Annotated in this window: 55 protein-coding genes and 1 other RNA gene (2 of these 56 only partly in view); 23 read left to right on the forward strand and 33 right to left on the reverse strand. The window is 60.4% G+C overall.

What is annotated here, in order from left to right:
- Window positions 1–169, reverse strand: partial view of a hypothetical protein gene (locus P2081_RS09355; RefSeq protein ID WP_278922605.1) — the 5' end (the start) only. It extends 767 nt beyond the left edge of the window; 169 of the gene's 936 nt are visible here — the first part of the coding sequence; its start codon is at window positions 167–169; its stop codon lies beyond the left edge, outside the window.
- A gap of 180 nt (window positions 170–349) precedes the next feature.
- On the opposite strand from P2081_RS09355, the gene P2081_RS09360 reads away from it, so the two are divergent.
- Window positions 350–796 carry a DUF4174 domain-containing protein gene (locus tag P2081_RS09360; protein WP_278922606.1) on the forward strand — a complete coding sequence of 149 codons (447 nt, stop codon included), beginning with the start codon at window positions 350–352 and terminating at the stop codon, window positions 794–796.
- A gap of 4 nt (window positions 797–800) precedes the next feature.
- Here P2081_RS09360 and P2081_RS09365 read toward each other — a convergent pair whose 3' ends face one another.
- From P2081_RS09365 to P2081_RS09400, 8 genes are all read right to left on the reverse strand, one after another.
- Window positions 801–1,301, reverse strand: coding sequence for a hypothetical protein (locus P2081_RS09365; protein ID WP_278922607.1), 501 nt, complete (start codon window positions 1,299–1,301; stop codon window positions 801–803).
- Window positions 1,302–1,577: 276 nt separating this feature from the next.
- Window positions 1,578–3,629, reverse strand: a complete 2,052-nt coding sequence (locus P2081_RS09370) for an acetyl-CoA carboxylase biotin carboxylase subunit (RefSeq protein ID WP_278922608.1) — start codon at window positions 3,627–3,629, stop codon at window positions 1,578–1,580.
- Window positions 3,630–3,769: 140 nt separating this feature from the next.
- Window positions 3,770–3,973, reverse strand: a complete 204-nt coding sequence (locus tag P2081_RS09375; RefSeq protein ID WP_278922609.1) for a hypothetical protein — start codon at window positions 3,971–3,973, stop codon at window positions 3,770–3,772.
- Between the two features lie 277 nt (window positions 3,974–4,250).
- Entirely contained in the window at window positions 4,251–4,607 is a 357-nt protein-coding gene (locus P2081_RS09380) for a hypothetical protein (protein WP_278922610.1), read from the reverse strand.
- A 69-nt stretch (window positions 4,608–4,676) separates the two neighbouring features.
- On the reverse strand, window positions 4,677–4,817 hold the full coding sequence (locus P2081_RS09385) for a hypothetical protein (RefSeq protein ID WP_278922611.1): 141 nt from the start codon (window positions 4,815–4,817) through the stop codon (window positions 4,677–4,679).
- Between the two features lie 214 nt (window positions 4,818–5,031).
- The gene (locus P2081_RS09390) at window positions 5,032–5,514 is read right to left on the reverse strand and encodes a DUF6497 family protein (protein WP_313790332.1); all 483 of its coding nucleotides are present in this window, start codon (window positions 5,512–5,514) and stop codon (window positions 5,032–5,034) included.
- Window positions 5,515–5,609: 95 nt separating this feature from the next.
- Window positions 5,610–6,032 (reverse strand): hypothetical protein, encoded by a 423-nt coding sequence (locus P2081_RS09395; RefSeq protein ID WP_278922613.1) that lies wholly within the window; start codon window positions 6,030–6,032, stop codon window positions 5,610–5,612.
- Window positions 6,033–6,044: 12 nt separating this feature from the next.
- Window positions 6,045–7,577 carry an acyl-CoA carboxylase subunit beta gene (locus P2081_RS09400; protein ID WP_232404396.1) on the reverse strand — a complete coding sequence of 511 codons (1,533 nt, stop codon included), beginning with the start codon at window positions 7,575–7,577 and terminating at the stop codon, window positions 6,045–6,047.
- A 240-nt stretch (window positions 7,578–7,817) separates the two neighbouring features.
- Between P2081_RS09400 and P2081_RS09405 the strand changes: the two genes are divergently transcribed.
- The 3 genes from P2081_RS09405 to P2081_RS09415 all read left to right on the forward strand — a co-directional run bounded on the left by P2081_RS09405 (window position 7,818) and on the right by P2081_RS09415 (window position 11,942).
- On the forward strand, window positions 7,818–9,134 hold the full coding sequence (locus P2081_RS09405) for a M10 family metallopeptidase (protein ID WP_278922614.1): 1,317 nt from the start codon (window positions 7,818–7,820) through the stop codon (window positions 9,132–9,134).
- 48 nt (window positions 9,135–9,182) lie between these two features.
- The gene (locus P2081_RS09410; RefSeq protein WP_417700979.1) at window positions 9,183–10,391 is read left to right on the forward strand and encodes a multidrug effflux MFS transporter; all 1,209 of its coding nucleotides are present in this window, start codon (window positions 9,183–9,185) and stop codon (window positions 10,389–10,391) included.
- A 162-nt stretch (window positions 10,392–10,553) separates the two neighbouring features.
- A complete protein-coding gene (locus tag P2081_RS09415) occupies window positions 10,554–11,942 on the forward strand; it encodes a helix-turn-helix domain-containing protein (protein ID WP_278922616.1) in 1,389 nt (462 codons plus the stop codon).
- 134 nt (window positions 11,943–12,076) lie between these two features.
- Here P2081_RS09415 and P2081_RS09420 read toward each other — a convergent pair whose 3' ends face one another.
- The 4 genes from P2081_RS09420 to betC form a co-directional block, all read right to left on the reverse strand.
- Window positions 12,077–12,316 (reverse strand): HP1242/YdcH family protein, encoded by a 240-nt coding sequence (locus tag P2081_RS09420; protein ID WP_278922617.1) that lies wholly within the window; start codon window positions 12,314–12,316, stop codon window positions 12,077–12,079.
- 140 nt (window positions 12,317–12,456) lie between these two features.
- Window positions 12,457–14,112: a choline dehydrogenase gene (gene betA, locus P2081_RS09425; protein ID WP_278922618.1), complete on the reverse strand. Its 1,656-nt coding sequence runs from the start codon at window positions 14,110–14,112 to the stop codon at window positions 12,457–12,459.
- Window positions 14,113–14,321: 209 nt separating this feature from the next.
- A complete protein-coding gene (betB, locus tag P2081_RS09430) occupies window positions 14,322–15,779 on the reverse strand; it encodes a betaine-aldehyde dehydrogenase (RefSeq protein ID WP_278922619.1) in 1,458 nt (485 codons plus the stop codon).
- A 62-nt stretch (window positions 15,780–15,841) separates the two neighbouring features.
- Window positions 15,842–17,350, reverse strand: a complete 1,509-nt coding sequence (gene betC, locus P2081_RS09435; RefSeq protein ID WP_278922620.1) for a choline-sulfatase — start codon at window positions 17,348–17,350, stop codon at window positions 15,842–15,844.
- A gap of 286 nt (window positions 17,351–17,636) precedes the next feature.
- On the opposite strand from betC, the gene betI reads away from it, so the two are divergent.
- Entirely contained in the window at window positions 17,637–18,212 is a 576-nt protein-coding gene (gene betI / locus P2081_RS09440) for a choline-binding transcriptional repressor BetI (protein ID WP_278922621.1), read from the forward strand.
- Window positions 18,213–18,295: 83 nt separating this feature from the next.
- Here betI and P2081_RS09445 read toward each other — a convergent pair whose 3' ends face one another.
- Window positions 18,296–19,216, reverse strand: coding sequence for a DMT family transporter (locus P2081_RS09445; protein ID WP_278922622.1), 921 nt, complete (start codon window positions 19,214–19,216; stop codon window positions 18,296–18,298).
- 113 nt (window positions 19,217–19,329) lie between these two features.
- Window positions 19,330–19,935, reverse strand: a complete 606-nt coding sequence (locus P2081_RS09450) for a LysE/ArgO family amino acid transporter (RefSeq protein ID WP_278922677.1) — start codon at window positions 19,933–19,935, stop codon at window positions 19,330–19,332.
- Window positions 19,936–20,106: 171 nt separating this feature from the next.
- Here P2081_RS09450 and P2081_RS09455 point away from each other — a divergent pair, with 171 nt between their 5' ends.
- The 3 genes from P2081_RS09455 to P2081_RS09465 are packed head-to-tail and all read left to right on the forward strand — an operon-like array spanning window position 20,107 to window position 22,614.
- Window positions 20,107–21,000, forward strand: coding sequence for a LysR family transcriptional regulator ArgP (locus P2081_RS09455; RefSeq protein ID WP_278922623.1), 894 nt, complete (start codon window positions 20,107–20,109; stop codon window positions 20,998–21,000).
- Between the two features lie 40 nt (window positions 21,001–21,040).
- A complete protein-coding gene (locus P2081_RS09460) occupies window positions 21,041–21,733 on the forward strand; it encodes a nitroreductase family protein (RefSeq protein ID WP_278922624.1) in 693 nt (230 codons plus the stop codon).
- A gap of 32 nt (window positions 21,734–21,765) precedes the next feature.
- Window positions 21,766–22,614, forward strand: coding sequence for a COG3904 family protein (locus P2081_RS09465; protein WP_278922625.1), 849 nt, complete (start codon window positions 21,766–21,768; stop codon window positions 22,612–22,614).
- A 69-nt stretch (window positions 22,615–22,683) separates the two neighbouring features.
- Here P2081_RS09465 and P2081_RS09470 read toward each other — a convergent pair whose 3' ends face one another.
- Window positions 22,684–23,424: a YebC/PmpR family DNA-binding transcriptional regulator gene (locus P2081_RS09470; RefSeq protein WP_278922626.1), complete on the reverse strand. Its 741-nt coding sequence runs from the start codon at window positions 23,422–23,424 to the stop codon at window positions 22,684–22,686.
- A gap of 204 nt (window positions 23,425–23,628) precedes the next feature.
- On the opposite strand from P2081_RS09470, the gene P2081_RS09475 reads away from it, so the two are divergent.
- Entirely contained in the window at window positions 23,629–25,404 is a 1,776-nt protein-coding gene (locus P2081_RS09475) for an SLC13 family permease (RefSeq protein WP_278922627.1), read from the forward strand.
- A 115-nt stretch (window positions 25,405–25,519) separates the two neighbouring features.
- On the forward strand, window positions 25,520–27,190 hold the full coding sequence (locus tag P2081_RS09480; RefSeq protein WP_278922628.1) for an FAD-binding dehydrogenase: 1,671 nt from the start codon (window positions 25,520–25,522) through the stop codon (window positions 27,188–27,190).
- Window positions 27,191–27,463: 273 nt separating this feature from the next.
- Here P2081_RS09480 and P2081_RS09485 read toward each other — a convergent pair whose 3' ends face one another.
- The 4 genes from P2081_RS09485 to mgtE all read right to left on the reverse strand — a co-directional run bounded on the left by P2081_RS09485 (window position 27,464) and on the right by mgtE (window position 32,391).
- The gene (locus P2081_RS09485) at window positions 27,464–29,260 is read right to left on the reverse strand and encodes an SLC13 family permease (protein ID WP_278922629.1); all 1,797 of its coding nucleotides are present in this window, start codon (window positions 29,258–29,260) and stop codon (window positions 27,464–27,466) included.
- Between the two features lie 214 nt (window positions 29,261–29,474).
- Entirely contained in the window at window positions 29,475–30,293 is an 819-nt protein-coding gene (locus P2081_RS09490) for a TIGR00282 family metallophosphoesterase (protein ID WP_278922630.1), read from the reverse strand.
- Between the two features lie 120 nt (window positions 30,294–30,413).
- Window positions 30,414–30,989, reverse strand: a complete 576-nt coding sequence (locus P2081_RS09495; RefSeq protein WP_278922631.1) for a 5-formyltetrahydrofolate cyclo-ligase — start codon at window positions 30,987–30,989, stop codon at window positions 30,414–30,416.
- A 10-nt stretch (window positions 30,990–30,999) separates the two neighbouring features.
- Entirely contained in the window at window positions 31,000–32,391 is a 1,392-nt protein-coding gene (mgtE, locus tag P2081_RS09500) for a magnesium transporter (protein ID WP_278922632.1), read from the reverse strand.
- Window positions 32,392–32,529: 138 nt separating this feature from the next.
- Here mgtE and guaD point away from each other — a divergent pair, with 138 nt between their 5' ends.
- A complete protein-coding gene (guaD, locus tag P2081_RS09505; RefSeq protein WP_278922633.1) occupies window positions 32,530–33,816 on the forward strand; it encodes a guanine deaminase in 1,287 nt (428 codons plus the stop codon).
- A gap of 94 nt (window positions 33,817–33,910) precedes the next feature.
- On the opposite strand, the gene P2081_RS09510 is transcribed toward guaD, so the two are convergent.
- The 3 genes from P2081_RS09510 to P2081_RS09520 form a co-directional block, all read right to left on the reverse strand.
- On the reverse strand, window positions 33,911–35,278 hold the full coding sequence (locus P2081_RS09510; protein WP_278922634.1) for an 8-oxoguanine deaminase: 1,368 nt from the start codon (window positions 35,276–35,278) through the stop codon (window positions 33,911–33,913).
- A 138-nt stretch (window positions 35,279–35,416) separates the two neighbouring features.
- Window positions 35,417–36,220 (reverse strand): histidinol-phosphatase, encoded by an 804-nt coding sequence (gene hisN, locus P2081_RS09515; protein WP_278922635.1) that lies wholly within the window; start codon window positions 36,218–36,220, stop codon window positions 35,417–35,419.
- Window positions 36,221–36,467: 247 nt separating this feature from the next.
- Window positions 36,468–36,836 carry a helix-turn-helix domain-containing protein gene (locus tag P2081_RS09520; RefSeq protein WP_278922636.1) on the reverse strand — a complete coding sequence of 123 codons (369 nt, stop codon included), beginning with the start codon at window positions 36,834–36,836 and terminating at the stop codon, window positions 36,468–36,470.
- A 348-nt stretch (window positions 36,837–37,184) separates the two neighbouring features.
- On the opposite strand from P2081_RS09520, the gene P2081_RS09525 reads away from it, so the two are divergent.
- Entirely contained in the window at window positions 37,185–38,141 is a 957-nt protein-coding gene (locus P2081_RS09525; RefSeq protein ID WP_278922637.1) for an NADPH:quinone oxidoreductase family protein, read from the forward strand.
- An 86-nt stretch (window positions 38,142–38,227) separates the two neighbouring features.
- Here P2081_RS09525 and P2081_RS09530 read toward each other — a convergent pair whose 3' ends face one another.
- On the reverse strand, window positions 38,228–39,109 hold the full coding sequence (locus tag P2081_RS09530; protein WP_278922638.1) for a LysR family transcriptional regulator: 882 nt from the start codon (window positions 39,107–39,109) through the stop codon (window positions 38,228–38,230).
- 124 nt (window positions 39,110–39,233) lie between these two features.
- Between P2081_RS09530 and P2081_RS09535 the strand changes: the two genes are divergently transcribed.
- The 3 genes from P2081_RS09535 to P2081_RS09545 all read left to right on the forward strand — a co-directional run bounded on the left by P2081_RS09535 (window position 39,234) and on the right by P2081_RS09545 (window position 41,024).
- Window positions 39,234–39,458 carry a YjiS-like domain-containing protein gene (locus tag P2081_RS09535; protein ID WP_278922639.1) on the forward strand — a complete coding sequence of 75 codons (225 nt, stop codon included), beginning with the start codon at window positions 39,234–39,236 and terminating at the stop codon, window positions 39,456–39,458.
- A 209-nt stretch (window positions 39,459–39,667) separates the two neighbouring features.
- Window positions 39,668–40,444, forward strand: coding sequence for a Bax inhibitor-1/YccA family protein (locus P2081_RS09540; RefSeq protein WP_278922640.1), 777 nt, complete (start codon window positions 39,668–39,670; stop codon window positions 40,442–40,444).
- 106 nt (window positions 40,445–40,550) lie between these two features.
- Window positions 40,551–41,024 (forward strand): GNAT family N-acetyltransferase, encoded by a 474-nt coding sequence (locus P2081_RS09545; RefSeq protein ID WP_278922641.1) that lies wholly within the window; start codon window positions 40,551–40,553, stop codon window positions 41,022–41,024.
- A gap of 75 nt (window positions 41,025–41,099) precedes the next feature.
- Here P2081_RS09545 and P2081_RS09550 read toward each other — a convergent pair whose 3' ends face one another.
- The 7 genes from P2081_RS09550 to gatC all read right to left on the reverse strand — a co-directional run bounded on the left by P2081_RS09550 (window position 41,100) and on the right by gatC (window position 46,185).
- Window positions 41,100–41,540: a hypothetical protein gene (locus P2081_RS09550; RefSeq protein ID WP_278922642.1), complete on the reverse strand. Its 441-nt coding sequence runs from the start codon at window positions 41,538–41,540 to the stop codon at window positions 41,100–41,102.
- A gap of 289 nt (window positions 41,541–41,829) precedes the next feature.
- A complete protein-coding gene (gene rpmG, locus P2081_RS09555; RefSeq protein ID WP_007814563.1) occupies window positions 41,830–41,997 on the reverse strand; it encodes a 50S ribosomal protein L33 in 168 nt (55 codons plus the stop codon).
- Between the two features lie 225 nt (window positions 41,998–42,222).
- An RNA gene (gene rnpB, locus P2081_RS09560) (RNase P RNA component class A) lies at window positions 42,223–42,648 on the reverse strand.
- A 175-nt stretch (window positions 42,649–42,823) separates the two neighbouring features.
- Window positions 42,824–43,567 (reverse strand): N-acetylmuramoyl-L-alanine amidase, encoded by a 744-nt coding sequence (locus P2081_RS09565; RefSeq protein WP_278922643.1) that lies wholly within the window; start codon window positions 43,565–43,567, stop codon window positions 42,824–42,826.
- The gene (locus tag P2081_RS09570; protein WP_278922644.1) at window positions 43,567–44,367 is read right to left on the reverse strand and encodes a hypothetical protein; all 801 of its coding nucleotides are present in this window, start codon (window positions 44,365–44,367) and stop codon (window positions 43,567–43,569) included. Before P2081_RS09570 ends, P2081_RS09565 begins: the two co-directional genes overlap by 1 nt.
- 38 nt (window positions 44,368–44,405) lie before the next feature.
- Window positions 44,406–45,893 carry an Asp-tRNA(Asn)/Glu-tRNA(Gln) amidotransferase subunit GatA gene (gene gatA, locus P2081_RS09575; RefSeq protein ID WP_278922645.1) on the reverse strand — a complete coding sequence of 496 codons (1,488 nt, stop codon included), beginning with the start codon at window positions 45,891–45,893 and terminating at the stop codon, window positions 44,406–44,408.
- Between the two features lie 4 nt (window positions 45,894–45,897).
- The gene (gene gatC, locus P2081_RS09580) at window positions 45,898–46,185 is read right to left on the reverse strand and encodes an Asp-tRNA(Asn)/Glu-tRNA(Gln) amidotransferase subunit GatC (RefSeq protein ID WP_278922646.1); all 288 of its coding nucleotides are present in this window, start codon (window positions 46,183–46,185) and stop codon (window positions 45,898–45,900) included.
- A 295-nt stretch (window positions 46,186–46,480) separates the two neighbouring features.
- Here gatC and P2081_RS09585 point away from each other — a divergent pair, with 295 nt between their 5' ends.
- A complete protein-coding gene (locus tag P2081_RS09585; protein WP_278922647.1) occupies window positions 46,481–47,173 on the forward strand; it encodes a metal-dependent hydrolase in 693 nt (230 codons plus the stop codon).
- A 93-nt stretch (window positions 47,174–47,266) separates the two neighbouring features.
- Here the strand turns inward: P2081_RS09585 and P2081_RS09590 are convergent, their stop codons facing one another.
- Window positions 47,267–47,890 carry a DNA-3-methyladenine glycosylase I gene (locus P2081_RS09590; RefSeq protein WP_278922648.1) on the reverse strand — a complete coding sequence of 208 codons (624 nt, stop codon included), beginning with the start codon at window positions 47,888–47,890 and terminating at the stop codon, window positions 47,267–47,269.
- A gap of 142 nt (window positions 47,891–48,032) precedes the next feature.
- Window positions 48,033–48,497, reverse strand: a complete 465-nt coding sequence (locus P2081_RS09595; protein ID WP_278922649.1) for a nucleoside deaminase — start codon at window positions 48,495–48,497, stop codon at window positions 48,033–48,035.
- A gap of 63 nt (window positions 48,498–48,560) precedes the next feature.
- On the opposite strand from P2081_RS09595, the gene P2081_RS09600 reads away from it, so the two are divergent.
- The 7 genes from P2081_RS09600 to P2081_RS09630 form a co-directional block, all read left to right on the forward strand.
- Complete coding sequence (locus tag P2081_RS09600) at window positions 48,561–49,706, forward strand: pseudouridine synthase (RefSeq protein ID WP_278922650.1); 1,146 nt, start codon at window positions 48,561–48,563, stop codon at window positions 49,704–49,706.
- A 172-nt stretch (window positions 49,707–49,878) separates the two neighbouring features.
- On the forward strand, window positions 49,879–50,814 hold the full coding sequence (locus P2081_RS09605) for a 5-bromo-4-chloroindolyl phosphate hydrolysis family protein (RefSeq protein ID WP_278922651.1): 936 nt from the start codon (window positions 49,879–49,881) through the stop codon (window positions 50,812–50,814).
- Window positions 50,815–50,837: 23 nt separating this feature from the next.
- On the forward strand, window positions 50,838–52,028 hold the full coding sequence (locus P2081_RS09610; RefSeq protein WP_278922652.1) for a toxic anion resistance protein: 1,191 nt from the start codon (window positions 50,838–50,840) through the stop codon (window positions 52,026–52,028).
- Window positions 52,029–52,043: 15 nt separating this feature from the next.
- On the forward strand, window positions 52,044–52,991 hold the full coding sequence (locus P2081_RS09615) for a DUF2927 domain-containing protein (RefSeq protein WP_278922653.1): 948 nt from the start codon (window positions 52,044–52,046) through the stop codon (window positions 52,989–52,991).
- Between the two features lie 55 nt (window positions 52,992–53,046).
- Window positions 53,047–54,192, forward strand: a complete 1,146-nt coding sequence (locus tag P2081_RS09620; protein WP_278922654.1) for an SPFH domain-containing protein — start codon at window positions 53,047–53,049, stop codon at window positions 54,190–54,192.
- 189 nt (window positions 54,193–54,381) lie between these two features.
- A complete protein-coding gene (locus P2081_RS09625; RefSeq protein WP_278922655.1) occupies window positions 54,382–55,536 on the forward strand; it encodes a TFIIB-type zinc finger domain-containing protein in 1,155 nt (384 codons plus the stop codon).
- An 82-nt stretch (window positions 55,537–55,618) separates the two neighbouring features.
- Window positions 55,619–55,884 carry the 5' end (the start) of a nitroreductase gene (locus tag P2081_RS09630; protein ID WP_278922656.1) on the forward strand. The gene runs 418 nt beyond the window's last position, so 266 of the gene's 684 nt are visible here — the first part of the coding sequence; the start codon lies at window positions 55,619–55,621; its stop codon lies beyond the right edge, outside the window.

The following is a 55,884-nucleotide window of genomic DNA, read 5'->3' on the forward strand; positions in this document are numbered from 1 at the left end:
GGCCCACTGCTGGGGTAGGCAGCACCCCATGCAACAGCCCGTTGCGAGTCCGTCGCGGCCCCCAGAACCCAATTCCCTGCTTGGCCAGATCTGCCGCATTCTGGCGCAGATACTCCTGAAAGGAAGTGGTGGCACAACGGTGTGCCCCGAGGTGAAGACAGACTTGCATCGCATTTCCTGTGTGTTGGACAGGGGGGCTTTTGTGCCCCCCGGTTAGGGAAAGGTGCGTCATCATTAGCCCCTGCCCCTCTCAAAGCGATTAACACCTGTGCGGTTATTTCTGTCCTGCGACCAATTCCCCATCGCAATTGCGCGCCAGCCGCATATATTGAACCCAACAGGAGAGATTATGAAACCATTCCTAGCCCTTGTTTTATCAAGTTTTCTCACCCCCGTGCTGGGCTGTTCTGCCTTGGCCGACACGGCGGAACAACCGGTCCTGATCCAATCCGGCGAAGGCGTTGATCTGGCCAGATTCCAGTGGCACAAACGTCCGGTGGTGGTCTTTGCCGATAGCCCTGAGGATCCGCGCTTCAAGGAACAGATGGCATATCTGGAGAGCGAACCGCAGGTGCTGCTGGATCGCGATGTCGTGGTCTTGACCGATACCAACCCAAGCGCAGCCTCGCCTCTGCGCAAAGCGCTGCGCCCGCGCGGCTTCATGCTGGTGTTGGTGGGCAAGGATGGCGGCGTCAAGCTGCGCAAACCGCATCCCTGGACGGTGCGCGAGTTGTCCCGCAGCATTGACAAATTTCCAGATCGTCTGCGCGAGGTGGAAGACCGGCGCGAGAAGTGACGCGCTAGCCGTTGCTGCGCACGTAGATCACCGCCTTGGCCTGGGCATCTACAATCATGATGCCATGGCCGTCGGGAATGAAGGCCATGCGCGAAGTGGGGTTCATTATCGCCTGATGGTAGATTGATTTGACCAGCTCGCTCATGCAGTTGATCCCGGCCAGGCCCGAATTCAACACACTGATTCCCTGTGGTAAATCCCGCGACATTATGGCTTCGACCAGCGCGTTGGGGGATTTGTTGCCAACCTTGAAGACCAGTGGCTGCCCCTGCTCCAGCATTTGGAGCCCGGTATCCACGGATCGCGCCGCCGTCAAAAGCGATGAAATGCGGGGGGACTCGGTGTGGAAGACGGCAGCCGTGCATGTGCTGCTGGATTGAAAGAAATAGGTCTCGCCCAACGTGACCCATTGGGACAGCTGCAAACGCAGATCTTCTTCCTTGTCCAAGGCACAGCCCGAGATAACAAAAACCGTTGAAATCAGAGCAATTGCAGAACGAAGCATACGTCACCTTGCGAGTAATCGATACGCGTGATGTCGCATGAAAAGCTAAAGATTTGGTGCATGGATCTTGGGCGGCGGCATTTTGCCCCTTGGCGCCCAAGCCCATCGCCCGTCGGTTGATTGCCCGACGGGATGACTGGTTAGCCAGCCGATTTTGCCGGGAGGCAGAGATCTGCATTGGGGCAGGCGAAACGCGCAGGCGCTGCCTGGGCAGTTGCGAGAGTGGGAAACCGAAGCCCCCTGCCCCCGCTGTCGCGCCTATGCCTGCCCCAAAGGTCACCCCTCAAATTCCATGATCACATCGTCAACCGCCAGGCTATCGCCGGCGCTTGCGTTGATCTTGGCAACCACGCCTTTCTTTTCGGCCCGCAGGATGTTTTCCATCTTCATCGCTTCAACCGTGCACAACGCCTGGCCCTCATGCACCTCGTGGCCAACCTCGACCTCGACCTTGACGATCAATCCCGGCATTGGGCACAGCAGCAGCTTAGAGGTATCAGGCACGATTTTTTCCGGCATCAGCTCGGCCAGTTCGGCCTGCCGGGGCGTGCGCACATGTACGATAAGATCGGCACCGCGTGACCGGATGCGAAAGCCCCCAGAGACCTTGCCGACCTTCAACACCAAGGGCGTGCCATCAACATCGATTGTCGCCAGCTGATCACCCGGCGTCCAGCTGCTGGAAATGCGCATAGTACCGCCATCTTCAAAAGTGACCGAAGCCCCCTGCTGGTCGGCCTCGATGCTGACGGGAAAGTGCTGCTCCTGCAGCGAAACCATCCAGTCCGTGCCAACCCGACGTTCGTGGTTGTCCATACGGCCCGATACCCGCGCGCGGCGAATTTCGGCCACCCGGTGCATCGCCGCTGCCGAGGCTGCAATTCGGCGCAGGTCAGCCTCGGGCAATTCAACCCCGTCAAAGCCTTCTGGGTATTGCTCTTCGATAAAGGCGGTGGTCATCGTGCCTTCAATAAAGATCGGGTGATCCATCACCGCCGACAGGAACGGCAGGTTGTGACCGATGCCTTCCACCTCGAAACCGTCAAGCGCATTGCGCATCGCCTCGATCGCCTGATCGCGGGTTGGTGCCCAGGTGCAAAGCTTGGCAATCATCGGGTCATAATACATCGAGATCTCGCCGCCTTCATAGACGCCGGTATCATTGCGCACTGCAAAGCCATCACCCGCCGGGGCATCGCCCTGCCATTTGTCACTGTCCAACAGGGGGCCGGCGGCAATCTCGGCGGGCGGGCGGTAACGGGTCAGGCGGCCAATCGAAGGCAAGAAACCGCGATAGGGATCTTCGGCATAGAGCCGGTTTTCAATGGCCCAGCCGTTCAGCTGCACATCGTCCTGGGTAATGCTCAGCGGTTCACCATTGGCAACCCGGATCATCTGTTCAACCAGATCGACACCGGTGATCAGCTCGGTCACCGGATGTTCCACCTGCAGGCGGGTGTTCATTTCCAGGAAGTAGAAGTTCTTGTCACCATCAACGATGAATTCCACGGTACCGGCAGAGGCATAGTCAACCGCCTGCGCCAGCGCGACGGCCTGTTCGCCCATCGCCTTGCGGGTGGCTTCATCCAGAAAGGGGCTTGGCGCTTCTTCCACAACCTTCTGCTGGCGCCGCTGGATCGAGCATTCGCGCTCGCCCAGGTAAATGCCATTGCCATGGGCATCGCAGAGCACCTGAATTTCGATATGGCGCGGCTGGGTGACAAATTTCTCGATGAAGATACGGTCATCGCCAAAGGAATTTGCCGCCTCGTTCTTGGAAGACTGAAAGCCCTCGCGCGCTTCTGCATCGTTCCAGGCAATCCGCATGCCCTTGCCGCCGCCGCCGGCAGAGGCCTTGAGCATCACCGGATAGCCGATCTCTTGCGAGATCTTCACCGCCTCATCCGCGTCTTCAATCAGGCCCATGTGGCCTGGCACCGTGGAAACCCCGGCCTCCTTGGCGATCTTCTTCGAGGTGATCTTGTCGCCCATTTTTTCAATGGCGCCAACGGGGGGGCCGACAAAGGCAACGCCTTCGGCTGCCAGGGCCTCGGCAAATTTGGAATTCTCCGACAGGAAACCATAGCCGGGGTGTACCGCCTGGGCGCCCGTGGCGCGGATGGCCTCCATCACCTTGTCGATGACGATATAGGATTGGTTGGCCGGGGGTGGGCCGATATGTACCGCTTCATCGGCCATTTGCACATGCAGGGCCTGCTTGTCCGCGTCCGAATAAATCGCAACGGTTTTGATGCCCATCTTGCGGGCTGTCTTGATAACACGGCAGGCGATTTCGCCCCGGTTCGCGATCAGGATCTTTTCAAACATTGGCAGTCCCTTGTTCTTTTATATGCCGGAATGCAAAACGCCGCGGCTGCGCCCATGGCGCGCCCGCGGCGTTTGCGTGGATGTCATGTGCCGCCCGAGAATGGGCTAGGCAGGTCAAAAAGCGGCGCGCAGATGCGGCCTTAACACTTACGGGGGTTTTCCTTGCAATAGACGAGGTTGGCAGCCGCCCCAACGGCCGCGCCTGTGACCAGGTTGCCATGCAGCAAGGCCGACCCGACCGCGCCGGCGCCTGCGCCGTAAATGACCTGTTCGCCGGTCGTTTCGCCACAGGCAGACAGGCTCGCGGCGGCACCAAACCCAAGTGTAAAAATGATTGCTCGCATGATGTTACTCCTTCTCTGCGGGAGAGTTTCTCTCGCAGCCAAAAAGCAGCTACCGCACTGTCAAGCAATGGCAACGCGCGAAACGGCGCAAAATGAGCAGGAGCGCGCCCATGGGTCACGCCCTTTCGGCGGGCTCTTGCCTGCCCTGTGGTGCGGCACTGGACAAGCCGACGGACAGAGCCAGAAAACGGCGGGGCATTGCCATAAACCTGCAGGTTGGCTGCGCGGGGTTCCCCCCCTGCGCAGCACCAGTCGGCATCATGCTTCGCCCCGGCGTTCACAGGTTTTTACCTTCAAACGCATCCGGGAATGACAGCTGCGCTGCCTCCATGTCGATCACCAAGAGCGCCTCGTATGAGGCCGGATCAAAGGGATCTTCAGCTGGCAGAACTTCGCGCCCAAACAGCCAGCTCAGCCGACCGGCATCCAAGTTGCCACGTTCAAAGGGTTGGTCGCCAAACTGCTGCAACAGCGCCTGCATAAACGCGGCGTCGGCGCGGCGGTCCATTGGCTTGCGATCGCGAAAACGTTCGCGTCGCGTCAGTGCTGTTACCCCTTTGGGATTGGGACGACGCACGACAAATTGGAAATCTGTTCCTGGCAAACGGCCAGGGAACCCACGGTGCTTTAACATGATGGTGCCTCCAGTCCGGCACCCCGAAGGTCGGCTGGGGCCGGCCACAGGGCCGGACCCCTCTTGTCGTTACTTGTATTTGCCGGTGTATTCTGGCTCGACCGAGATGGGCTCGGGCTCAACCACAACAAACTCTTCCTGCTTGCTGCCGCAGGCAGCAACCATCCCCAGCAGACCCGCCAGCGTGATAAACTTGATGCTCTTGGACATTTCTGTCTCCTGATTTGTTTTGCGAAGCCGTCAGCACTATGGGTGCTGTCCGGCCCCAGCCTCAATAGGTGAAAGGTACTGCGACCAATCGCGCCAAGGATAGCCGGGATAACGACCAATTCACATCGAAAAGCTGCCCACCCAAGGGCCTGTGACCACAAAGTCGCAAAAACATGCCGAGCCCCGCAGCCCGCCGCAAGATGTTGTAGAAACATCAGAATGCCTCCCAGATGCAGCGATCTTTTTCCAGGCGATAGGCCTCAAAAAACTGGGTTGCTTCGGCATCCTGAAAACCAAATTCCACCGGACGGTCCGAAAAGGAGATCACCACCATGCTGGGCGACAGCGCGTGTTCGCGCAGGTAGTCCAGCACGACAGAGCCGCAAAGATGTTCCATGTCGGCGGCGCTGCGTTCATAATCCATGCGCCCGCCGCCAACCGCGGCCGCGTCATATGCCGCATCCGACTGGCGCGAAATCTCTGGCGCGACAAAGCGAAACCGAGCCCAGAGCGCCCCCGGACTATCATCCAACAGCACCTCTGACAGCAAAACCCGCTGACCAGACGGCACGGAAACCGGCACAAAGGCCCCCGATAGATTGGCCTCATCCGCGTGAACAGGGATGACCACCAGCGATAAGACCAGGGCACAGCCAAACAGAATTGCCGTCGAAACAGGGGAAACCGGATCACCCAAACCGCAACCCCACCCCCCAATAACTTGGGCTCCTCCGGGCGGGGCTGCTGGCGCTGCGCCACTGGCGCGCGCTATCCGGTATCGGTTGGGATGGATCATTGTCCAGTCTCGGCCTCTTTGTCAAACCCTGTTGTACATTTGTGCAGCTTTTCCTCTACCTGCACAGTTTTTAATCGGTTCTTGCCTGACCGGGCATACCGCAGCCACCGGCTGCGCTTCACCTCGTCTTCCAACACCGCCTTGATTTCAGAGGCCAAATTGCCTGGCACACGCCCCGCGACACGCCCGCCTGCCGTCACCAGCAGCCCCTCGGCATGTGGCTCCACCTGCACCACCGGGGAAAAGCCACGCACATTTTGCACCGCGCGCCACATGTCCTGGCGGATCTGCTGCGCCAACCGCAGCGGATCTGCCGATGGCAGCGCCACGGTGACCGCAACATCAAGCCGCGCAGGCGTCTGACGACAGAGCGTCAATACGCCCCCTTCCTCCAGGATATGCCAACCGCTCCGGCGCATCACCATCACCCTTTACAGAGGGATATTGTCGTGTTTTTTCCACGGGTTCTTCAACGACTTGCCCCGCAGAGAGGCAAAGGCACGAGAGACCCGACGGCGGGTGGATTTGGGCTGAATCACCTCGTCGATGAAACCGCGTTCAGCCGCCACAAAGGGATTGGCAAACCGGGTCTCATAATCGGCGGTATGGGCGGCGATCTTGTCCGCATCGCCCAAATCGCCCCGATGAATGATTTCAGTCGCGCCCTTGGCACCCATCACCGCGATTTCAGCGGTGGGCCAAGCATAGTTGAAATCACCACGCAGGTGCTTGGAGGCCATCACGTCATAGGCTCCGCCATAGGCCTTGCGGGTGATCACCGTGACCTTTGGCACCGTGGCTTCACCGTAGGCGAACAGCAGCTTGGCACCATGTTTGATCACGCCGCCATATTCCTGGGACGTACCAGGCAGAAAGCCGGGCACATCGACCAGCGTCAGGATTGGAATTTCAAAGCAATCGCAGAACCGCACGAAGCGCGCCGCCTTGCGCGAGCTGTCGATATCCAGGCAGCCCGCCAGCACCATCGGTTGGTTGGCAACAACGCCCACAGTCTGACCTTCAAGGCGAATGAACCCGGTGATGATGTTCTTGGCAAAATCTTCCTGAATTTCGTAGAAATCGCCTTCGTCCGCAACCTTGGTGATCAGCTCTTTCATGTCGTAGGGCGAATTGGGGTTGGCCGGGATCAGGGTATCCAGGCTGTCTTCAATGCGGCCTGGTTCATCAAAGAAAGGGCGCACCGGGGGTTTCTCCCGGTTGTTCAGCGGCAGGAAATCAACCAGACGGCGCACCTCGGCCAAGGCCTCTACATCATTTTCAAAGGCCGCATCCGCGACGCTGGATTTCTTGGTATGGGTTGATGCACCGCCCAGCTCTTCGGCAGTGACCACCTCGTTGGTGACGGTCTTGACCACATCGGGGCCGGTCACAAACATGTAAGAGGTGTCTTTCACCATAAAGATGAAATCCGTCATCGCAGGCGAATAAACCGCGCCGCCGGCGCAGGGCCCCATGATCACCGAGATCTGCGGCACCACGCCGCTGGCCATGATATTGCGCTGGAACACCTCGGCATAGCCGGCCAGCGAAGCCACGCCCTCCTGAATACGGGCCCCACCGGAATCATTGATGCCGATGATCGGCGCCCCATTCTGGATCGCCATATCCTGAATTTTGCAGATCTTCTGCGCATGGGTTTCCGACAGTGAACCACCAAAGACGGTGAAATCCTGACTGAACACATAGACCATACGGCCATTGATGGTGCCCCAGCCGGTGACCACGCCATCCCCTGCAGGCTTTTGCTTCTCCATGCCAAAATCCGTGCAGCGATGCGCGACGAACATGTCGAACTCTTCAAAGCTATCCTCATCCAACAGCAGCTCGATACGCTCGCGCGCGGTCAGCTTGCCGCGCGCATGCTGGGCATCGATACGGCGCTGCCCGCCCCCCAGACGTGCGTCATTGCGGCGGTCTTCCAGCTCGGACAGGATATCTTTCATTGCACGGGTCCCCATATAGATTTTGCCACAGCCTAACGCCCGCGCCGCACAAGCCAAAGGTAAATTTGGCAAATTTGCAAATATTTTGCATACAGTTAGTGAATAGTTGAATATTTGCTAACAATACAACTGTTTCCAAAATCGATCCAATGCAACATATTTTCGCCTTACAACGTTCACTCTTCGTTCAAGGGATACTGCGCAGTATCACCCCCGGTTCACATAAAATCGGGCATCAACATGTTACGTCACAGCGAAATCATCACAGCCATGCAATACACGCGCTTCAATCTGAGTGATCCGTTGAACACCAGCAATGACGCACCATACAAGATCAGCTATCAATATGCAGGTGGCAGCGCAGCGGGGGATCTTCCGACCTCAACAGAATATAGCGGATGGCGTCGTATGAACTGGGCGGAAAAGGCCAACTTCGAGGCCGCGCTTACCCATATCGAAAGCTTTCTAAATGTTGAATTTGTGCAGGTTAAACGCACCGATGACCCCGACCTGAATGTTGCAGCCGTTTCCCTGCCCGGGGCAACCATCGGCAGTGGTGGCTACTCTATCCGTTATCAGGGCAGCAAGATCACTGATTGGGACGGCTTTGTCGCCTATGACGCAACACTGGATCTGTCTTCGGGGCAGTATGTCGACCTGCTGCTGCACGAATTGGGCCATGCCATGGGGCTGCGCCATACCTTCGAAGCCGATGACGCCTTGCCGCAGGAATATGATAGCAATCTCTACTCTGTCATGTCCTACCGCGCCAATCCGCATAACGGGGAAGACAGCGACGCCATGATGCTGTTCGACATCTTGGCCCTTCAGGATATCTGGGGCGCGGCCAGCCATAACGAAGATGACACCCGTTACACGGGCTGCCGGACCACCACCGTCGACAGCATCTGGGACACTGGCGGCATTGATTTTCTGGATGCGGATGGACGCCATCATGGGGTCACGCTTGACCTGCGCCAGGGGGCGTTTTCATCCTTTGACAGCAGCCATGATGCGGTCATCGCCTTTGGCAGCATGATTGAACGGGCTATTGGCGCCAAGGGGGATGACCGGCTTATTGGCAATGCGCTCGACAATGTTTTGCACGGCTACGGAGGCCACGACTATCTGGTTGGAAAGGCCGGTGACGACCGGATAACCGGCGGCTGGGGGCGGGATACGCTACGCGGCGATGATGGCGATGACCAGCTGCTGGGCGGGCATGGGCGTGACCGCCTTTGGGGCGGTGCCGGCGACGATCGTTTGGCAGGCAACGGCGGCAAAGACAGGCTGGATGGCCAAGCCGGAGATGACCTGCTGATCGGCGGATACGGCGATGATATCTTTGTCTTCAAAGGGCGCGGTGGCCACGACACGGTCAGCGATTTTATCGTCCAGGAGGATCGGCTGAAGATAATGGGCCACGGCAGCCACAGTGATATTTTGGGTCAGGCCCACGACAGCGCCGAAGGAGTGGTTTTTGACTTTGATGCAGATAGCAGCCTGCTGCTCCGTGACGTCACATTGGCCAGCCTCGGCGAATACTTTCTCATTTGAGACGATCTAGGAATAGACAATCTCACCGGGCTGATCTAAGCCAGTTTCATGCAAAATCCCCAGCCCTCCGCGCATCCCACGATGAGCAAGCCACATATCGCGACACTGATCCTTCTGGCAGGGCTGTCGGCCCTGGCGATGAATGTCTTTCTGCCTGCCCTGCCCGGCATGGCGGAACATTTTCAAGCGGACTACCGGCTGATGCAGCTTTCCGTGGCGCTCTACCTTGCTGTCAATGCGGCGGTGCAGATTGTGGTTGGGCCGATTTCAGACAAGATGGGGCGCCGCCCGGTGATTCTGGCCAGCATATTGCTTTTCATCCTGGCAACACTGGGCTGTATCTTTGCCCCCACCGCCGAAATCTTCCTGGCATTTCGCATGGCCCAGGCGGCTATTGCCGCAACCATGGTACTGAGCCGGGCGGCGGTGCGTGATCTGTACGACACCGACCGGGCGGCCAGTATGCTGGGCTATGTCACCATGGGGGTGGCGATTGTGCCGATGATCAGCCCGGCCATTGGCGGGGTGCTGGATCAGCTGTTTGGCTGGCAGTCCAACTTCTGGCTTTTGGCGCTCTGTGCCGCGCTGGTCTACATGCTGACCTATTTTGATTTTGGCGAAACTGCCGTCAAAAGCGGCAAGACGCTGGCGGCACAGTTTGCCGAATACCCTGAGCTGATCTTCTCGCCGCGCTTTTGGGGCTATTCGCTGGCCTCTGGTCTCGCCTCTGGCTCTTTCTTTGCCTATCTTGGCGGGGCACCGTTTCTGGGGGCAAATCTCTATGGGCTGAGCCCGGCAATGCTGGGGCTGTTCTTTTCGACCCCGGCGGTCGGCTATTTCTTTGGCAACTTTATATCAGGGCGCTTTTCAATGCGCTTCGGCGTCAATCGGATGGTGCTCTGGGGCTGCATCGTGAATGGCTGCGGCGTTGCGCTGTCGCTAGCGCTGGCGCTGGCAGGGCTGGATTCGGTTTATTCCTTCTTTGGCCTTATGTGCATCGTCGGGCTTGGCAATGGCATGGCAATCCCCAATGCTACCGCCGGGGCGATCTCTGTTCGGCCACATCTTGCGGGGTCTGCCTCGGGGCTGAGCGGCGCAATCATGCTGGGCGGAGGTGCCTGTCTCAGCGGCATGGCCGGTTGGGTTCTGGTGCCCGGCACCACCGCTGTCCCCTTGCTGCTAATCATGTTCTGCACCGCCATACTGGGGCTGCTTTCCATTGCTATGGTGATCAAGCGCGAGCAGCACCTGCGCTAGCAGAACCAGCCCTGCCCCCCGCCTGATCCGTTTCCCCAAAGCCCGATACGCTGGCCAGCGCCCCCCCCGAGGCAGGCGGCTTACCTTTTGCGGTCGGCGGCTTGCATCGTGAAATTTGCATTTATACAGTAGCAGCACCCGGAATTTGCAAAGGTGCCCCCGATGGCCACTCAGAAACTCTATGCAGGTGCCAAACTGCGTGAAATGCGGACCCGGCTTGACCTGACGCAAAAGGGTTTCGCCGCCAAACTTGGTGTCTCTCTGCCCTATCTGAACCAGATGGAGAACAACAACCGACCCGTTTCCACCACGGTTGTTTTGGCCCTGGCGCAGGAATTTGGCATGGATGTCACCGAATTGTCGACCGGCGACAGTGAGCGCCTGGTCAGCGACATGCGCGAGGCCATGGCCGACCCGGTTTTTGCCGATGACACCCCGCCGATGGCGGATCTGCGACTTACAGCATCAAATGCGCCGGCCCTGGCGCGCGCCTTTCTCAGCCTGCACCGCGCCTATCGCCAGACGCATGAGCGCCTTGCCTCGCTGGACGAGGCACTGGGGCGCGAGGATTCCCGCATTCAGGCCAGCCCCTGGGAAGAGGTGCGCGATTTCTTCCATTATTGCGACAACTACATTGACGCGGTGGATCGGGCCGCCGAACGCTTTGCCGGATCTGCAGATGCACGGCTGGCTGCCACCACCGCGCTGGAAACCGCAGGCATCACCATTTTGATCTGCGACATGGAGGGGCTACGCCACTACGACCCCGAGAGCCGCACCCTGCGACTGTCAAACCGCGCCACGCCGTCAACCCAGGTATTTCAGCTGCTATTGCAGGTTGCCCTGTTCAGCCAGGACAGCCTGCTAGAAGCTACCTTGGATTTTGCCCGCTTCCAAAGCGACGAAGCCCGCGCCATCGCCAAGATTGGCCTGGCGAACTATTTCGCCGGGGCAGCGCTGATGCCCTATGGCCGTTTTCTGGCCGCCGCCCAAGAGGATCGCCATGATCTCGAACGGCTCGCCATCCGGTTTAGCGCCTCGATAGAGCAAGTAGCGCATCGCCTCTCGACCTTGCAGCGCCCCGGCGCCAAGGGGATCCCGTTCTTTTTTGTCCGGGTCGATCAGGCAGGCACCATCACCAAGCGGCACTCCGCCACGCGGCTGCAGTTTGCCCGCTTTGGTGGTGCCTGCCCGCTATGGAATGTGCACCGCGCCTTTGAAACGCCTGGGCGCTTTTTACGCCAGCTGGCCGAAACGCCGGACGGGGTGCGCTATATTTCGCTGGCGCGGGATGTGTCAAAACCCGGTGGGGCCTTTGGCGCGCCGGTGCGCCGCTACGCCATCTCGCTGGGCTGTGAGTTGCGCCACGCAGAGGCGCTGGTCTATGCCGACAATCTGGAGACGCGCCATGATACGGCCTTTGAACCCATCGGCATTTCCTGCCGCATCTGCGAGCGCACAAACTGCCACCAACGTTCGGTTCCGCCGCTAGAACGCCGCCTCAGCATCAACAGCGACCAGCGCGGGGTGCTCCCCTATGAGGTGAGCTGATGACTCCTGGCGCCCCCTTATCGCGGTACATCTGCTATACGCCCGCAGTGCACAGCAAAAAGGGGGCGCGTAATCGCCGCCCCCTTGCTGTATTTGCTGCCACGCCCAGAAGACCAGACGCAGACCAATAGTCTTCAGGCTTTGGCCAGAATATCCCAGATCTGGTCCTTCAGCGCACCACGCTTCTTGCGCAGTTCGACTTCTGCCAGCTCTTCTACCGGCTCGACGTTGGTTTCGGCCCGGTGCACAGCGCGGTTCACGTCGTGGTAGTCATCAGCCAGCTTGGCAAAATGGGCATCAGACTGTTTCAATTGACTGATCACCTCGGCCTTTTCGGGAAACTCTGCTGCCAGCTCATGCGGGGTATTGGACATCTGTTCGCTCCTTTTATATCGCTCACGCGCAACCTATGATCCCCGCGATTGCGCCACCTTGATACGGATCAATTCCCCCCAAAGTTAATACCTTGGACGGCAGCCCGCGACAGTGCTGTACGCCACAGGCAAAGCGCCAGCTAGCGCTGGCTTTCCTGCCAGTTGTCATGGAACCAGGGCATCGCATTAGAGGCCGACAGGCGGCGGCCAAGGATATGGTCTGCCGCTTTTTCCCCGGTCATGATCGATGGACCGTTGAGGTTGCCATTGGTGATGCGCGGAAAGATCGAACTGTCGGCGACCCGCAGCCCTGCAACGCCGATGACCCGGCATTCTGGGTCAACAACGGCCATCGGATCATCCAGCGCCCCCATCTTGCAGGTGCCACAAGGGTGATAGGCGCTTTCGGCGTGCTGCCGGATAAAGCTGTCGATCTCCGCATCGCTTTGCAGTGCTTCGCCAGGCTGGATTTCGTGTTTGACAAAGGGCTGCATGGCCTCCTGCGCAAAAATCTCGCGGGTCAGGCGCACGCATTTGCGAAAATCGATCCAGTCCTGCTCGGTCGACATATAGTTGAAAGAGATCTTTGGTGCGTCCTTCGGATCGGCGCTGGCCAGGGTGACCTTGCCGCGCGATTCTGACCGCATCGGCCCCACATGCGCCTGAAACCCATGGCCTTCGGCTGCCGCCTGGCCATCATAGCGCACCGCAATCGGCAAAAAGTGATACTGAATATCGGGATAGTCGACGCCCTTGTCCGAACGGATGAACGCAGCGCTTTCGAACTGGTTCGAGGCCCCAAGCCCTGTCTTGGTGAACAGCCACTGTGCGCCAACCCAGGCCTTACCCAGCAGGTTCCAGTATTTGAACAGGGTGATGGGTTGTTTGCAGGCGTATTGGAAATAGAACTCCAGGTGGTCTTGCAGGTTTTGCCCAACGCCGGGACGATCTGCGACCAGATCGACACCATGTTCTGCCAGGTGTTTGGCCGGACCAATGCCCGACAGCATCAGCAGCTTTGGTGAATTCAGCGAGCTGGCCGCCAGGATCACCTCCTCTGTGGCCTCGATCACCTCAACCTTGCCGCCGCGCTCGATCTCAACCCCGGTCGCGCGCCCCTGCTGGATGACCACTTTGCGCGCCAGGGCGCGGATCATGGTGCAGCTGTCGCGCTTCAGCGCCGGGCGCAGATAGGCATTGGCCGCCGACCAGCGCTGGCCTTTGTAGACGGTCATCTCCATCGGGCCAAAGCCCTCTTGCTGTTCACCGTTGTAATCTTTGGTCACAGGATACCCCGCCTGCTGCCCGGCTGAGACAAAGGCCGCGTGCAGCGGGTTGTCGCGCGGGCCACGGGTGACATGCAGCGGGCCGTCACTGCCGCGCCAGTCCGGGTCACCGCCCTGGCCGCGGTCATCCCAGGTTTCCATACGTTTGAAATAGGGCAGCACATCTGCGTAGGACCAGCCCTGCGCGCCGCTTTCGGCCCAGTAATTATAGTCACCCGCGTGGCCGCGCACATAGACCATTCCATTGATCGAGGACGACCCGCCAATCACCTTGCCACGCGGCGTCACCAGCTCGCGATTGTCCAGATGCGGTTCCGGCTGGGATTTATAGCCCCAGTCATACAGCGACATGTTCATCGGGTAGGACAGTGCCCCCGGCATCTGGATAAACGGGCCCGCATCACTGCCGCCATGTTCGATGATGAGTACCGATTTCCCCGCTTCTGACAGCCTGTAGGCCATGGCACAACCCGCCGAGCCCGCCCCCACAATCACATATTCCGCTTTCATCGCATGTCTCCATCGCGAAGTCTCACTGGGTCAAAAGGCCACCGGGCCGCGCGCCAGGCGCGATCTATCCTGTGGCCGGTAAAACTCTGCTTCATCATTGGTCTGGCCCGCTGCGGACGCGTCGCGCCTTCAGCGGATTTCTCAGCACCCCTTGCGCCCTGCCCTTTTGGGCAACGGGGCGGGTGGGTGGGCGTTGCCCAAAAGGGCAATCAGAACGCCGCTTCGACATCGCCCATGCGCACATAGACCGATTTCACCTGGCTAAAGTGCTTCAAGGCCTCTTTGGAGTTTTCGCGCCCCACACCCGAGGCCTTGACGCCGCCAAAGGGGGCCTCGACCGGTGCGTCATTGTAAGAATTGATAAAGCAGCTGCCGGCCTCAAGCTGGCCGATCACCCGATGCGCCCGCGCGAAATCTTTGGTGAAGACCCCCGCCGACAGGCCAAATTCGGTGGCATTGGCCCGTGCCACAACCTCATCTTCGCTATCGAACTCCAGCACCGACATGACAGGGCCAAAGATCTCTTCACGCGCAATGGTCATTTCATCCGTCACATCGGCAAAAACCGTGGGCTGCAGATACCAGCCCGGCATGTCGCAGCGCGCCCCGCCACAGATCAGGCGGGCGCCCTCGGACTTGCCCTTTTCAATATAGCCCAGCACGATATTCATCTGCGCCTCATTGACCATGGGGCCAAAGCTTGTCGCCTCATCCAGCGGATCGCCAATCACCGCAGCACCAACGCGTTCGGCCAGACGGGCAAGGAATTTTTCCTTGATGCCCTTTTGCACAAAGACCCGGGTACCATTGGAACAGACCTGCCCCGAGGAGTAGAAATTGCCATTGATGGCACCACCAACGGCATTGTCGATATCGGCGTCATCAAAGATGATCAGAGGGGATTTTCCGCCCAGTTCCATGGTGACATGCTTCATCCCCGCCGCCGCTGCCGCATAGACCTTTTTGCCAGTCGGCGCCGATCCGGTCAGCGAGACCTTGTTGACCCGCGGGTCGGTCACCAGTGCCGCCCCGACATCGCCCAGGCCCTGCACCACATTGAACACCCCGGCAGGCAGCCCCGCCTCGTGCAGGATCTCGGCAACTTGCAAGGCACAAAGCGGTGTTGCCTCGGAAGGTTTGAACACCATGGTATTGCCACAGGCCAGGGCCGGCGCGCCCTTCCAGCAGGCGATCTGCGTCGGATAGTTCCAGGCACCAATCCCCACACAAAGCCCCAAGGCTTCGCGGATGGTATAAACCCAGTCTTCGCCCAATTGGATATGTTCACCGGTCAGGCTGGCCGCCAAGCCGCCAAAATATTCCAGCGCATCGGCACCCGAGGTGGCATCCGCCACCAGGGTTTCCTGCAGCGGTTTGCCGGTATCATAGGTTTCCAACACCGACAGATCATGATTGCGGTCCCGCATGATATCGGCCGCCCGGCGCAGGATGCGGCCGCGTTCCATACCCGTCATGGCCGCCCATGCCTGTTGCGCGGCCTTGCCGCTGGCCAGTGCCTGTTCGACAATCGCAGGTGTCGCTGCATGTACACTGGCGATCTGTTCACCTGTTGCGGCGTAGATCACCGGAATGGCGGTGCCGGATGTGTCTTCGACATAGGCGCCATTGATGAAATGGCTGGCTTTGGGTTGAGCGGGATGAGTCATGATTTTATGCCTCCGGCGGGGATATTTGGGGCCAAATGAACTGGCGGGATGCGGAATTGAGGTTATTCGCCCCGGGGAAAGCGTTTGCTTTCCTCAAGGGTGTTGAGGTCCATGTGGTTGCGCATGTAGCGCTCTGAGGCCTGTTGCAGCGGCTGGTAGTCCCAGGGGTAGTAACCGCCCTGGCGCAGTGCCTCGTAGACCACCCAGCGTCGCGCCTGGCTGGCGCGGACATCGGCATCGAACCGCGCCAGATCCCAACGGGCTTCGGATTTGGCGCGCAGGGTTTGCAGGGTGTCGGCATGGGTGGGATCAGCGGCCAGGTTGGTCAGCTCATGCGGGTCGGCCTCCAGGTCGAACAGCTGGTCGGGATCCAGGGCACAGCGGCTGTATTTCCATTTGCCATCGCGCAGCGAGACCAGCGGCGCATAGGAGGCCTCGGCGGCATATTCCATCGCAACCGGGCTGGCGCGGTCTCCGCCGCGCGCCAGTGGCATCAGATCTTCGCCATCGGTCCAGGGGGCGATCTCTGCCATCGGCAGCCCCGCCAGCGCCCCGAGGGTGGGGGTCACGTCCAGCGTTGAGACGGGCGTTTCAATCAGCCCGGCGGGCAGATCTGGAGAAGAAATCATCAGGGGCACCCGCGCCGAACCTTCAAAGAAGCTCATCTTGAACCAGAGGCCGCGCTCACCCAGCATGTCGCCGTGGTCAGAGACAAAGAAAATCGTTGCCTCCTGCCGGGTGTCTTCCAGCACCTGCAGGATCGCACCGATCTTATCGTCAAGATACGAGATATTGGCAAAATAGGCGCGACGGGAGCGTTTGATATTTTCTTCGGTAATGTCAAAGCTGCGCCAGTCATTGGCATCAAAGATCCGCTGAGCATGGGGATCGTGATCGTCGTAGTCCATTGCCGGAACCTGTGGCAGCAGGTGTTCGCAGTCCTCGTAGAGATCCCAGTATTTCTTCCGCGCGACATAGGGATCATGCGGATGGGTAAAACTGACCGTCAGCGCCCAGGGGCGATCCTCCAGCCCGCGCGACAGTTCATAAAGTTTCGTGGTGGCATTATAAGCCACCTCATCATCGTATTCCATCTGGTTCGAGGTCTCGGCAATACCGGCCCCGGTGACCGAGCCCATGTTGTGATACCACCAGTCAATGCGTTCGCCGGGTTTGCGATAGTCCGGCGTCCAGCCAAAGTCGGCCGGGTAGATATCGGTGGTCAGGCGGTCTTCAAATCCATGCAACTGATCAGGGCCGACAAAGTGCATTTTGCCCGACAGGCAGGTGTAGTACCCGGCGCGACGCAGGTGATGCGCATAGGTGGGTATGTCACTGCGGAACTCTGCCGCATTGTCATAGACCCCTGTCCGGGACGGCAACTGGCCCGACATAAAGCTGGCCCGCCCGGGCGCACAGAGCGGTGATCCGGTATAGGCATTTGCAAACCGCGCCGAACGCGCCGCCAGTTTCTTCAGATTGGGCGCATGCAGCCAGTCCGCCGGGCCATCTGGAAACAGCGTTCCGTTCAGCTGATCAACCATAATAACCAGAATATTTGGCTTGCTCATCGACCTGTAGCCCCTCGTGTTTTGGCGGTGAAGCCAGTTGATTTTGTCCATAGGGCGCCGCCAGGCCATATGACCCGGTTTGATCGGCGCTGACGCGATGGCGCCCCTGCCCCAGCCAGCCCCGCCATGCGGTCTGCGCCCGGGGTGATTTGCCATGGCAGAACACCCATTCGGAGGCCTAGCATAGAAAACCGATTGCAGAAATGCTTTTTTAAATCACCATTCAAGATTCTTTACCTATAGATCAACTATTGAAACCTCCAGCCAAGTAACGCAAAACTCTACTATGGGAAGAAAACGCATCAGAGATATTCGCAACGAAGAACTGATCGAAGCCACAATTGTGGCGGTGCATAAACGCGGCTATTCTGTTGTTACGATGGCGGAAATCGCGCGGGAGGCCGGAGCCTCTGCAGCCTCGATCAACTATTACTTCGGCTCCAAGGAAGGCCTGATGGAGGCGACGATGCGGCACCTGTTGCGCAAGTTGCGCCATGCCATGATCGAAGGCTACAGCAAGGCACGCACCCCGAAAGAGCGCCTATACGCGGTGACAGATGCCAATTTTTCAGATCAGCTCTTTACTGTGCCCCAGTGCAGCCTCTGGATGCAGTTCTGGGCCAATGCCCCCTATGCGCCGCGCCTATCCCGGCTGCATCGAATCAACCGTACCCGCGTGCGCAGCCATGTGCGGGCCGAATTGACCAATCTGCTGCCTCTGGAACGGGTGGAAACAGCCCGCAGTGCCCTGCAATGCTATATGGATGGGGTCTGGCTGGAGGCGGCGCAATCTGAGCGCAAGGTCCAGCCCGACGCCGCCCGACGCGCCGCCCATCAGGTGGTGGATCTGATCCTGTCCTAACCGCCCCGCCTGGCCCAGACAGCAACGCTGGGCAGACCTCCCCTTTTCAACAGACTGAAGCGTCGCGCAAGATCGGCGCCGCCTTACACCTTGGTCGCGGCTGCCGGGGGCGTGATCGAGCGCCGCTTTAGCACCGCTTCGCGCCAGGTGATAAAGCTGATGGCTGCCAGGATCAGACCACCGCCCAGCACGACCCAGATATCCACCGGCTCGGCGAAGACCAGCGCGCCAAGCAATGTCGCCCAGATAAGCTGCAGGAAGGTCACCGGTTGCGTCACCGTCACCGGCGCCGATGCAAAAGCCAGCGTCATGGTGAAATGCCCCGCCGTGGCAAAGCACGCCACCGCAAACAGGATCGCCAGTTCCTGCAGATTGGGCGTCACCCAGACTGCTGCGGCAAAGGGGGCAAGCCCCAGCGTGACCCAGCCCGACAGCATCGCAACGACAACCACCGGGCTGCTCCCATCCACGGTGAACTTTGCCAATAGGTAAGAGGCGCCAAAAGCAAAGGCGGTGAACAACATGGCAATATGCCCCGGAGAGATCTCGCGGAAGCCCGGCCGCAGAATGATCACCGCGCCAACCAGTGCCGCAATCACCGCCAGAATGCGCCGCATCGCCAGCTTCTCACCCAGAAACATCGCCGCCCCCAGGGTCACATAGATCGGAGAGAGGTAATTCATCGCCGTCACCTCGGCCAGCGGGATCTGTGTCATCGCATAGAACCACAGGATCACCCCGCCGGCATGCACCATGCCGCGGCTGGCGAACAGCAGCCAGAGTTTCGGCGTCACCCGCGCGCGGCGCAGGCTTGATGCCATCGGGATCAGGAATACCAGCCCCAGAAGGTAGCGCAGAAAGGCCGATTCCGCCGGCGGGATCCGATCTCCGAGATATTTGACCAATGCCGTCACCGCGACAAAGCAAAGGCCGGTCATAAACATCCAGAACACCCCGACAAGGGGGTTGGTGCTGGGCTGGGTGATATCTGCTTGGCTGCTCATACCGACAACACAACACCCAAACGACAGGAGGCACAACCCTTTCACATGTCAAATACCTCATTTGATATGTGTTTCCAAAGCGGATGCTGCCCGCCGCGACGTTCAGCTGGGGGTCACATCAAGATCAGCTTGGCGGCGATCGCCCACATGGTCAGCCCAACCAGCCCATCCAGTACCTGCCAGGCACGCGGCCGGGCAAACACCGGGGCCAAAAGACTGGCACCATAGCCGAGACTGAAGAAAAAGACGAAACTGGCCAGAACAGCGCCAAGGCCAAAGGTTGCCGGATCGGGGTATTGCGCCGAAATCGCCCCTAGCAGGACAACCGTATCCAGGTAGACATGCGGGTTCAGCCAGGTCAGCGCAAGCACCGTCATCAATACCGGCAGCAGCGGCTGCGGTGGCTGGGCCGTACCGGCGGCCTGCAAACTCGCGCCGCCCTGCCAGGCAGACAGCAGGCTACGCCCACCGTACCAGATCAGAAACCCGCCGCCACCAAAGCGCATGAGCGGTTCAAACCAGGGCATCATCTCGGCCAGCCTGCCAAAGCCAAGCACCCCGGCAGTGATCAACAGGGCATCTGATCCGGCACAGGCCAGGCAGATCCAGAACAGATGCTGACGCCGTAGTCCCTGGCGCAGCACAAAGGCATTCTGCGCGCCAATCGCCAGGATCAGACTGAAGCCAAGGCCAAAGCCCGCCAGCAGATTGGGCGGAATGCCAGTCAGGGCGATCACCTGCGCATACATCTGCGCGGTCACTGAAGCAGTCATCGGAATTGGGATTGGCATCGGCCTGTCTTTCTCTCTCGCTGCGGTCTCAGCGCTTTGACTAGCCCGAGCACGAAGCGTAGCATAGTTAAATATGATAACGCGAAGTAAGAGTTGCTAATGAAGTTTGACCCCAACCACCTCTCTGCTCTGGCCGCTGTCATCCGGCTTGGATCCTTTGACAGCGCCGCGCAGAGCCTGGGCCTGACCCCTTCGGCGGTTTCGCAACGTATCAAGGCCCTGGAAGAGCGCGTGGGCGGGGCCCTGATCAAACGCGGTCTGCCCTGTACCGGCACCAAGGCGGGGCGGCGCCTGGCCAAACACGCCGAAGATGTCGCGGTGCTAGAGGGCCAGGTCTCGCGGGCGCTGGCGCTGGACCCCAGCCCCGAGGCACCGCCGCTTTTGCGCATTGCCGTCAACGCCGACAGCCTGGCCACCTGGTTCATTGCAGCCATGGTTGCCACACCGGATCTGTTGTTTGACCTGGTCATCGACGATCAGGACCACAGCGCAGATTGGCTGAAACGTGGCGAAGTCTCTGCCGCCATCACCGCCCATGCCCTGCCCGTACCTGGCTGCAATGCGCAACCGCTTGGGGCGATGCGCTATCAGGCCATGGCCAGCCCCGCCTATATGGCGAAATGGTTTGCAGGCCGCCCAACGGCCCAGGCACTGGCCCGGGCCCCCTGCCTGACCTATAATCCAAAAGACGCGCTTCAGCAGCGCTGGATACAGCTGCATTTTGGCGAAACCATCACGCCGCCAGCGCATTTCATCCCGTCGGCCCAGGGCTTTGCCGATGCCGCCCAGGCGGGTCTGGGCTGGGGCATGATCCCGGTTGCCCAGGTTGCACCCGCCCTGAAATCCGGTGCGCTGGTGCCGCTGCTACCCGATAGCGCCATGGATGTTGCGCTGAACTGGCAGGTAAGCCGGGCCATGGCCTCTGCGCTGGCCCCCTTGACACGGGCGGTGCTAAGCTCCGCCAGACACCATCTGTCCCCGCCAGCCCGCTAGGGGGCCTATCCGTCGCTGATCGCTATTCAGGAGCCACGAAATGTTCGCAAAATCCGCCCTCACCTATGCCCCTGTGCCGCTGCCCCATCGTGCGGCCTACAGCGATGCAGAGATGCTTACAAAGGCCAGAGAATATCTGGCGCATATGCAACAACGCCATACCGTGCGTGATTTCACCTCTCAGCCTGTCGCGCGCGAGGTGATAGAGCTCTGCATCCAAACCGCTGGCTCGGCCCCCTCGGGGGCCAATCACCAGCCCTGGCATTTCGTCGCCATTGCCAACCCGGCGCTGAAGCAACAGATCCGCGAAGAAGCCGAAGAAGAAGAACGCCGGTTTTACGCCGGCGGCGGCGGTGACGAATGGATCAAGGCGCTGGAACCCATCGGCACCACAGCCGACAAGCCGCATCTGACCACTGCGCCCTGGCTCATCGTGGTCTTTGCCCAGCGTTGGGGCGAATTTGAAGATGGCAGCCGCTATAAAAACTACTACGTGCCCGAAAGCGTCAATATCGCCACCGGGTTCTTGTTGGCGGCGCTGCACGAGGCTGGGCTGTGCAGCCTCACCCATACGCCCAACCCGATGAAATTCCTCAATGCGGCCCTTGGTCGGCCAGCGTCGGAGAAGCCCACCATGATCATCGCGGTCGGCCATCCCAGCGCCGATGCCAAAGTGCCGGGCGTTGCCAAGATGAAAAAGCCCCTTGCTGAAATCTCGACGATCCTGGAATGAGGCAGCCGCAGTGATGCCCAGGGCCGTTCCAGATGCAGACTGAACCGCGTAGCCTTGGGGCGAGCATTTGCTGGCATATCCTGTTGCCACGCGGGGCCGCGCTGCTGTTCTGGGCCTGTGCCAATCAGATGCTGCAAATGCCCGCGGCCCTGACCTGGGGGCTGATCACGGCGGATGCACTGTTTCTTATCTGGACAATAAGGTCCCATCTGCATGCAGCGGATAGCCATATGCGTGGCTCGGGTGCCATGGCGCTGATATGGGGCGGCTATCTGATTTTGCTGTTTAGTATGCTGGCCAGCCTGTTGCTTTGGTGGCAGGCGCTGCTGATTTCCTACCGCCCCGCTGCGGGGCCGGGCTACGCCGACATACGCGCCCAGCAGCACGCAGCGCGCTACAGTCTTGCCCTGTCAAGCGATGGCACTGCCATTGTCTTTGATGGAGAGATCACCTTTGGCCTGACCAAGGCACTCAAAGCCCTGATGCTGCGCCACCCCGAGGTGCGCCGCATAGGTCTTTCTAGTCCCGGCGGCCATATCTATGAGGCCCGCGGCGTTGCCAAGCTGGTTCAAGCACAGGAGGTTTCGACCCAGGCGCTGGGGCTGTGCGCCTCGGCCTGCACCCTGATCTTTGCCGCTGGAACCCAGCGTGTGCTTGCCCCGCAGGCGCAGCTTGGCTTTCACGGCTATTCGTTGGATGTCTTTGGCGGCCTGCCACAAATCGACCTGACGGCCGAGCAGGAGAAAGACAGGCGTTTCCTGATCTCGCAGGGCATCAGCGATGACTTTATCAATCAGGTTTATGCCACGGCGCCAACCGAGCTCTGGCGGCCCAGCCCGGATGTCTTGCGCAGGGCGGGCGTGCTGACAACGCCCCGCTAAACCGCGCAGCAAAAAGCCCCCGAGGGTTTCGGGGGCTTTGGGCTATTTCAACCTATTGGCAGGTGCAGCTCAGAGCTGCTCCATCACTTCATCAGAGGCTTCAAAATTGGTGGTGACGCGCTGCACGTCGTCGTCGTCTTCCAGCGCATCCACCAGCTTCATCAGCTTTTGCATGCCTTCCAGGTCCAGTTCGGTGGTGGTGGTGGGTTTCCACACCAGTTTGGTGCTGTCGGATTCGCCCAGCTCTGCCTCCAGCGCGTTGGAAACGTCGTTCAGATCACTGTCGGCGCAGTAGATGATATGGCCATCCTCGGACGATTCGACATCCTCGGCGCCAGCCTCGATGGCGGCCATCATCACGGTGTCGGCGTCGCCAACAGAAGCCGGATAGGTCACCTCGCCCTTACGGTCGAACATGAAGCCAACCGATCCGGTTTCACCCAGGTTACCGCCGTTCTTGGAAAAGGTCGAACGCACAGTGGAGGCGGTGCGGTTCTTGTTGTCGGTCATGGTTTCGACAATAACGGCGACGCCGCTGGGGCCATAGCCCTCGTAGCGGATTTCATCATAGTTTTCGGCGTCACCGCCGATGGCCTTTTTGATCGCCCGGTCAATCACATCCTTAGGCACCGACTGGCTTTTGGCTTCTTTCACCGCGAGACGCAGGCGGGGGTTCTTGTCAGCGTCAGGGTCGCCCATCTTGGCGGCCACGGTGATCTCCTTGGCCAGTTTGGAAAACAGTTTCGACCGCGCTGCGTCCTGACGACCCTTGCGATGCTGGATGTTTGCCCATTTTGAATGGCCTGCCATGGTAGATCCTTTGTCTCGTGCGTTCTTGAGTTGGCGCTCATATAGCCTGTGGCGGGGGCAGCTTTCAAGCTCTGCTGACAACAGGCCCTTTCCAGGTGCCCCACCTCCCCGCAAGACCTGCCCCGTTACCAGACCCGCCACGCAGAAACAGCGTTTCCCTGCAAGCCGCCTTGCCCCCAAGCCCGCAGCCGCTAGAGTGGCGGTATGACATTTGACCAAATCGCCTTGTTCGCCATATTCGCCGCCGTCTTCGGCCTGTTCCTCTGGGGGCGCTTTCGCTACGATATTGTTGCCTTTTTTGCGCTGATGGTTGCAGTGGTGCTGGGGCTTGTACCCACCGCCGAGGCCTTTTCCGGCTTTGGCCACCCGGCCACACTGGTGGTGGCGCTGGTGCTGATTGTTTCTGCCGGATTGGTGCGTTCGGGTGCTGTGTTCCTGATCACCCGCACGCTGGTGGACAGTTCACGCAGTCTTGGTGGCCATATCGGCCTGATGGGGGGCGTCGCCGCCGTACTGTCGGCCTTTATGAACAATGTGGCCGCCCTGGCCCTGCTGATGCCGGTCGATATCCAGACCGCCCGCAAGGCCGGACGCGCCCCGGGGCTAAGCCTGATGCCGCTGTCCTTTGCCACCATCCTGGGCGGCATGGCAACGCTGATCGGCACCCCGCCCAACATCATCATCGCCTCGATCCGGCAAGAGTCGCTCGGCGAACCCTTCGGCATGTTTGACTTTGCCCCGGTTGGTGGCATCGTTGCCCTGGTCGGGCTGGCGTTTGTGGCACTGGTCGGCTGGCGGCTGATCCCGCAGCGGCACGAGGCCGCCGGCAACTCCGAGGCGCAGCTAGCTGATTACATTGCCGAACTGACCATACCGGATGACTCTGCTTTGATCGGCAAGCGGCTTGGCACCCTGGACAAGGACGCCGAACAGGCTGATGTCGCCATTCTGGGGCTGATCCGGAACAGCAAACGCCACTATGGGCGCGCCGCCGGGGCGGTGCTGCAAGCGGGCGATACCCTGGTACTGGAGGCCCGCCCTGATGCGCTGGATGAATTCCGCACCACATTGTCGCTGCATTTTTCAGATAGTGCCCGCCAGGAAACATTGACCGCAGCGGGCGATGGCCTGGAGCTGGTCGAAGTGGTGGTGCCGGAAGGCGCCCGTATCGATGGACGCTCGGCCCAGTCTCTGGGCTTGGCCTGGCGGCAAAACGCCGTCCTCTTGGGGCTGGCCCGGCAGGGGCGACGCCTCACAAAACACATCCGCCAGACAGAGATCGAGGCCGGCGACATTCTGCTGCTGCTCTGCCCGCGGGAACGCGGCAGCGATGTGACGGAATGGCTGGGCTGTCTGCCACTGGCAGAGCGCGGCCTGGCGGTCACCGCCAATGACAAGACCTGGGCAGCGATTGGCCTGTTTGGCCTGGCGGTGCTTGCAGCCTCTGCCGGGGTGATCTACCTGCCGATCGCGTTGGGGCTGGTGGTTGTGTCTTATGTCCTGATCAAGGTGCTGCCGGTGGCAGAGATCTACGACCATGTGGAATGGCCAGTCGTGGTTTTGCTGGGCTCCATGATCCCGTTGGGCGCCGCATTGGATGCCTCGGGCGGAACACAGCTGATCGCCAATGGGCTGATCGGGTTAACTGAAGGCCTGCCCTCTTGGATGGTGCTGACGGTGCTGATGGTGGTGACCATGACGCTGTCCGATGTGCTGAACAACACCGCCACCGCCATTGTTGCAGCGCCGGTGGGCATTCAAATGGCCACGACACTTGGGGTCTCGCCCGATCCGTTCTTGATGGCCGTGGCCGTGGCGGCCTCGGCGGCCTTCCTGACCCCGATTGGCCACAAGAACAATACCTTGGTTCTGGGGCCCGGCGGCTATCGCTTTGGCGACTACTGGCGCATGGGGCTGCCGCTTGAGGTGCTGGTGATTGCAATTTCCATCCCCTCGATCCTGGTGTTCTGGCCACTCTGATCCGGCCTGCGCCCCGCCTGGAGTGGCCCAAGGCTCCGCCAGGGAAGGTGGCGAAACATTTGCCCAGCCCCGGCGCTGCGCTTAGGCTGATTGCAACCATAACCGGGAGGTGCAGATGGCGGGTGCAACAGACAACGCGGCAGATGTGATCATCGTCGGGGCTGGCATTGCCGGGCTGGCCGCGGCCTGCGACCTGGGTGATCGCGGCAAGCGGGTGATCCTGCTAGAGCAAGAGCCCGCGCAATTTCTGGGTGGCCAGGCACATTGGAGCCTGGGCGGGTTGTTCATGATCGACACGCCAGAACAACGCCGCATGGGGATCCGGGATAGCCATGATCTGGCCCGGCGCGACTGGATGGGCAGCGCCCAGTTTGACCGCGCCGAAGACGACTGGCCCCGGCAATGGGCCCGTGCCTATCTTGACTTTGCCGCCAGCGAAATGCGTCCCTGGCTGCACCAGATGGGCATGCGCTGGTTTCCGGTTGTCGGTTGGGCCGAACGTGGCGGCGGCAGCGCTCAGGGCCATGGCAATTCGGTGCCGCGGTTTCATGTCACCTGGGGCACCGGCCCCGGCGTGGTTGCGCCCTTTGCCACGCGTCTTGCGGCACATGTCGACGCCGGGCGGATCTCGACCTGGTTTCGCCATCAGGTCAGCCATATCATTGTGCAATGCGGCGAAGTCAAAGGCGTCTCGGGTGAGGTGCTGGCCGCCGATACAGCTGCCCAGGGCGTGCGTACCAACCGCGAGGAAATCGGCGAATTTGAAGCCTATGCGCCCTCGGTCATCGTGGCCTCGGGGGGGATTGGCGGCAATCTGGATCTGGTGCGCAAGAACTGGCCGCGCGAACGCCTGGGCCCACCCCCCAAGAACATGGTGGCCGGGGTGCCTTTTCATGTGGACGGGCGGATGATCCCAATTGCCGAAGCCGCCGGTGGCCATGTGATCAACGGCGATCGCATGTGGCACTACACCGAAGGGCTGCGCAACTGGGATCCGATCTGGCCAAACCACGGCATTCGCATTCTGCCGGGGCCGTCAGCCATGTGGTTTGATGCCCGTGGCGACCGCCTGCCCCCACCCTGCCTGCCAGGGTTCAACACCCTGGAAACCCTGAAAGAAATCCTGAAAACCGGCCATGATTACAGCTGGTTCATCCTTAGCCAAAAGATCATTGAGAAGGAATTCGCTCTGTCCGGGTCGGAACAAAACCCGGACCTCACCTCTGGTAAATGGCGCGAGGTCATCCGCGCGCGCCTGCTTGCGCGCGGGCAGGCCCCGGCCCCGGTTGAGGCCTTCAAGAAACATGGCGAAGATTTTGTGGTGGCCGATGATCTGGCCGATCTGGTGGCGGGCATGAACCGGATTGCAGATCTGCCACTGGACGAGACCCACCTGCGCCGCCAGATCGAAGCACGCGATGCTCAGGTCGACAACCCCTTTGCAAAGGACGCCCAGGTGATTGCGATGAATGCAGCCCGCAACTATCGCGGCGATCGGTTGATCCGCACCGCTAAGCCTCATCGCATCCTGGATCGCCAAAATGGCCCGCTGATTGCCGTACGGCTCAACATTCTGACACGCAAAACTCTGGGTGGATTGCAGACCAATCTGGACAGCCAGATGGTGGGGGCAGATGGCAGCCCAGTGCCGGGCCTTTTCGCAATCGGAGAGGCCGCCGGCTTTGGCGGTGGTGGCTATCACGGTTACAATGCCTTGGAAGGGACCTTCCTGGGCGGCTGCCTCTTTTCCGGGCGCCAGGCGGGCCGGTCCAGGCTCATCGCCTGAACCACGATATCAAACGCCCGGCACAATACCCCGTCAAAGACAGGAGTCAGCCGGGACTATTGGCCTGTCTCCACGTCAGGAGAGCACCAGAGACATCAGTGCAATACCTGATGCTGCGGTGAAAAGAAAAACTAGAAATCCATGTCTGAAACTCATCAAAATGTCCTCCATCGTCCTGCTTACCCTTATGATATAGGGTGGAACGTGAAGGTTTCATCAAGGGGCCCGCACCTTGGCGACATTCCGCCCGCATAGCCCGCCGCTCAACGTGGCCTATAGCGGCCAGAGAAAGGGAATAATTACCGAAGCCAGGAGCCCGACACTTAGGTTCAGCGGGATGCCGACGCGCAGGAAATCGGTGAACTTATACCCGCCCGGACCATAGACCAGCATATTTGTCTGATAGCCAATCGGCGTGGCAAAAGACGCCGACGCTGCCACCATCACGGCCACCACCAGTGGGCGCGGATCAACACCAATCGCCTGGGCCAGCCCCACCGCAATCGGCGTGACCACCACCGCCACCGCATTATTTGACACCAATTCGGTCAAGACCGAGGTCAGAAGATAAATAGCCCAGACCAGTACAAAGGGCGGCAAGCCAGTCAGCGCCGGGGCAATTGCTTCGGCAATCAGGCGAACCGCACCAGAGCTTTCCAGGGCGGCACCAATCGCCAGCATGGAAAAGATCAGCGCCAAAAGCTGGCCGTCAACAAAGGAAAAGGCCTCATCCGCATCAATACAGCGGGTGATCAACACCATGGCCACCACCACCACCGACAGCAGCAGAATGGGCGCAACCCCAAATGCCGCCAGAATCACGATGGACAAGAGACCAGCAATCGCCAGCGGCGCATGGCCACGCCGATAGGCCCGCTGGGTCGGCTGCGAGACATCCGCCATGTCCATATCCACCGCCAGTCGCTGAATATCCCCTGGCGTGCCTTCAAGCAGCAGGGTGTCGCCCACCCGCACCACCAGATCATCCAGCTGCACGCCGATGTTCTGGTTCCGACGATGCACCGCCAGCACATAGACGCCATAGCGCCGACGCAGGCGCATCGCCCCCAATGACCGCCCAACCAGGCGGCAACCCGGCGTGACCAGCACCTCGACGGTTTTGGTTTCCACCGCAGAAACCTGATCTACCCGCTTCAGCTCTTTGTTCGCCTGCAGGCTTAGCAGTTCGGTCATTTCGGTCCGCAAGACCACGCGATCCCCAACCTGCAATTCAACCCCTTTGAGATTGCGCCGCAGCGAGATATCGCCGCGCACCAGATCGATCAATCGCACACCCGGGCGCTTGAACAGCTGCACCCCGGTGACTTCACGGCCAATCAGGTTGCTTTCCGGCGGGATCACCGCCTCAGTGAAAAACTTCATCTTTGATCGATCGCTCAGCAGCATCGCCATGCTGTCACGATCCGGCAGCAGCCGGGGCGAGATATAACGCAGATAGATCATGCCCCAGATGACCAGCACGATCCCCAGTGGGGTGACCTCAAATATCGAGAACGGTGCCAGCCCCTGCGCCCGTGCAACCCCGTCCACAAGCAGGTTGGTCGAGGTACCAATCAAGGTCAGCGTGCCACCCAGGATCGCCGCATAGCTCAGCGGGATCAACATCTTGGAGGCGGAAATTCCCAGGGTGCGCGAGATCTGCACAAATACCGGGATCATCACCACGACAACCGGCGTATTTGACACCACGGCAGAGGCTGCGACCACAAAAACCATCAGCATGGCAATGGCGCGTTTCGGGTTCACCTCTGCCTGTTTGCGTGCCCTTGCGGTAAAGGCATCCAGCGCCCCGGTACGCACCAATGCCCCCATGATGATAAACATCGCCGCAATGGTCCAGGGGGCCGGGTTTGACAGCACGGAAACGGCACTGTCATAGGGAAGAACGCCGGTGATCAGCATCAACGAGACGCCGGCCATGGCGACCACCTCGGTTGGGTAGATTTCGCGCACAAATGCCACAAACATCAGCCCCACGATGATCAGGGCAAGCATCGCACTGCCGTTCTGAGACAGGCTGACGGTCTGGGAAAATTTGATCAGATCCATAGGTGTCGACAGTCCCAAATTTCTTTGGCGGGGTCTTGGCTTGCAGTATTTCCTTCAGCCGTGAACGCCTGCCAGCGCCAAGTTTCCCTCATCCTAAAAGATGGGGCAAGGGCTGCGACGGGCAGCAGCCCTTGTGCGGCGGAAAAAAGGGACGCGATATAGCAGGGCACGGGCTGAAAAAGAATTTCTTTCGCCCAGCACCCTACCGGCACGATCAGGCCTCTGGCCCGGCGGGCTGCAACAGGCCGCCATTGCGCACCATGTGGATTTCTTTTGTGGCACCGGTGCGATCATCGGTCACCACCAAGGCCCCAGACAGGGTGGCTTCGCCCTCGGCCGGGGTAAAGCGGCTCTTGGGCATGCCGGTCAGAAAACGGCGCATGGGTTCAGTTTTTTCCATGCCGATCACGGAATTATAATCGCCGCACATGCCCGCATCGGTCAGATAGCCCGTGCCATCGGACAGGATCTGCGCATCCCCCGTCGGCACATGGGTATGGGTGCCCACCACCAAGGAGGCGCGACCATTGCAGAAATGCCCCATGGCCATTTTTTCAGAGGTGGCTTCGCAGTGCATATCAACGATAACGGCCTGCGCCAGCCCGCCGCGCGGATGCGATTTCAGCACCGCCTCGACGGCGCCAAAAGGGTCATCAAAGGCGCGTTTCATGAAGACCTGGCCCAGCGCCTGTGTCACCAGAACCTTGCGGCCACCAGTGGCGTCAAACAGCCGATAGCCGCGCCCCGGCGCACCCTTGGCAAAGTTCAGAGGCCGGATTATACGCGGCTCTTTCTCGATGAACTGCAGCATGTCCTTTTGGTCAAAGGCATGATCGCCCAGCGTCAGGCAATCGGCCCCTGCATCAAGCAACAGCTTTGCGTGATCGCCGCTCAGCCCCATGCCGTTAGACGCATTTTCGCCATTGACCACGACAAAGTCGAGCCGCCAGTCCTGACGCAGCCGCGGCAGGTTTTCGGTGATAGCACGGCGCCCGGCGCGGCCCATCACATCGCCTAGAAACAAAATTCGCATTTTTCTGTCCTAGGGCCTGCGCCCCGGCAGGACAAGGCCCCGGCACCGATCAGATGAATTTTTTCGCAACAGAGCCACAGTTGGCTGCTGCGGTTCCAATTTTGCGGACGGACGCTGCATTTAGCCGATGAACTGCAAGACCCGGCTTTGCGTTACCACCATATCCAGCGGTTGATCCGTTGCCTCCAGCGGCAGATCGGTGGCCTCCTGGGCATCAAAGGCAAAACCGATGGCCAGGGTCGGTCGCTTGGCGCGCAACTGCTCCAGCGTGCGATCATAAAACCCCCCGCCATATCCCAGCCGCCCGCCACGGGCATCAAAGGCCACCAGCGGCACAATCAGTATTTCCGGTTCGAAATAGTCATCCACCACCGGAACCGAGGCACCAAACGGCCCCTCACGCAGCGGCGCATCTGGCTGCCAGCGGCTGAATTTCAGCGGCTGTGCCTTGCCCTGAATGACCGGCACGCCAACCAGCCCGTGGGCGGCAGCCTCTGCCATGGCAGGCAAAGGGTCGATTTCGGTGCGGATCGGCAGGAACCCCGACAGTGGCACACCGCGATAGCCTGCAAGAACTTCGGACAGACGGCCGGCGGCGCCGGGGATGCAAAGATCAAAGGCCTCTTTTCGGCGGGCAAAGGCCGCTTTGCGCGCCGCTGCCTTGATCTCTGCCAGGTTTTCGCCTGCCTTGCTCATCTGCTCTCTCCTACAGAAGGACCCAGGCGGCCAGACCCAAAAAGGCAAAGAAGCCAACCACATCGGTCACGGTGGTCACAAAGGCCCCAGAGGCCAGCGCCGGGTCAATTCCCAACTTGTCCAGTAGAATGGGAACCACCGTTCCCGCCAGTCCAGCCACGACCAGATTGATCACCATTGCGGCAGCCAGTACCGCGCCCAACCCCGCAGAGCCAAACCAAAGCGCTCCCACCAGCCCCATGACAACCGCAAAGATCACGCCATTGACCAGCCCGACCAAGGCTTCGCGTCGGATCACCCGCCAGACGTTGGATCCGGTCAGATCGCGCGTGGCCATCGCCCGCACCGCCACGGTCAGCGACTGCGTCCCCGCATTGCCCCCCATGGAGGCGACAATCGGCATCAGCACCGCAAGGGCGACAAAACTGGCAATTGTCACCTCGAACTGCGCAATCACCGCCGAGGCCAGGATCGCTGTCACCAGATTGACTGCCAGCCAGGGAAAACGGCGTTTGGTGGTTTCGATCACCCGATCCGAGAGCGAGCTTTCGTCGCTCACCCCGGCGAGACGCAGAATATCTTCTTCGTGTCCTTCATCCAGCACCGCCATGGCGTCATCAATGGTGATGACCCCCGCCAAGCGCCCTTCGCTGTCGACCACCGGGGCGGAAATCAGGTGGTATTGATTAAAGGCATAGGCGACATCTTCTTCGTCCTGATCCGCCGGGATCACCTGAAAGCTCTCTTCGACCAGATCGCTGAGCGGCGTCGTACGGTGCGCGCCCATGATCCGGCCCAGCGTCACATTGCCAATCGGATGCAGGCGCGGATCAACCAGCACCACATGGTAAAACTGCTCCGGCAAGTTGTCAGACTCGCGCATATAATCAATGGCTTGCCCGACGTTCCAATGCTCTGGCGCCAGCACCACCTCACGCTGCATCAACCGCCCGGCGGAATTTTCCGGAAAGCTGAGAGATTGTTCAACCGCCGCCCGGTCAGACTCTTCCAGCGCATCCAGGATGACTCCCTGCTGCGGCTCTTCCAGATCCTCCAGCAGGTCGACCACATCATCGGTTTCCAGCTCGCGCACCGCGTCGGCCAGAACCGCCGGGTTCAGGATGGAAATCACCTCTTCGCGGATGCTCTCGTCCAGTTCCGACAGGATTTCACCGTCGAACTCGCGCCCATAGAGCCGGATCAGGCGGGCGCGATCATGGGTGTTGATCTGTTCCAGAAGGTCGGCAATATCCGCCGCATGCAGATGCTCCAGCAGATCCGCCAAGCCCTGTTTGTCATTGCGATCCACCGCAAAGAGGATCTGGGCGACCAGCTTGCGATCCAGCAGATAACCGTCATCGCCACTTTGTTCGGTGCGCTGGATATCGTCGCTGGTGCTCATATGCTGCCCTTTGCCAAGATTGGTTGCAAAATAGTAGAAGCAGTTACCAGAAAACAATGACAATAAGACAATTTACCGGAACCTTTGGCGCGCCTATCCTCAGCGCCGCGATTTGGCAAGAAAAAGGACGGCCCCAAAATGGTGAGCGAATTTATCCTACGCGGACACGTGCTGTCCTTTACCGGTTCGCCCTTTACGGTGCCCCACCCAGAAGAGGCGACGCAGATCTGTGCCGCGCTGGCCATTTCACAGGGCAAGATGGTCGGCACCGGAACATTTGAACAGATGCAGGCGCTGCTGCCAGAGGCCGGAGTGATCGACCACGGTGACAAGCTGATTGTCGCGGGCTTTGTTGACGCCCATGTGCATTACCCACAGACCGCCATGATCGCCAGCTGGGGCAAACGGCTGATCGACTGGCTCAACACCTATACCTTTCCCGAAGAAATGCGCTTTGGCGATGCCGCCTATGCGCAGGAAATCTCTGAGCGTTACCTTGATCTTTCTGCCGCCAATGGCACCACCACTGTCTGCAGTTTTGCCACCATCCACCCAGAGAGCGTAAATGCATTTTTCACCGCCGCCCAGGCGCGTGGTCAGCGGGTGGTTGCCGGCAAGACCTGCATGGATCGCAATGCGCCTGACGGGCTGCGCGACACGCCCCAGTCAGCATATGATGACAGCAAGGCCTTGATCGAACGCTGGCACGGGGTGGACCGGATCGAATATGCTATCACGCCGCGCTTTTCCCCCACCTCGACGCCCGATCAACTGGCCGCCCTTGGCGCGCTTTGGGCCGAACATCCCACCTGCCTGATGCAGACCCACCTAAGCGAACAGCTGGACGAAATCGAATGGGTCAAGACGCTGTTCCCACAGGCGCGCGACTATCTTGATACCTATGAAGCCTTTGGCCTGCTGGGTGCGCGCGGCCTCTACGGGCATGCCATCCACCTGGAAGAGCGTGAGCGCCACCGGCTGCGCGAGCTGGATGCAGGCCTGGTGCATTGCCCCACCTCAAATACATTCATTGGCTCTGGTCTGTTTGACATGCAGGGGCTGATGGCTGATGGCCACCGGATTGGTCTGGCCACCGACACCGGCGGCGGATCCAGCTTTTCGATGCTGCGCACCATGGCGGCCGCCTATGAAGTCGGCCAGCTGCGCGGCCATCCACTGCATGCTGCCCAACTGATCTGGCTGGCCACCCAGGGCTCTGCCAGGGCGATGCGGATGCAGGACAAGATCGGCAATATCGCCGCCGGCATGGAGGCAGACCTGGTGGTGCTGGATCTGGCCTCGACCCCGGCCATTGCCCAGCGCAGCGCCTGCGCCGCCGACCTGTGGGAGGCACTGTTTCCCACCATCATGATGGGCGATGACCGTGCCATCGCAGAGGTCTGGATCAACGGGCAACGCCAGTAACACGCCCCAGGTAGTGCCGCGCCTATCCTTCCCCGGCTTGGGCAAGGGGGGGCTTGGGCCGCGCCCCCTGCCCCACCACCGCCCGGACAGAGCCTTAGCCGCCCTGCATCAGGCGCTGTGCCAGGCCGTGGTGGCGTTGCAGCAGCTGCGGCAGATCCAGGCTGGTGACAGCCCCGTCCCGGATCACCTGCCGTCCTTCGACAAACAGATGTTTGACCTGGCTTGCCCCCGCCAGCAGCAGCGCTGCCGGATCCCAACTGCCGCTTGCCTCAACACCCGTGGTATCCCAGATGGCAATATCCGCGCGTTTCGCCACCGCCAGACGGCCACAATCCGGTCTCCCAAGCACATCGGCCCCGCCACGCGTGGCGATCTGCAGCGCTTCATAGGCGCTCATCGCGTCGGCACCCTGTGACACTCGCTGCAGCAACAGGGTCTGGCGGGCCTCACCCATCAGATTGGCCATATCGTTGCTGGCAGAGCCATCCACCCCCAATCCGACAGGCACCCCGGCGTCCCGCATCTGCCGCACTGGCGCGATGCCCGATCCAAGACGGCAATTGGAACAGGGGCAATGCGCCACGCCGGTGCGACTGCGGGCGAACAGGTCAATCTCAACCGGGTTCAGCTTGACGCAATGGGCATGCCAGACATCCGGGCCGGTCCAGCCGAGATCTTCGGCATATTGCCCCGGACGACAGCCAAACTGAGCCTCGCTATAGGCAATATCCTCGTCGTTTTCCGCCAGATGGGTGTGCAGCATCACCCGCTTGTCGCGGGCCAACAAGGCGGTGTCACGCATCAGATCGCGGCTGACCGAAAAGGGCGAACATGGCGCCAGCCCCACCCGGCACATCGCCCCCTCGGCGGGATCATGAAAGCCATCCACCACCCGGATCATATCCTCCAGAATGGCGGCCTCGTCTTCGACCAGATGATCCGGCGGTAGCCCACCGCTGCTTTCACCAATGCTCATCGCACCGCGGGTGGGGTGAAAGCGCAGACCAACCTCGGCGGCGGCATGGATGGTATCTTCCAGCCGCGCCCCATTGGGATAAAGATAAAGATGATCCGAGCTGAGCGTGCAGCCAGACAGCGCCAGCTCGACCAGCCCCAGCTGGGCGGAAACAAACATCTCCTCCGGGCCAAAGCGGCTCCAGATCGGATAGAGCCGCTGCAGCCAGCCAAAAAGCAGCGCATCCTGCGCCCCCGGCACCGCACGGGTGAGGTTCTGGTACAGATGGTGGTGGGTGTTGACCAACCCCGGCGTCACCACGCAGCCCACGCCCGAGACCACCTGACAGTGCGGTGACAACCCGGATGTGTCCGCCCCCCGCCGCAGGCCATGGCCCAGGGCCGCAATCTGGCCATCACGGATCAGCACATCGGCGTTTTGCAACACCCTGTCGTCATCGTCCATTGTCAGAACGGTATCGGCATTTTCAATGAGAATTTCACCCATCACAGCACACTCCATTTAGGCCCGACTCGGTTCATGGAGGTGCAATGGGTCGACAGAGAACGGGCAAAGGACTCGACCTGTTTTAGGCTTTTACTCCAGATGGCCGCCCCCGATCAAGACCCCAGGCCCAGCTACCGACTATGCTGGCATAGGCTGCGCCTGCAACAGCTGCAGCGCCTGCGCATGCAGTGCCGGGGTTGCGGCAGCCAGAACCTGCCCGCCGTCATGGGCTGGCCCGCCCTGCCAATTGGTGACAATACCGCCGGCCGCCTTGATCACAGCAATGGGGGCGTGAATGTCATAGGGATTCAGACCTGCCTCGATCACCAGATCAATCTGCCCCGCCGCCAAAAGCGCATAGGCATAGCAATCCATGCCATAGCGCGTCAGCTTTGCCGCCTGTGACACCCGGCCAAAGGCCGCGCCTTCCTCTGTTGTGCCCACTTCGGGGAAGGTGGTGAACAGGATAGCCTGTTCTAGCTGTTGCTGATCACGGCATTTCAGCGGCTTGATGCCCTGCGGTCCGGACATCTCGGCCAGGTCGGGCCCACCGGAAAAGCGCTCTGCGGTGTAGGGCTGATCAATGACACCCAGAATAGGCCCCGTCGCATCAGAAAGGGCAATCAGCACCCCCCAGGTTGGGGTACCGCTGATGAAACCACGCGTGCCATCAATCGGATCCAGCACCCAGGTGCGCCCCGACCGCCCCGCCACCGGGGGGAACTCTTCTCCCAGGATGCCATCTTCTGGACGCAGCTTGGCCAGAACCGCCCGCATTGCCTCTTCGGCGGCACGGTCCGCAATGGTGACGGGGTCAAAGCCCTCACTCAGCTTGTTCTCTGCGCCCAGGTTGCTCTGGCGGAAATAGGGCAGGATCACCGCGCGGGCTGCCTCGGCCAGGTGATGGGCCACCTGCATGTCATTCAAAGCTGTCTGTGTCATTTTTTCACCTGAACCATTTGGACCGCGCGTTAGACCGCGCGGCCCCTTGAAATCCGCATGGAAAAACCGGTGCCACTCTCGCAGCTCCGGTTCAAGGGAAATCATCGTTTCGCCGTCAGCGCCGCCTTGGATCTAAAGCGCAGCTTGCGCCTTCTGTCGCCGCCAGTGACACGGGGTGCCGCCCACCGCGGGACAGAACACGCAAAGGCACAGGCCGGGCCAGCAGGCATCGGCCTGGCCGGTGGGATCAGGCAGCGTCGCTTAGTACGCGGGCCAGTTCAAACAGACGGCGGCGCTGATTTTCCGGGATCGCATAGTAAGAGCGCACCAGATCGAGCGCTTCTTTATCGCCCATCAGATCATCCGGCACAGAGGAGCTTACCCCTGTCTTGCCCTCTTCTTCCAGTCCTTCGAAGAAGAAGCTGACCGGAACCCCCATCGCATCCGAAATATCCCAGAGCCGCGAGGCGCTGACGCGGTTTGCACCGGTTTCATATTTCTGGATTTGCTGGAACTTGATGCCGACCTGTTCGGCCAGTTGCTGTTGTGTCTTGCCGATCAGCCATCTACGGTGGCGGATCCGCTTGCCTACATGTACGTCTACAGGATGAGCCATTCGCTATCTCCTAGTTAATCAATATAACCCCTGCCCGGGTATAGCCATGACACCTTCGTTGCTGGATACGTCATTTGCCAGCCTGCCGCAGATGTACTCAACTATCACGATCAGAGCTCAACCTCTGCTCTAACTGTAAGACCTTCGCAGTTGAACACAAGCCTGACACCTCTCCCCATCGCATTGCAACGCAGCAAATGTATGAATTCACCTATCATTTTGATGGTGCCCTATATACTTTTGACTAGCCAAATATGGCTCCCCATAAATAGTGAGGTGCAAAAAATGACATTTCAGCATCAGGTTTTGATGCGAATCACCTGACCCAAAGCAGAGGTGGACAGAAATATGCAGGCCTATCGCATCAGATCCTTTGATGGCTCTCCCGTTCTAGAAGAAATCCCCAGCCCAGCCCCAGCGCCCCACGAGGTGAAGATCAGAATTCGCGCCTGCGGATTGAACTTTGCAGATTTGCTAATGCAAAAGGGCACATACCAAGACACACCAAAGCCGCCCTTCACCCCAGGTCTAGAGGCCGCAGGTGAGGTTCTGCAGTGTGGCGAGGCCGTGCAGCATCTTACCCCCGGCGACCGCGTTGCGGTATTTGGCGGTCAGGGCGGATTGGCCCAGGAAGGGGTGTTTGATGCCGCTCGCGTCCTGGTGATCCCGGACAGCATGTCTTTCGAAGATGCCGCCGCATTTCAGATCGCATATGGCACCAGTCAGGTGGCCCTGGACCACTGTGCCCGCTTGCAGCCAGGAGAGACGCTCTTGGTGACCGGCGCCGCTGGTGGCGTCGGGCTGACGGCAGTGGAAATAGGCAAGTTGATGGGGGCGCGTGTCATCGCCCATGCACGCGGAACGGGTAAACTTCAAATCGCCGAGGCCGCCGGGGCTGACCACCTGATTGATGCCAAGGAAGACCTGCGCCAGGCGGTAAAATCGCTGGGGGGTGCCGACGTGGTTTATGATGCGGTGGGCGGCGATGTCTGGACCGAAGCCTTTCGCGCCACCAACCCAGGTGGCCGTCTGCTGCCCATCGGCTTTACAAGTGGCGAGGTGCCGCAAATTCCTGCCAATCACCTGCTGGTCAAGAACCTGACTGTGATCGGGTTCTATATTGGCGGCTACATGAAGTCCCACCCCGAGGTGATCCGCCGCGCGCTGACCACCCTGATGGATTGGCACAGCGCCGGGCGTATCCGCCCCCATATCAGCCATGTCCTGCCGCTAGAGCGTGTGGCCGAAGGGCTGGAGCTTCTGCGCAGCCGCGCCTCTACGGGCAAGGTGGTGATCACCCCGTAACGCCCCGACACGGCCTGACACGGCCCCTCTGTCTGCACAGGCCAGTGCTAAGCAGCACAGCCAGAGGGGCCCCGCCCCGGCATTGCCTAGCTTGCGGCACGCAGCGGGCTGCGGCGCAGGGCGGCATAGCCCTGGCGAATAATCCGCGCCAGATCCTCGACAAAGCCCGCACGCACACTGTCAGCCCCATAGAGGTTGATATGCTGCACCGGCAGATCTGGCAGGGCACCACCGTGCTCGATGGCTTCCTGATGGCTGGGAATGGTGCCTTCAAGCAAAACCCCAACGGCGAGATCCGCGCTGATCGTCGCCTCGACCGTGCGATCAGATTCACTATCCACCGCCATGTCCCATTCAAGCCCCGCCTGGTCCAGCCTGGCCGTGGCTACCGGCCGGAAGATACAGGCGCGGCAAAACCCCAGCCGCAGCGGGTGCTGCCGCCAGGCGGACCCATTTGGCGCCCCGACCCAGCGCAGCGGCATCTCGTGGATCGTCTCGCCGTCGGCGCCAGCGCCGCTTTCGGTGGTCAGGATCAAATCATAGGTGCCCTTGGCAAAACCCGCCTTCAGATCCCGGGTATTCGAGGTCACCAGATTGACATTCACCCGTGGGAAACTGGCATTGAAGCGCTGCAAGACCTGCGGGATCACCGGATAAACCACATCATGCGGCACCCCCAGAACCACCTCGCCCTCAAAGGCCTGATCGGTCAGCCGCCCGATAACCTCATCGTTCAGCGCCACCATGCGCCGGGCATAGCCAAGCAGCTGCTCTCCCGACGGGGTCAATGCAATGGTCCGGCCAGACCGATCCAGCAAGGCCAGCCCCAACAGCTCTTCCAGCCGCTTGAGCTGCATCGACACCGCCGATTGCGTCAGATGCAGAAAGCCAGCCGCCCGCGTGACGCCGCCATAGTCAGCTACCGCCACAAAGGACCGCAGCGTGGTGATATCCAAATTCCGTGCCATCACAACTCCTGATGCATTCCATCAATAACATTCGTTTTCAAAATAGATCACAATAGACCATATACATCAATAGAAATGATGAAGACCTAAAAACGCATCAATGTTGAATGAAAGGACAGAGACGATGACTTACAATGTAACCTCCTGCGCCACCACCGGCGCCCGGCCGCGGACTGCGCGCTTTGGCCTTTTGTCCCATATTGCCGATCGGGCTGCCCTGCTGCGCCAACGCCGCGCCCTGAAAGCCCTGGATGCCGCCGCGCTGGAAGACATTGGCATCACCCGTGAAGAGGCCCTGAAAGAAGCTGCGCGCCCTCTCTGGGATGCGCCGGAAAGCTGGCACTGGTAAAGACCCAGGTGCCCGCCAACAGCCTGCTCAGACAGCGCTAAAAAGACCTGCCCCTGAATGCGGCAGGTCTTTTTACGTTTTTAGGGGGATTTTTAGCCAAGAGCCTTGAATGGACGCCAAAGAAAGCCGATATTTAGCGGGAATGCCTCCTGGCGCGCTTTGGCGTATTGGGGTCGGCAAGGGAGACTTTGGAACGGAGACCATGATACATGGCACAGTTTGATACAATAAGATCCGCTGCAGGCACCCGCACTGCAGAGATCGACGCGGGGCTACGCGCCCATATGAACAAGGTCTACGGCACAATGTCGTCAGGCCTCTTCATCACATTCCTGGCGGCCTGGGCTCTGTCAAATCTGGCCGTCACCGGCGACCCGGCTGGCGACAGCGCAATGATCGCTGAAGGCAAATACCTGACCAGCTTTGGCAATGCGATTTACCTGTCGCCGTTGAAATGGGTCATCATGCTGGCTCCGCTAGCCTTCATCTTTGGCTTTGGCGCCGCTGCCAACCGCATGCCCGCCGCAGGCGTACAGCTGCTGTTCTACGCATTTGCCGCAGTTATGGGCCTGTCGCTCAGCTCGATCTTTCTGGTCTTCACCGGGCAGTCGATCATTCAGGTCTTCCTGATCACCGCGATCTCTTTTGCGGGCCTGTCCCTGGTGGGCTACACCACCAAGAAAGACCTCTCGGCGATGGGTGCCTTCCTGATCATGGGTCTGATTGGCCTGATCGTCGCGTCAATCGTCAACATGTTCATGCAGTCTGGCGCCATGGCCTTTGCGATTTCCGTGATTGGTGTGCTGATCTTTGCCGGGCTGACCGCCTATGACACCCAGCGGATCAAGACCACCTACCTTGAGATGGCCCATTCCGGCGATCAAGAATGGCTGGGCAAGGCCGCCATCATGGGCGCGCTGAGCCTGTATCTGGACTTCATCAACCTCTTCATGATGTTGCTCCAGCTGCTTGGCAATCGCGAATAAGCGATACAAAAATTCCAAGACCTACAGCGAGGGGCGGATCACAACGATCCGCCCCTCGTTTCTTTTTGAACAGCCATTCTTTGATAAATTGATACACAGGAAGCCAATGGAAATTCTCGACCTACCGCCAAGCGAGGCCGCCCGCCTTATCCCGCTACTGCAAGACCTGCACGCCCTGCATGTTGAACATCAGCCCGCCCGCTACCCCGCCGCCCCCTCTGACACGGCGCTCGCGCTGTGGCTGCAAGAGTGGCTACAGACAGAGAATATCACCGCGCTCATAGCTGAAAGCCCTCAGGGTGCGCTCTTGGGCTATGTCATCTATGGCGTTGAACACCGTCTGCCGCTGCCTGTCCTGTTTGAAGAAACCCGCCTGATGGTGCACCATATTGCCACCGCAAAGGCCTTTCGCCGCATGGGCGTTGGGCAAGCCCTGCTCACTGTGGTCAAACAGCGGGCAAAGACCCTGGGGATCGGCACCATCGCCACCACCTACGCCCCCTTCAACAAGACCTCCGCAGGCCTGTTTGAAAGCCAGGGCTTGAAACCGGTCCTGACCATGGCCGAGTGGCGGGCCTAAATGACCTCCGCTCTATAAGTCACAGACCTCGCCAACCCGGCTCTCGGATTTAAAGCAGAATGAAAGACCAGCCCGCTAGCTGCAAAACAGCCCTGTGGCCAGCGCCATCGTGCCACCTTTGCCGCCGACCACCTGAACCTGCCCAACTGGGCGACAGCCCGTTTCCACAGCCACCAGACTGCGAAAGGCATCGGGCTCCAGGTTGGGGAGATTGGCAATGACACTCCGCTTTGGTACGCTAAGAACCGCCAATCCCATGCGATCCGCCCGCATCAGAGAGAGCGACAGCGACCGCCCGAGAACCTGCACCACCCGCCGCTGCGTGCCGGATGCAACCGGCTCAATTTCTCGGGAGGGTTGGCCTGCAAAAGCCCCCAGATCTCTTGAGGCGCCCCTGGCCTCCAAGCCAGTAGCAGCAACCTCTATGGGCAGGGGAACAACATTTTCCGAAACCGGATTTGGCTCGGGACCAACCGCAAACATAAATGCGGCGCTAAACAACGCACTCTTAACCATGACACCACCTATATTCACCATTCCACGCAATCTATCTAGATAGGGAATGGGGCAAAATCAGGCCTTACCAATTTGATAATGATACGCTTTTTCAGCTGTTTCTAATTGAATTTTAGCGACCACCCCAGATGGCTGGCAGTAACCGCACCATAGCCAGCCTCTATGTCCTCCGCGTAGAATAAATGTTACGCAGCGCCAGGTGATGGCCTTGCACCTAGATACTGAACAGCTCAAACGCAAAAGGGCCACGCAATGCGTGACCCTTAATTCATGTAAGACCGGCTAAGGCTTACTTGATTTTGCCTTCTTTGTACTCGACGTGCTTGCGTACAACCGGATCGTACTTACGTACTACCATTTTTTCGGTCATGGTGCGCGCGTTCTTCTTGGTCACGTAGAAGTGGCCGGTGCCCGCGGTCGAGTTCAGGCGGATCTTGATTGTGGTCGGCTTCGCCATGGTGCTTCTCCTGCGTCCGAAAAGGCAGGGGCCTCTCGGTAAATTCCTATACGAGCGTGGCTTGTACCTGCCCCAGCCCCCAAGTCAATAGGATTCCCACGTGATTGCTGCGGAATTCTGGGAATGCCCCCGGTTTTCCTGCAGGCTGCGGGGAATCCGCTGTGCTGCCAGTTGTCTACCTGTTGCCTGAATAGGCAAGTAGCTCCCGCCACTCCAGGTCGTAAAATGCGCAGAAGGCCTGTAAGCCGGATTTTGTCCCAGAGCATGCGCTCCTTGGACGACCATTCCTCTGCGATGCATATTGCTATGCACCTCTAGCTGCCAACCCGGTCCCTCTCGGCTATAGCATGCCTAGCGGCGGTTTCGGCATACGCCGACCTGCCCGCGCGGGGACCCTATTTGGCATTGCTCCCAGTGGGGCTTGCCATGCCGCCCCTGTTGCCAGCGGCGCGGTGGGCTCTTACCCCACCGTTTCACCCTTACCACGCTTCAACCTGCTTGCCTTGACAGCGCCCAGAACGTGGCGGTTTGTTTTCTGTGGCGCTCTCCGTCGGGTCACCCCGCCCGGGCGTTACCCGGCACCATCGCTATAGGGAGTCCGGACTTTCCTCGCGAAAGCAAAGCTTCCAGCGCGGCCGTCCAGCCTTCTGCGCTCTGTCCGCCTATTCCTCCCAACAGCCCGCGTCAAGGTGCAAGCGCTATGGGGGCGCTGCCCCTCTTGGCCTCTGGCCAATTCACCCCGGGATATTTTTAGCCAAATGAAAAGTGTGCGCCCTTCATTTGGCTAAAAATATCCCGGAGCACGAGGCAGAGCCTCGTAAATCCCTCAAACCCAAAGATCAGACTGCACCAATGGCTCTACATCCTCAGCCGCCAACGGGCCTTGGGCCCAGGGCCTGTAGCGTAGGCGTAGCGCGGCCAAGAGCGTCGCGTCATCTACGGGGGTTGTATAGCCCAGATCTCGCGCATAACGGCGCAACAGATCTGAGAGCGGCACATCAGGATCGCAGAGCCGCGTGCCGCCGGTGATTGCGGGTGTTGCCCGTGCCAATCCCAGGGCCGCCAACTGCCCCCAGTCAAAGCGCGGTCCGGGGTCGATCTTGCGCCCCGGAGCCATGTCGGAATGCCCGATGACACCCTCGGGCGGGATTTCCCAGCGCGTCATGAGTTGACGCAACAGTCCTTCAAGCACCGCCATTTGCGGCGCGGAGAAGGGGTGGTGGCCGGTATTGTCCAGCTCGATGCCGATAGAACGTGAATTTATATCCTCGTGGCCGCGCCAGACGCCAGCACCAGCATGCCAGGCGCGCAGGTCTTCGCGTACCATCTGCCACAATTGCCCGTCGCGCCCGATCAGGTAGTGGGCTGAGACTTCCGCCGCCGGATCACAAAGCCGTGCAAGCGCCGCCTCAGCGCTGGTCATTGCAGTATAGTGCAAAACCACCAAATGTGGTTTCAATCCGTCGCGGCGCCTGCCGTGATTGGGGCTGGGGCACCAGTTTGCCTTGAGCGGCGCCACCGGATCAGGCGCGGCGATAGCGCTCGCCTCAGAACCCGCCGCACCCGGCATCAGGAATTGCCTTGCACGGCCCGCCGGTAGGGCTGTGGATCCCAGCCGCAGGCATAGCCATCGCCATCGGGGTCAAGTGCCTGGCGATCACGCTTCGGACCGCCCGCATCAAGAAAAGCAATCTGGGCCAGATCCGGCGAGAGAAAGCCAGCGCAGTTGCGCGCGGACCGCGCCCGCAGATTGATGCCGGCCCGGCTGTAGAGCTTGGTGCCACGCGGATGAGAGGTGCTCAGGGCATATTGCACGATATTGGGATCACGGCTGCCTGCCTGGCTGGGCAAGGCAGTGGGTTCAACCTGCTGATACTGCGATCGCTGATTGGCCAGCCGCGCAGCGTCGCTTTCGATGGTTTGGCGAGAAGCCACCGCATCAAAGCTGTTTTCATCCGAAATGCCGGGATTGCCGATCAGGGCTGGGGCCGGATTCGCGGGGCTGGCCTCGACCGGGGCCTGGCCCGAATTGGACCCGGCTGCCCGCAGGGCCGCCTGAGTTTCCGCTGCGATATCCGCCGCAGTCGTGCTGCTGCCATAGCCGGCGGCGGCACTGCTGGACGCGGTGGTGCTGCGGGCCGGACTGCGCGGTGCGTTTGGCACCGGTTCGTTACGCAGCTCCAGACTCTCGCTTGAGATGGCCGCTGGCGGCACCAAGGCATCGCCGTTGATGGTCGTCCCCACCGCTGGCGGAGGGGCAAAGGGGTCACCATCAAGGCCAACCCCTGCCGCGCTATCAGGTACAGGCGGGGAACATGCTGCAACGCTCAAGACGCTGCCAAGGGCAGCAAGTGTAACAATGACACGCATGGGACCTACCTGTTTATCTGCTCTTCTTTGCGCTGAGCTTACCACCAATTTCCCGGCTTTGCCACAAATCCGGTCGATTGCTCCAGCGCGTAGGCGGTATTGAGCAGATCTCCCTCTTCCCAGGGGCGCCCAATCAGTTGCAGGCCCAGTGGCAGCCCCTGGCTGTCCAGCCCCGCAGGCAGGGCAATCCCGGGCAGACCGGCAAGATTCACGGTGACGGTAAAGACATCGAGCAGATACATCGCAACCGGGTCGGCATCGGACATTTCGCCCAAACCAAAGGCCGCCGAGGGGGTCGCAGGGGTCAGAATTGCATCGACACCTGCAGCAAAGACATTCTCAAAGTCCTGCTTGATCAGGCTACGCACCCGGCGCGCCCGGTTGTAATAGGCGTCGTAAAAGCCAGCCGAAAGCACATAGGTGCCAACCATAATGCGGCGCTTCACCTCATCGCCAAAGCCCTGAGCGCGGGTCTTTTCATACATTTCGGTGATACCATCGCCCGCTTCGAGCGTGGCGCGGTTTCCATAGCGCACACCATCATAGCGCGCCAGGTTCGACGAGGCCTCGGCCGGGGCAATCACGTAATAGGCTGGCAGCGCATATTTGGTATGCGGCAGAGAGATATCGACGATCTCGGCACCTGCCGCCTTGAGCATGTCCCGCCCTTCAGCCCAGAGCTTTTCGATCTCGGCGGGCATGCCCTCCATGTGATATTCCCGGGGGATACCGATCTTTTTGCCACGGATATCGCCCGTCAGCATCGCCTCGAAGTTTGGCACCGCCAGATCGGCACTGGTGCTGTCCTTGGGGTCATGACCCGACATCGCCTCTAGCATGATGGCCGCATCACGCACCGATTTGGTCATTGGACCAGCCTGATCCAGCGAAGAGGCAAAAGCAACGACACCCCAGCGCGAGCAACGGCCATAGGTTGGCTTGATGCCAACAGTGCCGGTAAAGGCCGCAGGCTGGCGGATCGACCCGCCTGTATCGGTGCCGGTTGCAGCAAGGCAAAGGTCAGCGGCAACGGCAGCGGCGGAACCACCGGAAGAGCCCCCCGGTGTCAGCTGCGCATCGGATCCTTCGCGCCGCCAAGGGCTGACCGCATTGCCGTAAGTGGAGGTCTCGTTGGACGAGCCCATGGCAAATTCATCCATGTTCAACTTGCCCAGCATCACCGCGCCATCATCCGCCAATTGCTGCGAAACGGTGCTTTCATATTCTGGCACAAAACCTTCGAGGATGTTGGACGCCGCCTGGCTGGCCACCCCCTTGGTGCAGAAAAGGTCCTTGATCCCGACGGGCAGACCGCACATGGCTGGCGCATCGCCCTGTTTCAGCCGTGCGTCTGCAGCGGCGGCGCGTTCCAGCGCGATTTCCGGGGTTTTATGCACAAAAGCGTTCAGCGCATCCGCCTTGTCGATGGCAGTGAGGCAGGCCTGGGTGAGCTCAACAGAGGTGGTTTCGCCCTTACGCAGCGCATCGCGGGCCTCTGCCAGGCCCAATTTGTTCAGATCGCTCATCTGTTCACTCCATCACTTTGGGGACGGCAAAAAAGCCTTCGCGGGCATCGGGGGCATTGGACAGGATCCTGTCCTGCTGGTTGCCGTCGGTGACCACATCCGCACGCCGTTTCAGACGCTGAGGCGTGACCGAGGTCATTGGCTCGACCCCTTCCACATCGACTTCGTTCAGCTGTTCGATGAACTCTAGGATCGTGTTGAATTCGGCGGCCAGGGCTGGCAGCGCGTCATCTTCCACCTTGATCCGGGCCAGTTTGGCCACTTTGGCGGCGGTGTTTTGGTCAATCGACATGGAAACCCTCATCTCGTGTTCATGGTGGCATTTACCGGGGCGATGCGCGCGCCGCAAGCCTGTGCTCTGCTCTGGTGGGGTGAATATCGGGGAAAACCGCGTCAAAATCCACTGCGGGACGACCCTGCCCCGCCGCCTGCCGCCAAAAGCAGCAGCAATAATCAGCCCATGCACTGCCGCGTGTACATGTGTTGCGCCACAATGGGGCGCTTCGGGCCAGAATGGGGTGGCATTCATCTGCACAGCCCCTAGGCTGACGACACACACGCTTGATTTGAAACCAAGGGAGAGCGACATGAAAATCATCTGGCTGGGACATGGCAGCTTTCGCATCGAAACAGGCGACAGGGTGTTGCTGGTTGATCCCTGGCTGACCGGCAATCCGACGCTGCAAGAGAGCCAGCACGACGAGGCGGTGAACGGTGCGACCCATATCATTCTGACCCATACCCATTTTGACCATGTGGTGGATGTGCTGCCGCTGGCCAAGGCCCTGAAAATCCCGGTGGTGGGGCAGTATGACCTGATGGGCTTTTGGGGCGAAAGCGAGGGGATTTCCACCATAGGCTTCAACAAGGGCGGCACGGTGGATCTGGGCGGGCCAAAGTTGGCCATGGTGCCTGCCTCGCACAGCTCGACCTTTACCACCGAAGAGGGGCTACGGGCCGGCGGCTCTGAGGTGGGCTATGTGATCATGGCCGAGGGCAGGACGATCTATCTGTCCGGCGATACAGCCCTGATGGCAGATATGGACTGGATCGGCGACTACTACAAACCCGATATCGGCATCCTGAGCGCGGGGGGCCATTTCACCATGGATATGCAGCAGACCGCCTATGCTGCAAAGCGCTATTTCAAGTTCAAGATGCTGATTCCCTGCCACTACCGCACCTTTCCCATCCTGGAGCAGAGCGCCGATGTTCTGATCGAGGCCCTGCCCGACGTCGCGGTGATCGAACCGCAGGTAATGCAGGCAATCGAGGTCTGAAACGCGCAGGAAGCGCTCCCGCCCGTTGTCGGCTCTGCTGCGCAGAACCGCGCCCGTTGGGCCGGGCGCCGGGCAACGCCCGGCGCGGTTGCGTCACGCCCCCGGCGTTACCTGTGGGGCGATAAAAGCGGCGCGTGCGGCATCGGCTTTGGCACGGCAAATGCAGCCCCTGGCATGATCATTGATCAAGCCCATTGCCTGCATGAAGGCAAAGGCGGTGGTGGGGCCGACAAATTTCCAGCCCCGTTTCTTCAGGGCCTTGGACAGGGCAACAGAATCCGGGCTGGTGCTTTGTGTCTGCGGCTCTGGCAGCGTCTTCGGGTCTGGCTCGAAGCTCCAGAAAAACGCCGCCAGCGAGCCCGCTTCGGCCACCAGTTCCTGGGCGCAGCGGGCATTGTTGATCACGGATTCGATCTTGCCGCGATGGCGAATGATGCCCTCATCCTGCAGCAGCCGTTCGACATCCTCTTCGGTGAAAGAGGCGATCACAGTCCAGTCGAAACCGCAAAAGGCGCGGCGGAAATTTTCCCGCTTGGCCAGAATGGTGCGCCAGCTCAGTCCCGACTGAAAGCTCTCGAGGCAGATTTTCTCAAACAGGCGGATATCATCCCCTACGGGGTAGCCCCATTCGGCATCATGATAGGCGTCAAATTCAGGCGCCGAGGCGCTCCAGGCGCAGCGGGGCTGGCCGTCTTGCCCGGTGATCACTTTGCTCATTCGCCTATTCCCTTTTCCTTGCCCCCGTTGTTTTGACCAAGGCGCGCCGTTCAAACCGCCCTGACCTCGCCTCACCTACTGAAATGCCGGGCAAAAATCCAGTCGGCGAAACAGCGGCAGCGCAGGGACACCGGCCCTGCGCCTATCGGCGGGCGGCAAAGAAATCGCGCAGGATCTCTGCGGCTTCCAGCTCGGCGATACCCTCATAGACCTCTGGCGCGTGATGCGCCTGGGGGTGCGAGAACACGCAGGCCCCATGCGCCACGCCGCCAGACTTGGGGTCTGATGCACCGTAATAGACCCGCCGAATGCGGGCCGCCGCGATGGCAGCCGCACACATGGCACAGGGCTCCAGCGTGACATAGAGATCATAGCCCGGCAGCCGCTCTGCGCCGACAGCGGCACAGGCCGCGCGCAGCACAAGAATCTCGGCATGGGCGGTGGGATCCGACAGCGCCCTGGTGCGGTTGCCATCGCGTGCCACCACCTGCCCCCCCGGCGCGACCAGCACGGCCCCAACCGGCACTTCCCCCCGCGCGGCGGCGGCACGGGCCTCTGCAAGGGCTGTTTCCATATGCGATGTGAACATGGCGGGTTTTCTTTCCATGGCCTTTCCTGCCCCGGAATGGGAGCTTTCGCAAGCCAGCGGAATGCTCTATGTCCCAAAACCATGAGCAAAGCACCCCGACCCCCCAAGGGCAAGGCCCCACCCAAGGCCCAAGCCTCCGCCAAGTCTGCCAGCAAGGCAGTGCCTGATGCGTCCTCCCCTAGCGACGGCTCCCCAACCGGGGACCGCATCGCCAAGGTATTGTCGCGGGCGGGTGTTGCCTCGCGCCGCGAGGCCGAGCGCATGATTGCCGAGGGTCGGGTCAAGGTCAACGGCAGCCAGATCGACAGCCCGGCGCTGAATGTCAGCAGCGCTGACCGCATTCTGGTGGATGGCAAACCCCTGCCCGAGGCCGAAGCACCCCGCCTGTGGCTGTACAACAAGCCCGCCGGGCTGGTGACCAGTAACAGCGATGAAAAGGGGCGGCGCACCATTTTTGACGAACTGCCCGAAGACCTGCCGCGGGTGATGACGGTTGGGCGCCTGGATCTCAACTCCGAAGGGCTGTTGCTGCTGACCAATGATGGTGGCATCAAACGCCGCCTTGAACTGCCCTCGACAGGCTGGTTGCGGCGCTACCGGGTGCGGATCAATGGCCGCCCCAAGGACGAAGATTTTGAACCCCTGCGCAAGGGGTTGGTGATTGACGGCGAACGCTTTCAGCCCATGACGGTTGCGCTGGATCGCCAGCAAGGCGCCAATGCCTGGCTGACCATCGGCATACGCGAAGGCAAGAACCGCGAGATCCGCCGCGCGCTGGAAGATATCGGCTTTAACGTCAACCGATTGCTGCGGCTATCCTATGGCCCGTTTCAGCTGGGCACCCTGAAGCTGGGCGAGGTGGAAGAGCTGCGCCCGCGTGTGGTGCGCGATCAGTTGGGGCTGGAACCCGAAGAGGTGGAAGAGACCCCGGCCCGTCGGCCCACCCGCGGCAAGCCCTTTGGCAAAGCGGCCGGAAAACCAGCAGGAAAACCGGGAAGGCCCGGCGCCCCTGCTGGGCGCTCGGCGGGGGCGCCAACCGGACGCCCCGGCGGCCCTGGCAAACAATCCGATAGCCAGCGCGGCGTCGGCAAACCTGGCGCAAGAACAGGTGGAAAACCTGTCGGTAAATTTGGCGGAAAACCCAGCGGGAGCGGAGCATCAGGCAAACCTGCAGGCCGGACATCAGGGCCAAAAAATCGCCCCGGTGGCAAGAATCCCCGCCGCTGAGGCACTTCGGGAAGACTTCCCCCTAGCAAGTACCTCTCGCATCCCCTAGTTTCTTGGTAACAAGAGACAACAGCGCTTTGCGAGGGGAACACGCGTGCAGAAAATTGCCTTTGCCGCTTTGCTATTCCTGATGATCGGCCTGAGCACTGGCTGGATCGTGGGGGGCTGACGCATGGCACAACAGTTTGGCGGTAAATTCAGCCCCAAGGGCTCCTCCCGCTCTGGCCGGGACAGCGCAGAGCAAGGCGCCGCCTCTGACAATGCGCCCCTGGCGCGTCCCCATGCCAGCACCCGCAATGCCACCACCGATCCGGTGGGGCTGCGCGCGAACCTGATGTTCATCCCAGCGGGGCTGATGCTGCTGCTTTCTCTCAATGACGGCGCAACCGGGCTGGCCCTCGGGCTGGTGGCGGCGGCACTCTGGACGGGCGGGGCCTATATGCTACGCGAAGGCCTGCGCGCCACAGCTGCCTTTCAGGCCCGGCGCGTGGCCCGCCGCCCCGCCCTGCCCCGCAAGATCCTGGCCGCCCTTCTGGTTGGCACCGGCGCAGCGCTTGCCGCCTGGAAGGCCGAACCGGGTCTGCTGATTGCCACCATCTATGGCCTAGCGACCTGCGGGTTGCATCTGGCTGCCTTTGGTCTGGATCCTTTGCAGAACAAGGGCACCGAAGGCATTGATGACTTTCAGCAAAACCGGGTAGCCCGCGCCGTCGAGGAAGCTGAATTCAACCTGGATGCCATGACCGATGCCGCGCTGCGGGCCCGCGACCGCGAGGTCGAAGAGAGGGTCGAACAGTTTCAGGCCGTCGCGCGCGAGCTGTTTCGCACGGTCGAAGAAGACCCGCGCGATCTGACCGCCGCCCGCAAGTACCTGACGGTCTATTTGCAGGGCGCGCGCGACGCCACAGTGAAATTTGCCGACATATACACCCGCAGCGGCGATGCGACGGCCCGCAGCGATTACCTGGCCCTGCTGCACGACCTGGAACAGAATTTTACTGCCCGCACCCGCAAGATGCTGCTGGAAGACCGCAGCGATCTGACCGTTGAAATTGATGTGCTGCGCGACCGGCTACAGCGTGAAGGCGTCCATCTGGACCGTAGCTAACCTCTTTGCAAGGAACCCTCTTGATGTCTGAAATAGTTCAAAAAAAAGCCGCCGAAGCCGAGGCCCAGGTCATGGCTGTTGCCGCCACAACCCTGCCCGAACCCGTCGAGGCAGTGGCGCCGCTGCAAGAGGCCACGCCAGAGGTAAGCGCTGAAATCCAGACCCGGATCGGTGAAATCGACATGGGCGACAGCAATTCGATCATCCGCTTCGGCTCTGGCGCTCAGGCGGAATTGCAGACAATCAGTCAGGCTATGCTGGCGGATGTGCGCAACAAGGATGTCGGCCCGGCAGGCGACTCGCTGCGCAATATCGTCACTACCATCCGCGGCTTTTCGGTCTCGGAACTGGACGTGCGCCGCAAACCCAGCTTCTGGGAGCGCCTTTTGGGCCGCGCCGCGCCCTTTGCCAAATTCACCGCCCGGTTTGAAAGCATTCAAGGCCAGATCGACAAGATCACCGATGATCTGTTGGGCCATGAGCACACCCTGCTGAAAGACATCAAATCGCTGGATATGCTTTATGAGAAAACGCTGAACTTCTATGACGAACTGGCGCTATACATTGCTGCCGGCGAGGCCAAGCTGGCCGATCTGGATGCCACGGATATCCCAGCGTTGGAGGCAGCCGTTGCCGCCGCACCAGAGGCCGATCAGGTGATGCGCGCACAAGAGCTGCGCGATCTGCGTGCTGCCCGTGACGATCTGGAACGCCGGGTGCATGATCTCAAGCTGACCCGCCAGGTTACCATGCAGTCGCTGCCCTCGATCCGGCTGGTGCAGGAAAACGACAAAAGCCTGGTCACCAAGATCAACTCGACCCTCGTCAATACGGTGCCGCTGTGGGAAACCCAGCTTGCCCAGGCGGTTACCATCCAGCGCTCTGCCGAGGCCGCCCAGGCGGTCAGCTCGGCCAATGATCTTACCAATGAGCTGCTGACCTCCAATGCGGCCAACCTGCGCCAAAGCAACAAGATGATCCGAGAAGAGATGGAGCGCGGCGTCTTTGACATCGAAGCCGTGAAACAGGCCAATGCGGATCTGGTGGGCACCATCCAGGAAAGCCTGCAAATCGCCGATGAAGGCAAGGCCCGCCGTGCTGCCGCCGAAGCAGAGCTGAAAAAGATGGAAGCCGAGCTGCGCGACACATTGGCGGCTGCCAAGGCGCGCAAGGATGGGGTCGGCGATACCGCCGCCACCTCGGTACCTGGTTAAATGCGGCGGGCGTCCATGGCCCTGTGGCGCAGCCTCGCCCCCCCGGCAGCGGCAGGCATTGGCCTTGCCGCCCTCGCGGTGCTGACCGCCTGTCTGCCCGTCAATGATACCACATCCTTGGTACCGCAGCCGCGTCCAGATGTGCTGCCTGCAGCCTATCGCCCCCCCTCGGCCGAGAGCGCCCAGCTGCGCAACTATTACCGGGTGCTGCAACAGGATCTACTAACCCGCGGATTGCTGCGCACGGACGGCGGCGGGCCGGAAACCCCCTTTGATGCCGATGATCTGGCAGAGCACTTTGAGGCCATTGCCTTTTACAGTGAATATGGTGGGCGCGGCGGCGGTTTGACCGGTGGGCTAAGCCGCTGGTCCGGCCCGGTGAAACTGGTTGCCGAATTTGGCCCCTCGGTGCCCGAAAGCCAACGCAATCGTGATCGCAAGGTGCTGCGCGCCTATGGCGAACGGCTGGCGCGGGTCACCGGCCATAGCATCACAACCGCGCCGAGACGGGGCAATTTCCACGTGATCTTTGCCAGTGCCGATGACCGCGCCTTTGTGGCTGAAACGGTCCGCTCCCTGCTGCCCAACCTCAGCGACAACGACCTGCAACTCTTTATCAATCCACCGCGCACGCATTATTGTTTTGTGCTGGCAGGCGGCCCACAGAATGCACCGTTCGACTATCTGCGCGGCGTTGCGCTGATCCGCGCCGAACACCCCGATCTGGTGCGCGACAGCTGCATCCACGAAGAGGTCGCGCAGGGCCTTGGCCTGCTGAACGACAGCCCGCGCGCCCGCCCCTCTATCTTTAATGACGATGATGAATTTGCCTTCTTGACCCGTCATGACGAGCTGCTGTTGGAAATGCTCTATGATCCGCGCCTGCGCACAGGCATGAGCGTCGAAGAAGCCCGCCCAATCATACGCATCCTTGCCCGCGACGTAATGGGGCAGCCTCTCTAGCTGCAACTGCCCCGTTTGCCTGCCTTACATACGACTATAGAAAAGGACCTGAACCATGGGAATATTTGACTTTCTCAAAGGCGAATTCATCGACGTCATCCACTGGACCGATGACAGCCGCGACACCATGGTCTGGCGGTTTGAACGCGAAGCGCATGAGATCAAATACGGCGCCAAGCTGACCGTCCGCGAAGGCCAATCGGCGGTCTTTGTGCACGAAGGCCAGCTGGCAGATGTCTTCACGCCGGGCCTTTACCTGCTTGAAACCAACAACATGCCGGTGATGACCACACTGCAGCACTGGGATCATGGTTTTCAGTCGCCGTTCAAATCCGAAATCTATTTTGTAAATACAACCCGTTTCAACAACCTGAAATGGGGCACCAAGAACCCGATCATCTGTCGCGATCCCGAATTTGGCCCGGTACGACTGCGCGCCTTTGGCAGCTATTCGGTCCGGGTGGTGGATGCCGCGCGCTTTCTGACTGAAATCGTTGGCACCGATGGTGAATTCACCATGGATGAGATCTCTTTCCAGATCCGCAATATCATCGTGCAAGAGTTTTCGCGCGCGGTGGCAGGATCGGGCATTCCGGTGCTGGATATGGCGGCCAATACTGCGGATCTGGGCAAGCTGGTCGCTGCCGAAATCGCGCCAACCCTGGCGGAATACGGGCTGAGCATCCCCGAACTGTATATCGAAAACATCTCGCTGCCGCCTGCGGTCGAACAGGCGATGGACAAGCGCACCCAGATGGGCATTGTCGGCGATCTGGGCCGCTATACCCAATTTGCCGCCGCCGAGGCAATGGAAGCCGCTGCAACCACCCCAAACAGTGGCATGGGGGCCGGAATGGGCATGGGCATGGGGATGGCCATGGCGCAACAAATGGCCAATACCGGCCAGGCCGCTGGCCCCTGGGGGGCCCGCCCTGCCGCCGCAGCACCAGCGCAGGCAGCCGCCCCCGCAGCCCCACCGCCACCGCCGGTCGAACATGTCTGGCACACGGCTGAGAATGGCACCACCTCTGGGCCCTTTTCCAAGGCGCGTCTGGGCCGCATGGCACAGGAGGGTAGCCTGACCCGTGACACCCATGTGTGGACACCTGGCCAGGACGGGTGGATGCGCGCCGGTGACGTCGCTGAACTGGCACAGCTCTTCACTATTCTGCCACCGCCGCCACCGCCGCCAGCCGCCTAAGTCGCAGCCAGGCAACCGGCCCGTTGATGCCGCGCCGCTGGCGCTATTCCAGGGCTTGTCGCGTTCACTTGCATCCACGTGACTGGCCATAGACATTCGATATAGCATGTTCATTAGCGCAAAACCGGCACCCGTTTTTGCGCAACTTGCTCTCACTGGCCAGTTTTGGCCTCTAGCCTTGGTAGTATTGTGACTGACCTTCCGCCCCCTGCACCACCAGCCGCCCCGCAAGACAGCTGGGACCCAGCAGGCCCGCAAAGCCCGATCGAAACCAACCGCTTTCCCTGCGAACAATGCGGTGCCGACTACCGTTTTGACCCAAAGGAAGGGCGCCTGATCTGCGGCCATTGTGGTCATGGTCAAGAGGTGCAAGAGGCCGCCCCACAGGGCGGTGCCCTGCGTGAGCTGGATTTCAAGGCCGCGCTGGCCGCGCGCCTGCCCGAAGCCGAGATGGAGGTAACGCGGGTTTCCACCTGCCCCAACTGCGCCGCCCAGGTCGAGTTTTCGGATGAAACCCATGCGCTGGAATGCCCGTTCTGCGCTACCCCCGTAGTGGCAGATACCGGCGAGAGCCGCCACATCAAACCCAAGGGCGTCGTGCCCTTCATGCTGGCAGAACCTGCCGCACAAAAGGCCATGGCAAACTGGCTCGGCTCTCTGTGGTTTGCCCCTAATGGCCTGCAGGCCTATGCCCGCAAGGGGCGGCGCATGGAGGGAATCTACGTCCCCTACTGGACCTATGACGCCAAGACCAAGAGCCGCTATTCCGGGGCGCGGGGCACCACCTATTACGTCTCTGAAACGGTGATGGTGGATGGCAAGGCAGAAATCCGCAGGGTGGCCAAGATCCGCTGGACCCCGGTGTCCGGCCGGGTTTCACGGTTCTTTGACGATGTGCTGGTGCTGGCCTCCAAGAGCCTGCCAAAACGTTATACCGATGCGCTGGAACCCTGGGATCTGTCGCATCTTGCCCCCTATCAGCCGCAGTTTCTGGCCGGCTTTCGCGCCGAAGCCTATGCCATCCCCCTGGACGAGGGCTTTAATGAGGCACGCGCCCATATGGATCGAGTGATCGAACGCGACGTGCGGTTTGACATCGGCGGCGACCGCCAGCGTATTTCAAACATCGACACGGCGCTTTCGGACGTGACCTTCAAACATGTGCTGCTGCCGGTCTGGATGGCCGCCTATAAATATCGCGGCAAGACCTATCGCTTTGTAATCAATGGGCAAAGCGGCAGGGTTCAGGGCGAACGCCCCTATTCCAGCTGGAAGATCGCCGGTGCCGTTCTTCTGGGGCTCGCGCTGTTGGGCGTGGCGGCCTATTTTGGCGCCCAAAGCTAGCCGTCGGCGGTATGATTTCCCAAAATCCGGGGCAAGAAACCCGCAAGACAAATGCCAATACCTGATGACAGGACGACAAAATATGACCGCTCCGCTGCCCAGCCTGCCCGCTCTTGAGGCGCTGTTTTCCGCCCGCCACAGTTGCCGCGCCTTTCGCCCCGATCCGCTGCCGCGCGCGATGATCGAAGACATCCTGAGATGCGCCCAGAAAGTTCCCTCTTGGTGCAACGCGCAGCCGTGGAAAGTCACCGTGACCAGCGGCGCAGAAACCGATCGCCTGCGTCACGCCCTGACACAGGCGGCCATGGCGGGCGGCCACAGTCCTGATCTCGACTTCCCCAAGGCCTA

The sequence above is a fragment of the Pseudophaeobacter profundi genome (genome assembly GCF_029697505.1).
Classification (GTDB): Bacteria; Pseudomonadota; Alphaproteobacteria; order Rhodobacterales; family Rhodobacteraceae; genus Pseudophaeobacter; species Pseudophaeobacter profundi.

Excerpts from the sequence above, each read along its gene's own strand:
- P2081_RS09360 (WP_278922606.1), top strand. The coding sequence starts at position 350 with ATGAAACCATTCCTAGCCCTTGTTTTATCAAGTTTTCTCACCCCCGTG.
- P2081_RS09365 (WP_278922607.1), bottom strand. The coding sequence starts at position 1,301 with ATGCTTCGTTCTGCAATTGCTCTGATTTCAACGGTTTTTGTTATCTCG.
- P2081_RS09370 (WP_278922608.1), bottom strand. The coding sequence starts at position 3,629 with ATGTTTGAAAAGATCCTGATCGCGAACCGGGGCGAAATCGCCTGCCGT.
- P2081_RS09375 (WP_278922609.1), bottom strand. The coding sequence starts at position 3,973 with ATGCGAGCAATCATTTTTACACTTGGGTTTGGTGCCGCCGCGAGCCTG.
- P2081_RS09380 (WP_278922610.1), bottom strand. The coding sequence starts at position 4,607 with ATGTTAAAGCACCGTGGGTTCCCTGGCCGTTTGCCAGGAACAGATTTC.
- P2081_RS09385 (WP_278922611.1), bottom strand. The coding sequence starts at position 4,817 with ATGTCCAAGAGCATCAAGTTTATCACGCTGGCGGGTCTGCTGGGGATG.
- P2081_RS09395 (WP_278922613.1), bottom strand. The coding sequence starts at position 6,032 with ATGCGCCGGAGCGGTTGGCATATCCTGGAGGAAGGGGGCGTATTGACG.
- P2081_RS09400 (WP_232404396.1), bottom strand. The coding sequence starts at position 7,577 with ATGAAAGATATCCTGTCCGAGCTGGAAGACCGCCGCAATGACGCACGT.
- P2081_RS09405 (WP_278922614.1), top strand. The coding sequence starts at position 7,818 with ATGTTACGTCACAGCGAAATCATCACAGCCATGCAATACACGCGCTTC.
- P2081_RS09410 (WP_417700979.1), top strand. The coding sequence starts at position 9,183 with ATGCAAAATCCCCAGCCCTCCGCGCATCCCACGATGAGCAAGCCACAT.
- P2081_RS09415 (WP_278922616.1), top strand. The coding sequence starts at position 10,554 with ATGGCCACTCAGAAACTCTATGCAGGTGCCAAACTGCGTGAAATGCGG.
- P2081_RS09420 (WP_278922617.1), bottom strand. The coding sequence starts at position 12,316 with ATGTCCAATACCCCGCATGAGCTGGCAGCAGAGTTTCCCGAAAAGGCC.
- betA (WP_278922618.1), bottom strand. The coding sequence starts at position 14,112 with ATGAAAGCGGAATATGTGATTGTGGGGGCGGGCTCGGCGGGTTGTGCC.
- betB (WP_278922619.1), bottom strand. The coding sequence starts at position 15,779 with ATGACTCATCCCGCTCAACCCAAAGCCAGCCATTTCATCAATGGCGCC.
- betC (WP_278922620.1), bottom strand. The coding sequence starts at position 17,350 with ATGAGCAAGCCAAATATTCTGGTTATTATGGTTGATCAGCTGAACGGA.
- betI (WP_278922621.1), top strand. The coding sequence starts at position 17,637 with ATGGGAAGAAAACGCATCAGAGATATTCGCAACGAAGAACTGATCGAA.
- P2081_RS09445 (WP_278922622.1), bottom strand. The coding sequence starts at position 19,216 with ATGAGCAGCCAAGCAGATATCACCCAGCCCAGCACCAACCCCCTTGTC.
- P2081_RS09455 (WP_278922623.1), top strand. The coding sequence starts at position 20,107 with ATGAAGTTTGACCCCAACCACCTCTCTGCTCTGGCCGCTGTCATCCGG.
- P2081_RS09460 (WP_278922624.1), top strand. The coding sequence starts at position 21,041 with ATGTTCGCAAAATCCGCCCTCACCTATGCCCCTGTGCCGCTGCCCCAT.
- P2081_RS09465 (WP_278922625.1), top strand. The coding sequence starts at position 21,766 with ATGCAGACTGAACCGCGTAGCCTTGGGGCGAGCATTTGCTGGCATATC.
- P2081_RS09470 (WP_278922626.1), bottom strand. The coding sequence starts at position 23,424 with ATGGCAGGCCATTCAAAATGGGCAAACATCCAGCATCGCAAGGGTCGT.
- P2081_RS09475 (WP_278922627.1), top strand. The coding sequence starts at position 23,629 with ATGACATTTGACCAAATCGCCTTGTTCGCCATATTCGCCGCCGTCTTC.
- P2081_RS09480 (WP_278922628.1), top strand. The coding sequence starts at position 25,520 with ATGGCGGGTGCAACAGACAACGCGGCAGATGTGATCATCGTCGGGGCT.
- P2081_RS09485 (WP_278922629.1), bottom strand. The coding sequence starts at position 29,260 with ATGGATCTGATCAAATTTTCCCAGACCGTCAGCCTGTCTCAGAACGGC.
- P2081_RS09490 (WP_278922630.1), bottom strand. The coding sequence starts at position 30,293 with ATGCGAATTTTGTTTCTAGGCGATGTGATGGGCCGCGCCGGGCGCCGT.
- P2081_RS09495 (WP_278922631.1), bottom strand. The coding sequence starts at position 30,989 with ATGAGCAAGGCAGGCGAAAACCTGGCAGAGATCAAGGCAGCGGCGCGC.
- mgtE (WP_278922632.1), bottom strand. The coding sequence starts at position 32,391 with ATGAGCACCAGCGACGATATCCAGCGCACCGAACAAAGTGGCGATGAC.
- guaD (WP_278922633.1), top strand. The coding sequence starts at position 32,530 with ATGGTGAGCGAATTTATCCTACGCGGACACGTGCTGTCCTTTACCGGT.
- P2081_RS09510 (WP_278922634.1), bottom strand. The coding sequence starts at position 35,278 with ATGGGTGAAATTCTCATTGAAAATGCCGATACCGTTCTGACAATGGAC.
- hisN (WP_278922635.1), bottom strand. The coding sequence starts at position 36,220 with ATGACACAGACAGCTTTGAATGACATGCAGGTGGCCCATCACCTGGCC.
- P2081_RS09520 (WP_278922636.1), bottom strand. The coding sequence starts at position 36,836 with ATGGCTCATCCTGTAGACGTACATGTAGGCAAGCGGATCCGCCACCGT.
- P2081_RS09525 (WP_278922637.1), top strand. The coding sequence starts at position 37,185 with ATGCAGGCCTATCGCATCAGATCCTTTGATGGCTCTCCCGTTCTAGAA.
- P2081_RS09530 (WP_278922638.1), bottom strand. The coding sequence starts at position 39,109 with ATGGCACGGAATTTGGATATCACCACGCTGCGGTCCTTTGTGGCGGTA.
- P2081_RS09535 (WP_278922639.1), top strand. The coding sequence starts at position 39,234 with ATGACTTACAATGTAACCTCCTGCGCCACCACCGGCGCCCGGCCGCGG.
- P2081_RS09540 (WP_278922640.1), top strand. The coding sequence starts at position 39,668 with ATGGCACAGTTTGATACAATAAGATCCGCTGCAGGCACCCGCACTGCA.
- P2081_RS09545 (WP_278922641.1), top strand. The coding sequence starts at position 40,551 with ATGGAAATTCTCGACCTACCGCCAAGCGAGGCCGCCCGCCTTATCCCG.
- P2081_RS09550 (WP_278922642.1), bottom strand. The coding sequence starts at position 41,540 with ATGGTTAAGAGTGCGTTGTTTAGCGCCGCATTTATGTTTGCGGTTGGT.
- rpmG (WP_007814563.1), bottom strand. The coding sequence starts at position 41,997 with ATGGCGAAGCCGACCACAATCAAGATCCGCCTGAACTCGACCGCGGGC.
- P2081_RS09565 (WP_278922643.1), bottom strand. The coding sequence starts at position 43,567 with ATGCCGGGTGCGGCGGGTTCTGAGGCGAGCGCTATCGCCGCGCCTGAT.
- P2081_RS09570 (WP_278922644.1), bottom strand. The coding sequence starts at position 44,367 with ATGCGTGTCATTGTTACACTTGCTGCCCTTGGCAGCGTCTTGAGCGTT.
- gatA (WP_278922645.1), bottom strand. The coding sequence starts at position 45,893 with ATGAGCGATCTGAACAAATTGGGCCTGGCAGAGGCCCGCGATGCGCTG.
- gatC (WP_278922646.1), bottom strand. The coding sequence starts at position 46,185 with ATGTCGATTGACCAAAACACCGCCGCCAAAGTGGCCAAACTGGCCCGG.
- P2081_RS09585 (WP_278922647.1), top strand. The coding sequence starts at position 46,481 with ATGAAAATCATCTGGCTGGGACATGGCAGCTTTCGCATCGAAACAGGC.
- P2081_RS09590 (WP_278922648.1), bottom strand. The coding sequence starts at position 47,890 with ATGAGCAAAGTGATCACCGGGCAAGACGGCCAGCCCCGCTGCGCCTGG.
- P2081_RS09595 (WP_278922649.1), bottom strand. The coding sequence starts at position 48,497 with ATGGAAAGAAAACCCGCCATGTTCACATCGCATATGGAAACAGCCCTT.
- P2081_RS09600 (WP_278922650.1), top strand. The coding sequence starts at position 48,561 with ATGAGCAAAGCACCCCGACCCCCCAAGGGCAAGGCCCCACCCAAGGCC.
- P2081_RS09605 (WP_278922651.1), top strand. The coding sequence starts at position 49,879 with ATGGCACAACAGTTTGGCGGTAAATTCAGCCCCAAGGGCTCCTCCCGC.
- P2081_RS09610 (WP_278922652.1), top strand. The coding sequence starts at position 50,838 with ATGTCTGAAATAGTTCAAAAAAAAGCCGCCGAAGCCGAGGCCCAGGTC.
- P2081_RS09615 (WP_278922653.1), top strand. The coding sequence starts at position 52,044 with ATGGCCCTGTGGCGCAGCCTCGCCCCCCCGGCAGCGGCAGGCATTGGC.
- P2081_RS09620 (WP_278922654.1), top strand. The coding sequence starts at position 53,047 with ATGGGAATATTTGACTTTCTCAAAGGCGAATTCATCGACGTCATCCAC.